Raw genomic sequence first — 57671 nt, 5'->3', positions numbered from 1 at the left:
GACATAATTAGGTCATCAATGCTTCCAAAAAGCCCTCCGACTAGACTTCCCACGTCATCCGCTACGCGTTCGATGCCATGGCCCCTTGGCATTTAGCTTCGCAACTCAGCCATGAATGGACTCTATACTTGGGACTCGCGTTTTTTTCAGAGTCAGTATGAGCAAGGCAGCTGACACTGCCAGAACAACAAAGAGAATGTTCGAGCTTGTAAATGCGCCTGTGGAGGATCGCAAATAACCAGAGACAGATGGACCGATAAAGCCGCCCAGATTTCCTATTGCGCCTATAAGACCAATTGACACAGCGGCCGAAGTTTCGCTAAGGAAAAGCGTCGGAAGCGTCCAGAATACTCCAAAGGCGGAGCCGAATCCAACCACGGTTACACCAAGTAGAACTATTGATACCGTTGCATTCTGGTGGGTAAGCGTGCACACAATAAGAGCCGCAGCTCCTATTACCAGAGGGACGAGTGCGAGTAATTTCTTGTCCCGGCTTCGGTCCGATAATTTACCGAACAGTATCAGCGCAATGAACGCCGCCGTCGAAATGGCGGCCAGTATAAGACCGATGGACGTAAGTGGGAGCGCGGTGATTTCGCCTACCATGGTGGGAAGGAAGAATAGCAGACCGTAATTGGCTGCAAGCCATAAGCCATAGATAGCGGCCAGCGTAAGTACTTCGCGTTCCCTAATTGCTATTTTCCATGTATGGGCCGCTGCACTCGACTTTAACTTGTGCTCAGCGGCTAGTCGTCCCTCTACCGATCGCCTCTCACTAGGGGTTAACCACTCTGCAGAACCCGGCCTGTCGCTCAGTACTTTATAGGCTACAGGAGCCATTAGGAGCGCCGGTAGGCCCTCAAGAATAAACATCCAGCGCCAACCTTGGATGCCAATCCAATTATTGCTCAAGATCTGAGTGGAGACAGGGCCTGCAATAATCTGCGATACGGCAAATGCTGCAATTAGGACCGAGTAAACCAAGCCCCTCTGTCTTGCCCCGAACCAGTGGGATGAATAGACAACAAGAGCGGGGAACAAACCCGCAGCACAGGCTCCAAGGGCGAAGCGCATAATGTAGAACTGCCAATCATTGTTGATTAACGCCGTGCCCATGGCAACTGCTCCCGAACTTGCTACAACTATGGAAATGCACTTGCGGGCACTGCGGTTCTCAGCAAGTACGGACACTGGCAATTGAAACAGCAGGTACCCGATGAAGAAAATGCCGGCTCCTATTCCGAACGTCGTCGCGGTGAACTGAAGGTTCCCAGCCATTGTCAGCGCTGCGTAACTAACATTGGCAGTATCCAGAACCCCGATTGTTTGCAGGATGAACATCACTGGAACGATTCTCCAAAAGATCTTTCTACTGGCCTGCTCAGGGGGAGTCTGAATGACGTTCCACCGAAATACTGCAACGAATTGTAATAATATAAAGGATCTTCTAGAAGATCTTAGAAAAGTTGGTGACTTTCCGATATAATGGCGACTATCACGAACTTTTTGAGATTAAAATGCATTTTTGTAGACTTTGGTTACAGATTTGCTAAAACTAGCTACCTCACGGGGTCAAAGGGATTTAGCGATTTTTTGCCTGTTGCAGATTTCACGCTGAATGCGTGATAACCACTCTTCAGGAAGTCTGGAAGTCCGATTGTGGACTTGTCTGCGATTTTAGGGCTATAGGTACCGACCAAATTGAACTCATAGTCAGGAAAGTCCTTCACCTTGTCATAAAGACTATTGCCAATAACCATTCCATTAAGAGGGGCCATCGAGTTTATCTTGGCGCACAAATTCACGGTCAGTCCGAACAAGTCATCGCTCCCGACTGCGACTGACTTGCCTATATTCACCATACCATAGTCGGCGCTTACTCTATAGTTAATCTTATGTTTTCCGGCCGGGGTCGATGCATTAAGGTGTATCCAAGCATCGACTATAGATAACCCGCAATCGAGAACCGATCGGAGAACTTTATCATTTTCTAGTTTTTCACTTTTTGATTTGAAACAGAATATCAAGGCGTCGCCCCCGTTTTTGAGGACCCTGCCACCGTGCTTTACGACAATCGTGGCGATGTTATTCAAAAATATCGAGTAGTATCGGGTTAACTCCTCGTGAGTAAGAGTGGCTGATATCATCGTGGAATTGACCATGTCTACAAAGCAAATGGCGTACTCTGCCGAGTCGCCAGAAAAAGAGATTTCAATCGGGTCTGGCTGCCCCCTCTCGATCTGCCCAAGACCTGATACCGGAAAATCGCTCAGCTCGGCGGGGGCAAAACTGCTCGTGCGCTCCGCTGGTCGCAAGGAACTTCGAATCTCAGCGGGGCCAGAAAGCACCAATGTGAATAGCTAAGATTTGAAGTTAAAAGGATTTTCGTTATGCGGGCGGGGTTAGTTAGTCGACGTTCACTTGCGCAAGTGCTTGCGCGGCGATTTCCTATCTACGCGGGCATTTACTTGCAGAGCGGCGGACTTCAGCTAGCTACTTACCCCACCAACGAATCCTATGACTTTCGCCACGACGAGTCAGGGTCTTGTACATAACTAACGATGTTCATGCAGCAGCCTCGAGTAAGCTTGCCGAGGCGACGATTCGGTAATGGATTCATTAATGTGGAAGTCGACCACATTAATGGGAATCCACTTGCGGTGGTTTCTAGGCTTTGATCAAGCTTATTGTCCAAAAGTCGCTTGCCAAGTTTGTGTTTATCAGGTACTCATAAGGCATGTGACAATAGCCTTTCTTACCCCAACTAGAGCCCCAAGAGTTTCTTACCAGAAACTGCCGGTGCTTGTCATCGTACCCAACTGCAAGAACGGCGTGACCCCCGATTGCAGATTCGCTGGGAGCAGGCATTGGGACATTTCCGGTTTGGGCTACATGCTGCGATTCAAAGCTCTCGTATACCATGAAACCAAATACGAAGGGATAGCCGGACGCCAAGCATCCCTTAAGCTGGGCCAGATCTTGGTTTAGGCGCTGATATTGCACAGCCTTGTACTTCGAAGCATCGTGGAATGCAGTCGGGGAAGGCTTTACTGTAACCTTCGAAGGATCGTAGGGCCAGTCCGGGGTTTCGGGGCAAACCCCACTCTTTGCTATGGTCTTTATGCCGTCGCGGATTTGTGCCCCGCTGTCCTGGCTCACCGTTCCTTCGATTACGCGTTCGTTATAGTATATGAAAAGCCTAGACGGGACAAAGTCCGGCGCTTCATTGTTCTTTCTCCGTGCGTATTGAAAGCCACCTGCTATCGCATTTGCGGTACAGCTTCCCACCTGACCTTGGTCGTAAACAGGCGGCATGAAACTACTACCTTGTGTGAGATCCACCGAATCGGGCAGTTTCTGCAAGACAGCAGGGGGCGCGGAGTACATAAAATCTCGATGGTCTGGAAGGTCTGGAATCCAACCGTATTTCTGGATCTTGTAACTCATGGGAGTGTCCACATCGAGGTATTATTTAACAATTGTATCTCTTGCACCGCGATTCATGCACTGTTATCCATGAGGCGAAAAACTGCGAGGACTTAATAGAGGCTCGCCAATTATTGTGCATGCAAGAAATCACAACCAAGATTGGCCAGAAATTTGTCCTTGAGGTTAATTCGAATCCTACTACGGGTTTCAGGTGGTATCCGAAGTTTGACACAAGCGCTTTGGAACTGTTGTCTTCCAGATTCGAACCTGACTCGGAACTGACAGGCAGTCCGGGTAGCCAACTGCTTGAATTTGGAACTCTGAAAGCAGGAGATTTCGAAATCGGCCTGGCGTACAAGCGCTCTTGGGAACCAGAGGCTGCAAAATTGGAACGCTGGGTAGTACACGTAAAACCATAAAACTGCATTGGCGAGACAGGTCTGTGTACTAATTCTTGCGCGACACAAACTCGCTAGCAGCAAGGGCTTTTGCTAATGCGGCAAGTCTTTCAAGAGACCCAATTGACCAGAAGTTCTTCCATTTGAAGACGATTCAGCCAAATGTTTGTAATCAGTGGTTCCTAAATCTAGCGATATCCTTAAAGAATTCACCTCCATAGCTGATCGATAGAATGCCACGAAAAGCCGGTGCTCGACTTCCGCAGCCGTTGTTTTCCGAGCCCAAGTTCAATGAGGATGGCAAGCCCACTCCTGACCCGCAGACATTTCGGACCCCTCATGATCAAACGAAGGACAGCCAACTTTACAAGCAAATTGGAGCGCTCCTGACAAAAGATACCGTGTCTTTTCCAGCTCTGCGGGGCAACCAGTCCGATGTGTTCCAGTTGTCAGCTGCTTTTGGTTCGCACGGACCCGCTGAAATCAAGGCTATCCAGGACTCGGGCAAGATTGTCCTGCACATGGCAGGAGACACTGGAGCCTCAATACAGTCAAAGTTGCGAAACGAACTGAGTGTGGCTGACCACCTTACAAATGATTTTCACACTTCAAAACTTGACGATAGGCCGTCGTTCTTGTTCCATCTGGGCGATCTAATCTACAACTTTGGAGAGTCGCAGTACTACTATGACCAATTCTACGAACCATTTCGAAACTATGCCGCTCCCATCTTCGCAATCCCGGGAAATCACGACTCGTTTGTAGTTCCAGGGACTAGTGCGAATGACGCCCCGCTCAACACCTTTATGCGCAACTTTTGCTCCAAAGCGCCGGTTGTTACAAAGGAAGCAGGGTCTTTGCACCGTACCGCTATGACGCAACCGGGGGTGTACTTTGCGCTTGACGCGCCTTTTGTGCGAATTATAGGGCTCTTTAGCAATGCCCTCGAGGACCCGGGAGTAATCTCAAGCCAGGCTGGTCAACAGGCTAAATGGCCCGGCGTGCCCAATTACCAGCTTAATTTCCTGGCAGCGCAACTGAAACGAGTAAAATCAGAAAAGTATGCTGGCGCGCTAATCATTGCAGTTCACCATCCTCCTTTTGCATATGCTCCACCACAAGGCCAGCACGGTGCGGGCGGCCATCATTCTGGCAGCACAACAATGCTTAGAGACATAGACTCCATCTGTAGCGCACAGGGAGTATATCCGCACGCTTTCATTTCGGGCCATGTGCATAATTATCAGCGGTTTACCCGTAAGCTAAGATTTGGCGGAAGTGAATACAGCGTACCATTCATCATTTCGGGTGATGGCGGCCACAACGTCCTTAGTCTTGTTGAATCTCGAGGAGGTGTGACACCGCCAAAGCCGAAACGTGGCGCGCGTGTAACCTACCTGGATAGCATTCCGGCCGTCAATTCCACGGAGCTCACTATCGATAACTTTGACGACCAGCACTACGGCTACCTGCGCTTAACAGCAGACAACAAGCTCCTGCGGATTGACTTTCATGCTGCTGACAATAACGCATCACCTCCTCCCACTGCAGATAGTGTAACGATCGATATTGCCAGCCACACTTTGGCATGACAGAAAGCAGGAAATCCACCTCATCTTAAGATTGCTCAAAGCCCGACATTGAGGCTCATCACTCACTTAGAAAATCTCTTCGTCCTTTCTGACGCCGCCAAGCCCGGTCTTTACAGTAGCAGCGCACTCCAGGCACAGACTAGCCGAAAACGGAAAGTCCTTTGTGTCCTTTTTGCAGACGGGGTTCTTGCACTGTGGGCATGTCATTGTAGACGTCCTTGTATTGCAGATGTAGCAGAGCGTCATGCGGAGAGATTGCCAGTGCCATCGTAAAAGGATTGCCCGACTAAAGATGCCCTGCCGATGCAGATGTGGCAGCCACTGATTTCTTGCCCGAGCTTTGCTTGTCAATTACCTCGTTTATAGTCTCGTTCATTGCGGCCTCGGCAATGTCGCTTGCATATTCTGCTGTGCGCCTGATGTCTTCAAGAATAAGTTTTACGCTGGCTGAGTCATGGAGTCTCTCTGCAGCCGCCATTGCATCTTCTTCCAAGCTGTAAATAGCATCGACAGTGTCAACCGTCTTATCCGCAAGATGGTAATCGCGCCTCAAGAGTGATTCTACCGAGTCTGCAAGTACAGAGAGGGCGAGCTGGCTCATTTTTTCCACCTTTTGCATCGTCTCTCTTGGCAGTTTTTCCTTAAGCATTATAGTTTTTTCTGCTATACCGCAAGCATGGTCGGCCACGCGCTCGATGCTTTTGACTGCCACCCTGTAGGACAGGCAATCAGACGGGTTCTTCAGGCCCATCTCCCGCAAAACCCTTCCATTCTGAGTAGCCATTACAAGGTTTCTGAGAATATACAGGCTGAAGCGGTCTACCTCGTCGTCGGACTTTATCACTTCCTTGGCCAGGTCCTGGTTGAGTTCCCCCAGCGACGACATGGCGTCAGAGTGCATTGACGAGGCTATGAGGTACATTCGCCTGATTGCCGTATTTACGGAAAGTTCAGGCAGTGAAAGCAGAACCTGTAGTGTAATGTTGTCTGATGCGTCGGCAATCATTTCAGTACCCACAAGGTTGCGCCTGACCACTTCACGTACTGCGTCTCTCAGAGGCGGACTAATCCTGCCCGACTTGAGCTTCAAATTAATTATATTGTAACCTGCAAGGTACATCGAAACTACCTTCCGTTTGAGCGTACTACTACCCTCATTAGGAGTGATAATCGCCGTAGCTTCTGCGAGTATGTCAGCTCCGGCAGCCGCTGCTACTGGGACAATTGAAAGTGAGTTATCCGTTTCGCGTACAAGCGTTACCTGGTCCCCCGGACGAATGTGCATTTCCTCAATCCACTTTTTGGGTAACGAAAGGACATAAGTCGACCTGCCAGTAAACTGAACTTTTCTAACTTCCTTGTGATCCGCGGCGCCAGTCGTTTTCAACGTGATTTGACGTGCCACTATTGGTTAAACGGTTTGCGAGAATAGACTATATTGTGCTATAGGGGTCAGTGTTAACTATATAGAGTAGGAGCTAAAGCCTTCTTGCAGGAGTACCAGTAGCAATGTATTTGACTGCGCTTGCAATCGAGCACGCATGGTCAGATATTCTCTCCAGATATCGAAGGATTAGCAGTCCAGAAACGTAGCAGCGTGGATCAGCATACAATTTATTCGAACCACGCTTGCCATGCGGCGTTATCGCCTCTCGCAGGAATTTGCGGTAAAGTGCTTCGACGGTCTCGTCCATTTCATACAGCTTGTCTGCCGCATCCTTGTCTGCAGTCTGCAGGGCAAGCACACTCATCCGCGTCATCTTTATCGCTATTTGCGAGACTTCAAGGACAGCCCTTTTGTCGCAGTGTGAAACAGAACCCATGGTGCTGATAATGTCAACAATGTCGTGTGCATAGCCGCCAAACCGCGCAAACCCGTAAGCTATTTCCATGCTTGACTTTATGAAGCGCAGGTCTGTTGCCACGGGTTGGTAGCGTGCAAAAAGTTCCACTGCAAGCTCGGATACTTCCTCCTGCAGGAGTTGCAATTGTTTGGCCCACTCAAAAATTTCATCCTTGTTCACTGAGCCTTCTTCATACGACTCGATAGCCTTTGCCACCGAACGCTCGGAAATCTCGGCCATGTTCAAAATAACGTTTGTAATCCGCGTAAGGCCCAGGTCTAGGAGTCGTGTCAAGTGTCAGGTACACTGACTGACAACTATGTAATGATGTTTGCGCTACTAGCCAAACTTGCCAGAGATATAGTTCTCTGTGAGTTCTTTGGTCGGGTTCTCGAAAATCTGTTTGGTTGGGCCGTATTCTACAAGCTCGCCTAGGTACATAAAGGCAGTATAGTCGGAGACCCTGGCCGCCTGCTGCATGTTGTGCGTTACAATGATAATCGTCAGGTCTTTCTTGAGATCATGGATTAGCTCTTCAATCTTAGCCGACGCAATTGGGTCAAGCGCAGATGTTGGCTCGTCCATTAATAGCACCTCGGGTTGCATTGCAAGTGCACGTGCTATGCACAGTCTCTGCTGCTGGCCCCCTGAGAGGCTCATGCCCGGCTTGTCCAGCTCGTCCTTTACTTCCTGCCACAAAGCAGCGCCCTTCAAGCTTTCTTCAACTATTTCATTAATCATGTTCTTGTCCTTGACACCGTTCAGCTTGAGACCGGCTGCGACGTTATCATGAATGCTCATGGTCGGAAAGGGATTGGGCTTTTGGAATACCATTCCGATTCTTCTTTTTATTATTACTGGGTCGACCTTCCCTCCGTAAATGTCGGTATCGTCAAGGTAAACGCTGCCAGACACACTCGCTCCAGGAGTCATTTCGTTCATTCTATTCAGCGAGCGAATCAGAGTGGTTTTGCCACATCCCGAAGGTCCGATAAGCGCAGTTACAGTGTTTTCCATAACGTCAAAGTTGATGTTCTTGAGAGCCTGCTTTGGACCAAACCAGGAATTAAAGTTCTTTATCGATACTTTGTAGTGAGGAGCAACATTGTCCCGCTTTACTTCGAGGTAATCTAGCTTATCGTCTGACAGCGCAAACTGCCCCCTACCCATACATAGTCCGGGACGAGACTCATACATAATAATTCTCTAAATAGTTCCTTTAGTTGAATATAGAAAGCGGTGAACCATATTTTATTGCCTCGCTCGAGCCCGAGAGCTTCTCTCAATAGCGACAAATCGCAAACCGACACTGAAGGCCAATATTAGCAAAATCAGGACAAGCGCCGCTCCCCATCCGTAGAGATGGGCATAATCGTAAGGAGTGGAGGACAATCTCCAGATTCTTAACGGCAAAGCGTCGACAGGGTTTGAAACTCCTTGGAAGAATAGGTCGGTTCCGAGGATTGTCATTATCAAAGGTGCAGTTTCGCCGGCAATTCGGGAGACAGCAAGAACGATGCCGGTAAGGACGCCATTTTTCGCGCTTTTGAGCGTTATAAAGAGAGTCACTTTCCATTTTGGTATACCAAGCGAGTGGCCCGCTTCGCGCAGCGAGTTGGGAACAAGCTTCAAGGTTTCTTCAGTGACGCCGACCACAATTGGAATCATTATTATCGAGAGTGCAACCGCGCCCGCCGTGACATTAAAGCCGCCTAGGGGCACGACAAGAATGATGTAGCCGACGATGCCTATCACAATCGATGGCAGACCCGTCATGACGTTGTTAAAGAATCGGACAGTCCGCGCAAAGCGGTTGTTGCCTGCATACTCGGCGAGATAGATTCCTGTAAGTATGCCAACAGGGATTCCTATCAGCGATGCATAAGCTACTACGATAATAGTGCCCTGGATGGCCGGTCCGATGCCCCCACCGCCATAGATCATTGACCCCTGCGGTTGTGTCAGAAATTCTGCGCTTAGTGCTGCAGCACCATTTTTTATGACTTCAAAAAGGATACTTCCAAGTGGAATGAATGCTGCAAGTACTGCACCTATTGTGCCAATGGTAAAGACTTTGTCAAGCAGCCTTCTTCGGGCATTGGTGCGCAGGATGGAGGCCTGGATCTCGTCCCGTCTTTGCTGTGACTTGTCAGACATTACTCTCGGGCTCCGGGAGACACCTTGACCATTCGTGACACAAGAATTTGCGCACCGATGTTAATGGCCATTGTAAGCACAAATAACGTAGCGCCAAGCGCGATTAGTGCAGACGTATGAGTAACAGTCACAGCCTCATTAAACTCATTTGCTACGAGGCTTGACAGTGTCTGGCTTGGGCTGAACAAGGAATTTGGAATAGCGGAAATGCCGATAGCATTGCCAATTACCATGGTAACTAGCAGTGTTTCGCCGACTGCTCGTCCCAGGCCAATGATTGATGCCCCAAGGATTCCAGCCCGGCCGTATGGAATGAGGAATCTCCGGACGGTTTCAAAGCGCGTGGCCCCAAGGCTGTAGGCTGCTTCGCGCTGAGTGTTCGGTATTGCCTTAAAGATCTCTCGTGTAATTGACGTAATAATGGGAATAATCATGATCGATAGTACAACTCCAGCCGTGAAAATGTCGAGGCCAAAGGGTGTCCGGGCAAAGATCGATATCTGCCCAAGCAGGTTGTGAATCGGAGCCTCGATATAGTTTACCATGAACAGCCGGAAAACAAATAGCGCCCAGAGACCATATACAACGCTTGGAATTGCGGCCAAGAGTTCAACTACAAATGATACGGGTGTTCCAACGCGGGGTGGTGCTATTTCAGAGATAAATGCGGCAATTCCGATGCTGATAGGCACAGCAATAGCCATGGCAATTCCTGCGGTCACCAATGTTCCTATGATATATGGAAGGGCACCAAAAGACTCGCGGCCTTCAACAGGATTCCAATCAGTCCCAATGAAAAAGTTCAGACCTTCTCTTGACAAAATGGGCACGGACCCCTGGGCGACCGAATATACCACGAGAGCAATCATTAGAAGAGTATAGCACGCTGCACCAATGACGATCCACCTAAACACCCGGTCGCCACGGCGCTTGCCAGCGAGAAAATGGCTTGACAAAAAGCTTTTTCGTGTCTGCGGAGCATCAACGGTTACCAGGCAGGGCCACCATTTTTTACCATGGATAAACGATATTTTACGCTTCTCTAACAGAACACCATGAACTATATAGATGAAAAAATAAGAAAAGGTGGGAAGTGCTTAGATCCCGAGTCCGAACTTGCTGCCGATTTTTCCAGCCAACCTAAGGTATGCAATTACCCCAACGAAGGAGAATGCCATAAGGACTGGAACGAACGGAAATTCAGGTACAGTAAGTTGAGTTTGGCCGAAAGAGAGCGAGCCCAAGGTCTGGAGGTCGGCTTGGACAATAGAGTCGGGCAGAGGTACATATCCAAGTGCAGATGACTGCTGCTGACCGTCTGTAACGGCCCACTTGATAAAGTCAACAACTGCCTGAGCTTGTGCTTGCGTCTTGACGTTTGCAGACATGTCTTTGTACAGGATTATGTAGGTGAATGTGGCTATTGGATAGGATTGATTCCCAGGAGCGTTGAGCAGCGAGACTTTGCTCCAGTCACCATCACCGGATGGCAGTTGGGTAGCGGCATTCTGGACCGCCTGCTTTGTGCTGTCAAGAGTTGGCTCGATAAAGTTGCCTGCCTGGTTCTGGATGTCTCCGTAGGTCATCTTGCTGGTGAGAGCATACGCAAGCTCAACATAGCCGATAGAGTAGGCGGTTCCAGAGCCGCTGTTCGGCACGCCTACAGTGTTTGCCACGCCCTGGTTTCCGCTCTGACCCAGTCCTGTCGGCCATTGAACTGCAGTTCCGTGACCAACAGTGGTGTTCCAAGCTGGACTGACCTTAGACAGATAGCTTGTCCAGACGAATGTTGTTCCAGAGCCGTCAGACCTGTGAACGACTACGATTGGCTGGTTTGGCAGGTTTGCACCTGGATTAAGCTGGGTAATTTCCGGGTCATTCCAGTTCTTGACTTTTCCAAGGAAAATATCACCAAGAACAGAGCCAGTGAACTTCAGGCCCTTGTTTGGAAACTCGGGAATGTTGTATGCAACGACGACAGAACCAATGGTCTCTGGAATGTGCACGACTGGACCGGTGAAGTTGGCACGCTGTCCCGCACTCAAAGGTGCATCCGATGCACCAAAGTCAACGGTCTTGGCGGTCAACTGCTTAATGCCAGCGCCACTTCCAATTGCCTGGTAATTGATGTTCACATTAGGTGTCACGGTCTGGTACTTGAGTGTCCATTCTTTTATCAGAGGAGCAGGGAAAGTCGCTCCTGCGCCGTTTAGGGTTATGCTGCTTTGTGCGGATGCCTGCGATGTCATGGCGATCGGCAGTGCCATAGCCGAAATGAGCCCCATGACAAGTAAGGGCGGAAAAATTGCCTTTGCGTGATACATATGATCGAGAAAAAAGGTATTGGATTAATTTCTAATCCTCATAGTCCACATGGTAACTATAGAGACTATAGCTCATAGAGTTTCTATATATTTGCCACCGTAAACTTCCGCGCTCTCAAAATCGAATCGAACAACTAATTGTTCCATTATGAGCGACCACACAAATAACCGCTAACAATACCGGTTGATGCCCCGCCTTGTGGGGGTTGGGGATGGCATGCACGGCAAGAGCGGGAGGTGCATCAACCTGTAACTTCAAAATCAATATTTTCCGACGCGCAAAAAAAGGATATCCAACATAATCTATATGAAAGATCATAGTTACACGTCAGCCACATGCACATCGGAGACAATGCATATCAACGCCAAGCGTCATTTTTGGTTAAATGAGCACAATATCGCAATTATCCCCCTCAAGTGATAATTCAGCCCCGTTATACTATACTTCTGCCAGCTTTGCAATATGCCATTCGTGCTTTTGGACGTCAACTATCTTGAGGCAAGGCGCCAGCGGATCCCGGAGGATTCGATGTCCTGCGTGCAATGACGATGTCTCCTTTCACACCATCCGCCCTTCGTGGAATTTGACCGGCCGCAGGGCGATAGCCGCTTGAGCTTTTGCCGCGCGGGACAAAATTTGATATAGCTTGTGGCTTTGGCAATAGGTGTGGAGCTCTACATTCTACGGCACGGCGAAGCAGGGAAAAGGCTCCCTTCCGGCAACAAGGATTCTGAGAGGCCGCTTACAGTAACAGGGGAACAGGAGGTGGAGGAGGTAGCAGAATCTCTGTCGGACCTGGGCCTCAAGTTTGATGCCATTATATCAAGCCCGCTAAAGAGAGCGCTCCAGACCGCGGAAATTGTCGCCAAAGTGCTCAAGGCGAAAAAGAAAATCGAGCTGTGGGACGAGCTCAAGCCAGAATCGAGCCATTCTGACTTTTACAAGCGCCTGTCTCAGGTAAAGCGAGAATCATCAGTCCTGCTAGTTGGCCATGAGCCGTTTCTGTCAAGCATGATAGGCGACCTTGTTTTCAGTGGCGGCAACAGCTCGGCGCAGGGAAGGATAGTGCTAAAGAAATCGGGTCTCGCAAAAGTCGCGGTAACATCCTTTCAGCCGAAGGCGCAGGGAGAACTCCGATGGTTGTTGACCCCGCGACACCTGAAAAAGATTCAGAAAAAATGACCTATGTAGATAATGTTAATAACAAAGTACGGTTTTCATTTTTTTCGTTGCTGCGCGCCGCCAGTAATTCGGAGGGCGTAATTTCCCGATGAAGGTCTCCGTCATTGACCTCGGTTTTAATTCCGTCAAGCTTGTAAACTACGACGTCAAGGAGGACGGCTGCTTTCGCGCTTATCAGCAGGAGGGAGTCAAGGTCCGTCTCGGCGAGGGAATGCAGGAGACCGGCAGGATAGCAAGCGAGCCTGCCGCAAGGACCGCAGAGGCGCTGAGGCTGTTCCGCGATATGATAAAATTCGACAGGATTTCCCATGTGCTGCCAGTCGCCACAAGCGCCGTCAGAGAGGCTGCAAACCGCGACGAGTTTCTAAGTTATATCGAGCGCAATACCGGTTTTAGATTCAAGGTTCTCTCGGAGCAGGAGGAGGCCATTTACTCTTACATCGGGGCATTGCAGTCAACCTGCATTCCGACTGCTCTTTTTTTCGACATCGGCGGGGGCAGCCTGGAACTTGTCTACACTGAAAATTATTCCATCAAGCGAATCAAGTCATACCCGCTGGGCGCGCTGAGGCTCACGCAGATGTTTGGCAAAAGCGACGGCAGTTTTTCAAAAAAGGCGTACGGCAGGATGCGCAGGCACGTCGAGCAGACCCTTCCCGGCGTCGATGACCTTGGGCTGAGCCCCGATACCGAGCTCGTCGGCGTCGGCGGGGCTCTTCGAGCCATAGCGCGCTACGACCAGGAGGTTATCGCTTACGAGCTTGATAAAATCCACAACTATCGCATGGAGTACTCTGATGTTTCTTCCATAAGCGAGGACCTGTACAGGATGGGGCCGGAAAAGATAGAGTCTGTCAAGGCAATCGGAAGCAACAGGATACAGACCATAATCGCCGGCTCTACCGCGATTACAATACTCATGCAAAAGATGGGCTTTGAGAATATCATTGTAAGCGCGCAGGGACTGCGCGAAGGGATACTTTCAGTCTATATCCGTGACCCTGATGGCTTTAAGGAACCAATAACTGCTGAGCGGGCAAGGTCGTTCGTGTTGGCCTCATGCAGGCCGGAGGTCCTGCCGGCCCGGACGCGTTCGATGGTAATGCCCCTGCAGGATGCCGGCCTTATGCGCGAGCGCGAAAAAATGATACTCACCCATGCCATTCGCGAGCTGCATACGCTTCCGCCGACTGCAAACCTGAACAACCTATTCTACATGATGATTGACGAAGACAACAGGTTCCTCACCCACCGTGAGCAGCTCATACTCGCGCTTTCTATAATCTACACAAGAAAGGGCAAGACTGCCGACTGGATATTTTCTCGCTACCGCACGATACTTGAGTCGCAGAACAAGAGGTCGATAGAAAAGATAGCCGCCTGCCTGACTCTTTCCTCGATAATCGAGCGCACCGGGATTAGGCTTCAGTTCCGGGTCATGAAGGGAAAAAAAATAGATATGAAGGTGACTTCGCCATCAAAGAGGTACATGCCCCAGATGCTCCTCAAAAATGCGGTCGCAAACTTTGAACAGGCTTTTGGTATCCCGGTGGCGCTAAAGCTCGAAGTCCGCAATCAGCACTGGCACCAAGGGGGCTCAAAACTTACGGAAAGGCTTGCGATATGAGCCAGCAGTCGGTTACTGAAAGAGCCAGCAAGATTCGTGCAAAGCGCGGCTCCGACAACAAGGGCAACAGCAGAATGGCCCGCTTTTACGGCAAGGGCATTTCGTACATCAAGGACACAGAGATGAAGGGAAGGCTAATTGTAATAGAGGGACCTGACGCCTCCGGGCGAAGCACCCAGATAGCCCTCATAACCACTAAGCTGGAGGCTGACGGCCATGCAGTGCTTAACACCGGCCTGCGCAGGTCCGAGCTGATAGGCGAGGGAATACTGGACGCCAAGCGCGAGCACATGCTTGGAAGGCGCACGATGAGCCTTTTCTATGCCGCGGATTTTGCTGACCAGCTTGAAAACAAGATCATACCAGCACTCAGGGCCGGCTACATCGTACTTGCTGACAGGTACATCTATACGCTCATGGCACGCGACGCCGTGAGGGGCATTAGCAAAAAGTGGTCGCACGACCTGTACGGCTTTGCGCTAGTGCCGGACCTTGTATTCTACCTTGACGTTGATGCAAATGAACTTGTGCATCGGGTATTTCAGAAAAACACCTTCCTTGACTATTACGAGTCTGGGGCAGACCTTGGGCTCTCCGACGACATGTTCGAGTCGTTTTTGATTTACCAGAAAATGATTAGCAAGCAGTTTCTGAGCATGCAAAAGCAGTACAACCTGGTGCTGATAAACGGCAACAGGTCCATACAGGAACTCAACGCCGACCTGCAGGGCAGGATAGACACCTTCCTAGGACCCATCCACTCGACGCACCAGTGATGTTCGCTTGGCAATCAAGAAGGAGGTTGAGACAAAGCTCGAAAGGAGCCAGGGAAAGATGGCCACGAGGCTTGCCGCCTACCTCGATGACCCGCAGAAGCAGGAAAACGTCCACGACGCCCGTACGTCCCTCCGAAAGCTAGACGCAGCATTTTCCCTGACGCCAAAGAAGGTCCGCGAAGCAAATTCCAAATACATCAAAACGTACAAAGAGTTTTTCCGCGCAAACAGCAGGGTGCGCGACTGCGACGTGATAAAAAGCAGGATACTCTCCTATGGCACCGAGGCAAACAGCCAGACGCTTCTCAGAGACATAGAGGCCAGGAGGAAGGCTGAACTTAACAGGGCAATAAAACTCGGCCACTCGCTTGAGGCGATGGCTTCTTCAGAAGGCAAGGGGCAGAAGGCCATCGCGCTTGACAGCCTGAGCAACTCCAAGGTTGAGGACAGGGTCGACAAGGTGATCCGCCGGCTCAACAAGAATCTGAAGAAGCTGCTGCCGCAGGTTCTCGGGGACGAGACAAAGGTTAGCGAGCTTCACGAGGCCCGCAAGGACTGCAAGAAGCTCAGGTACGCCCTTGATGTCATCTCTGAGGATCTCAAAAAGCCCTATGTGGAAAAGCTCGTGGACATACTGGCAGAAGCGGGCCACCCGCTGGACAGCAAGAAGGACCCGGAGGACGTGCTCCATGAACTCCAGGATCTGCTTGGCAACGTGCACGATTCTGACATCACCATCGACTTTTTGTCGGTCCACGACTCAAAGGACGCGCGAAAATTGCTTGCACTGGAAAGGGCTCACAGGAAGCAGGAATTTCAAAAGTTTTCGGCCTTCATGGTCCGCTGAACGAAGACCTGCATAGATGAACCTACACTATATTGAGTCCTATAGTATATGGCAGATAGGTTTTTGTTCTCCACTTCATGCTATAGAACTGCAAGTCATTCCTTAGAGGTTGACTGGAAACCCCGATAGCCGATGCCGTGACCACCGGCTGGAGAACGATGACGCTTTGGGGCCACACCATCAACCTCAATTGTGTATTTTTCCACAGCTAAATCAGCCATGTGGATTTACACGGATTTTGTAGAAATTTTCTATATTATCTATATCATATCAATAGCTTCTACATTCCTCATGGCGAGACTATTGGATATCCTCAAATACACATCTATGCCTATAATCACCAGTTGCAGCTGCACAGCATTGTTATAGATGCTGACGCCTCGCCCTCCGGTTCCATTGCCTGGTACAACCACTACACCGAGACCAGCAGGATTCGAAACATCCGACCCGCGACCAAGAACGAAAAGTTTGGCGTGCAGAGGATGGAGATGCTTGCAATTTATTTTGCAATAGCAGACAACCTGACAAACATTGTGAAGATGAGCGGCGGAAGGCGCAAAAAGCGACGGGTAATCATCGCGGTCAGAAGCGACAGCAAATCAACCGTAGAACAGCTACGCGGGCTATGCGAGATACGAGACTCGCTCATGAAGAGGATAAAGGACGGCATCGCAAAGCTTCTCTCAAAAATAAAATACACGCTGGTGTTTGACCACCTTAACAGGTCGCGAAACATCGCCGGCCTGCTGCTTGAGCAGAAAAGGCGCAAGGAGAGAGAAAAGATTCTGGCCATGTTCCCCGACAGGCCCTCGGAGCAGTTTGACATCGTAGGACGCAACCTGCACCTGATGACAATAATGCAGTAGTCAGGCTTCACCCTCGGGCCTGTTCGAGCCTTCCTCGGCAGGCTCGGGCTCTGAGACGCGGAACCTCGTCCCAATGCGGATGATAAACGGCCCGAGAAAAGTGGTCACTATTGTCACGACGCCTAGGATCGGGAGAATCGAGGCCGAAATGGCATTTACATCCTGACCTCCCTTTCCAATCACAAGCGACATCTCTCCCTTTGTGGCCGAAATTCCAAAGCCCGTCCGAAGAGCCGTTGCGCTGTCAAACTTGGCGCGCATGAGCATGCCTGTTACTATGAGGAGCTTGGACGAGAACGAGGTGAGTATGAGAATTACTGCCGGAACTATGTAGCGCGGAATCACCGAGACGTCCATCAGCGCGCCTATGGAGATGAAAAATATGGCAGAGAACATGTCCCGGAGCGGGATGGTTATTATCCTGGCCACAGCGGCGCTTCTAGACTCGGCGACCAGCACGCCGGCCAAAAACGCGCCAATCACGACAGACATGCCCAGGCTGCTTGCTACATAAGAGAGGCCAAATGCAAGGCCGAGGATGCTAATCAGCAGCAGCGCATAGTCGTTTGTTCTGCCCGCCCTGTCTATCAGCCGGGGGACTACCCTTGAGCCGATGATAATTACTCCCCCGATGAACCCGCCTACTATGGCAAGCGTTATTGCAATGTTTACAATCGACACCCCGTTTGCAACGGCAACTGACTGGAGGACACCCAAAAGGCTGATTGCGATAATGTCCTCGACTATCAGGATTCCGAGAATAAGGTTGGTCGACCTGTCCCGGATAAGCCCGATGTCTTCGAGGATTCTTATTGTTATTACCGTGCTTGTCACCGAAAGCGCAAGCGCCAGAAAGAGCGAGTCTGTGGTTGAAAATCCAAGGTATTGCGCAGTGAAAAAGACTATCAAAAGCGTGCCTATCGACTCGCCAAGGGCCACTACAAGCGAAATGCGGCCAAGCGAACGCAGCTTTGCCACGGGAAACTCTGTGCCGGTGACAAAGAGGAGCATGATTATTCCAAGCTGTGCGAAAAGATTGAGAGTGCTTATGCTGTGAACCAGCCCGAAGGGATTTGTGTACGGGCCTATGACCATGCCGGCAAGAATGTAGCCTATTACCATGGGCTGGCGGAGCTTGTACGTTATGGCGAGCATGATGGCGGCGACTACCATGATCACTGCAAAGTCCTGTACAACCAGCTTTACAACGTCGGTCGTGGGGTTGAAGAACTGCGGAAACAGTTGGTGTGTGATCTGGGTGGCTGTCGAATTCACCGGCAGTGATTGCGCATACCGCTAATAAAAACAAGCTTCCGTAGGAACATGACAAAACCATTATAGAATGCGCCCGCCGCTGAAGCATTCGTGCGCCCGAAAATTAGGGGCCGTCGCGTTCTGTACCTTGTAATTGGCATGGCGGCTTTTATGATAGCATACTCGGTTGGAGCCGCGACTCCGCTAAGCGAGCAGGATGCAAAGGATCTCAAAAAGCAGTTCCAGGACCAGATAGGCAACATAGACCAGAACGGGATTTTTGCAAACAATGCTCGCATTGCTCTTGGCATGTTTATCCCGGCCGCCGGTACCGTGCTTGGGATGTTTTCGGGGTTTGAGACCGGCTCTGTATTTTCTGCCATGGCAAAATCGTCTCCGGCCCTTTCAAGCGTGCCTCCTATTGTCATACTCCTGACCCCCTTTGGGGCGATGGAGCTGTTCTCCTACGGCCTTGCAATGTCAAGGAGCGGCATGCTAGTCTACAAGCTGGCAAAAGACAAGCCGTGGATAAAGGGGCGGGCCAGGCTGTTCTTCCACGACTCGGTCGTCCCGGCGCTAATAGAAATAGGAATCGTGGTTGCCGTCCTTTATGCGGGGGCCGTCGTGGAGTGGGCGTTTATTCAGCAGCTGGGAGGCATAAACGCGGCCTCCGGGCTCGGGACATAGCGGCTGCAGGATTTGCAGAAATTTCTGCAATTCCGGGATTGATTACAATTTATTGCAAGAATAAAAAGGAGGAATAGTCAGATCAGGCCTGCATCTCCCCGCAAGCGGGGCAAACTTTGAGCGATCTAGCCATTCGAGCACCGCATTCGACGCAACACTTGGAAGCGGCCTTGACCTCCGTTATGCCAACAGGCTTATCCATTGACATAAGCAAAGAAATGCAGTCTGTGTATTTAAAGTCATTTCATTTTTGAAATAGACCGCTTAGCATCGACTAGAACTCGAGGTACGTCTGCCTCTTTGCCTGGTCGATAACCATGACGGTCAGGTCCGAAAACTCGTCGCTGTCCGGCCTTGACTCGAGGTCGTCGAGCCGGCCAAAGAAAGCTCGTTCCTTGTCAGTGGTGAGGTCCTCAAAAACCCAGACGGGCAATTTCGTCGTGTCGACGCCGCCCTCCCTCAGAAAGGCAGAGATCTGCTTTGGCATAAAGTGCCTGGAGCGGTCTTTGGGCCAAGGCCGCGGTATAATGACCGCGCTCATGCCGGCCCTTATCTGCTGCAGAAGGAGCGACTTTTTCTGTTCTATGTCGCCGGTGACATGGAAGGTGAGGACGATTGACTTGTCAAGCGGCACCTTGGCGCGAGCTGCGGCAACCTGCACGGAGCTGATTCCAGGCACAAGCTCCGAGTTGTCCTCGCCAAAGATTTCAAGCAGCCTGTCGACTACCTCGGACTCGGAAAAACTCACGTCGCCGGTAAAAGGTACGGCGCATGACTGCCCGTCCTTCATTGAGGCAAATACGCGCTGGTACGTGCCTTCCTGGTCCCTCATCGTGACTTCAACGACCTGCTGTACTGAGCGGTCGATAAGGTGCTCTATGGTGGCAAGGGTGTAGCGGTAGCCCACTACGTAGGCCGAATCGCGGATTGCCTTCTTTGCTCCGTCAGTAATGTAGTCCGGCGAGCCGGGTCCGACGCCTACCGCATAAAGCCTCTTTGGCATTTTACCATGCTCAGGCGCCTGCACCCTTAATTAATGGATTGCAATAGCCCCGGCAGCCTTGAATGCGGCTACCAGCAGGTCGCCTGCAAGGATCATGGCGACAAACCCGGCGAAAAAGTAGAGCAGAAACGGTGTGCCGGACGTGACCCATACGTCCTTCTTTACCTCGTACTCTGCGGTTTCGGCGTTTTTTAAGGCAAAGTCAAACTCGCGCTTGCCCTTGCTTGATACCTTTTCGATTGGAAACGCAAACTGAGGGTTGCTCGAGCGGTGACCGATTATGATGGCAAAGGCCTTGCGGGACGCCGGCTCGTGCTGTAGCCCTTCAAAGAGCCTGCCAGAGTGCTTGGAATAATACGAGAGGTTTCTTGCGACGTTGAACCCTACTTGGGCAACCGACAGGATTATCGCGTTTGTAAGAACGATTATGGGGGCAAACGGATGGATTGAAGTCCCTTTGATGCCGAGGAGGCTTCCATGATAAAGAGGCAGGATTCCGGAGAGCGTGATAAGCGCAAGCATGTCGGCGCCCCCAAACAGACCGGCCCGGTAGATTCCGTACGCCACGGCAGCCGTCACGCCCATAGAGACCATTATCTCGAGGCCTTCGCCGACGCTTGACGGAAAGTCGAAAATGTACACGATGCCGGCTGCGGCGGCAAATACCATCCACAGGTAGTCGCTTACCTCGCGCTTTTTGAGGTCAAAGTATGACGAGCTTGCAAACATGGCAAGTGCTATGACTACCCTGACAAGGCCAAAATCAACGCCTACGACCAAAGCCACACGACCTCCGCTGCGATGCAGTCGTGCGTCGGGCGGGTTTGCATTTAATTATTTCCCAGGTATTCCATGCAAGGGCTTGAGGTCTTTTCCAGCGCCTAGCAGGCACCGCAGTCAACAGTTCCGCCAGTGGCCCCGGCCAGGCTGCCTATCTTGCCCGGGCTGAGGTTGTTCAGGTCCTTGTTGGCCTGGCCTATGACGCTGTCGTCCCCGCCCTGCTGCTGGACGAGCTTTTGGTATTCCTTCTGTCTTTCTTCAGCCGACTTTTGAGAGTTGTCTGAAGGGGCGGGAGTCGTGCCAAGAGTTGGAGCTGGAGGGCTAGCAGAGCTTGGTGCGGAAGCCTGGGGCGGCGCGGGCTTGGCGGCCGGAATCAGGTCCTTCAAGCCGGGAATCGCCTGGGCCTTGTCAAGGATCTGGCCCCAGACATCAATGCCCGTAAAGTAACGGAATACAGACGTCGTCGTTGAGGCTTCGCGCGTCTTTGTTACCGGCACCTGTATGGAGCGCTGCAACGTGACAGGGCCGTTTACGTCGTGATACTTGGTGACCATGACCTGTTCACTGCGGACGCTTGGAGTCTGGACGTTCCACGAAGCTATCGAGCGCGCATACAGAACAGACGTGCTGTTCGAGTTGTCAAGGCTCCTCATGATAAAGTAATAAGTGCCGGTCCGGTCCGCGTTAAAAGTTCCGTGAAAATAGCTCTGCGCCGTCACCTGTTTGAACGACATCCTGTCCGCGCTGTCAAGCGTAGCAGCGCTCAGGGGCGAGCCGTCAGCCGACGCGCTGATGAAAAAGTCTATGGGCTTTTCCGCGCTGTAGACGTACTCTACCTTGGCGCCCTGTGGGACGTAACCGGACCAGTACCGTACTGACGCGGGCTTGAGCAAATAGTTCTCATAGCCTCCCAGGTCAGAACTCATCTGGGTGGCAACGGTGTATGTCACCTGCTGCGTCTGCGCCTCCTGGTACGCCTCTTGGTGAACCTCCGTTACCGGGTATGACTCGGTCGAGTTTTGCATAACGACATACTGCTCAGTGGTCTTGAATGGCATCACGGGTACAAACAGAACTACGCCTACTGCAACCGCAGCGGCGATAGCAACGTAGAATTTCCTCGAGTAGATTAGCTCGTTTGCGGTGAGCAGGATGTTTGCCAAGTAACGAGTTCCAGTCTGGAATTTTCTACGGGTAGCATATAACCTTGCCATATATGAAATAACAAAAATAGATGCAGGCGAGCGCGCCTGCAGAATACGGATTTGCCAGCAGGGCTTCAGGCCCTTGACCGCTTACCTGCCAAGCGCTATCAAGAGGCTCTCAAGCACGGTTGCGTCGCTCCCGTTCCACATGATGCATACGCCGTCTATCTGGCTGCTGATGGTGTTAAGCGAGTTGACAATGTCGGTATTGGTGGCAAGGCTGGGACTAATCTGCGCTGTTACCTGCACTGAAGGGTTCTTGGCCTTTGCATACGGTATAACCGTACCGGGCACGCTCTGGAACTGGGAGTTGCCGACCACCTTTTGCAGCTGGATGTCTACCTGGTTTATGTTGCTAAAGTCAAGGCCTGCATATTCGCTCAGCAGGATTCGTCTTGTAGGGCTAATGCCGGAGCTGTAGCCTGCCGCCTTGATTATGCTCATTGCCTGGTTTGTTGATGCGGCGGGATTGACAAGTTCAGACGGGGGAGTCGAGCCTGCGCCGTTTGAGGCCTCGTTGTCATACGCAATATAGTCAATCTTTACTCCGCTAGTTGCAGCGGTCTTGATGTCCTGCTGGATAACCGGGATAGAGTTTGCTTCAAGCAGGTGCTTTTGGCCTGGGAACTTTGAAAACGTGTTGATAGAGAAACTGCTCACGATGTCTGTGCTTTTCAGGTGCTTCTTTATCACGGCCTGGGTTGCAGGGTCTGATGTAATTGTGACTATGTTGATCACCTTTGGAGAGGGCGAAACTGTCCCGCTAGCGGCTGCTGCAGTTTGACCAGAGTTGACAAATGCCGGCAGGAGCATCATGGAGACGACGACAAGCGCTGCACCACAAAACAGCGAAATCCGCAAAAGCGGTTCTTGGTTTTTTCTACCCGATTTTTCACTCATAATAATTCACAGGTACATTTCACCCTACCATCTAAAGGCGCTCTTTTGTGCCAATCGCGACAAAAAGTCAGCTATCCAAAGAAACAGTGGTAGATTGCCCTACAAACCATAACTTAATACGCCAAAATCCCGCGGGATGAGCTGCTAGCACAAGTGACGGCACTGGGCAAGATACGAAAGGAGGTAGAGAAGATTCTCGAGGGCCGCGACCCCGCGCATGATTTTGAGCACATAATGAGGGTGTACCGCAACGCGGAGGCCATAGGGAAAAAGGAGAATGCCGACATGGACGTTTTGCTGGCAGCCGCTCTCATGCACGACCTCGTGGTCTACCCGAAGGGCAGCGCCAAGAGGTCCAAGTCCGCAGACGACAGTGCGGACCTTGCCGAGGAAATACTGCGAAGGCACGGCTTCCCTCAAAAAAAAATTGAAAGAATCTCGTACTGCATACGGACCCACAGCTACTCAAAAAAGATCACTCCAACCACGCTTGAAGGCAGGATACTGCAGGACGCCGACAGGCTGGACGCACTAGGCGCGATTGGAGTTGCAAGGACGTTTAGTGTGGGAGGGAGCGAAAACAGGATGTTTTACAACCCAAAGGACCCTCTCTGCGAGGCAGACAGGGAGCCGGACGACCGGCTGTGGACGATGGACCACTTTCAGAAGAAACTGCTAAAGGTCAAGGACTCGATGCACACCGAGACCGCGAAAAAGCTGGCCCGCAAGCGCACCCGCTTTATGCGCGACTTTATCGAGGAGCTCAGGCGGGAAATTCAGGCATAGTCCACAAAATACTTGTAGCGCTTTTCGACTTCCTTGTTCTCGCCTGAAATCACGTGGGCGATTTCCAAGTCCAATGCGGCCTGCACGTGCTTGCGCAGTTCAATGCCCGCGGGCGTCTGTGGAAATGCCGCCATCGTGTGGTCGATGTGCTTCATAAATTCCACCACTTTTTCTCGAAATTCCTCCCTTGTGGGCCTTGTTTTTCGCTCCATGCGGAACCACGCCGCAGCGCAGGCAGTAGCGTATATTTTGGCAAGGTCCTCGACGAGTCTGTCCATTTCAAAAAAGTCAGACGACACAAGCCTTGAATATTTGGACTGGAATATTTGCATATATGCCTGCTAGCGGTCGGAGACGCCAGAAAATTGGCCTGTTGCTTCGTGTGACTGCATAATAAGGTCAATCTGTTCCGCATAAGACAGGCTTGCAAGTGCCCTGTCCACGAGGGCAGGCTCGGAGTATCCAAGGTTTTCCAGAAATCTTTGATGAATTACTCGCATGAGCGGTCCAGACCCTGCACCGAAGAACTGCCGCAGCTTCTCATCAAGTTCCAGGGCATCAACGGGCTGGCGTGAATTGAGGTCGATGCCGTCGGCCTCCAGATGTCGCTCTAGCGAGTCGCCAACCGGCTCGCCTAGAACTGACACGCCCCGGATTATCGCAAAGTGAAATGCATCCGCTGTATTCATGATTACTAACTATTCTTTATCGATTCGGCAGCTATAAAAGAAACGTGTCTCATGCGCAGCAATATTCTGCAAAATATGACCCAGAATACTTGCCGAACCCCGAGTTATCTTGCCATACAGCAAACCCAGAGAGGTCTGAATGGAGGACCGCGCAATCGTTCCTTCCAAACGGGCACGGGAGGCCTTTTCTGTCAGTACAAAGGCCAACACACCCAAACTTTTGATTCCCACCGGCCTCCAGACATTTGATAAGCCCAGTGGCCAGCACCAATCACCAGATCCCACCCACTTCGACTGAAGCATACATTGAGACAGTTTTTTCAGCGATTAGCAAGAACAACGGCAAGTTGAATTTCAAGGACCTGTTCACGATGCTAGTGGAAGGCGGAAACACGAGCCGCGTGCACCTTTACCGTGCCATCGCGCAGCTCACCAAAGATGGAAGGATAAAGAGGGTCAAGGGTATCGGCAAGAATGGCATCGACTACTTTTACTACGACACAAGGTTTCTCAAGGTCAGACCGTCGCAGCTAAACACGTCTTCAAACGCAAGCTAGACACCCCTTCTTTTCTCAATTCTAGAATTTACTAAAGTCCGGATTCTGCCGGGCTGACGCGCTGGCAAAGTCTGTAAAATAAAAGAGGCTACTGCTTCTTGTCGCCTTCGATTATTTCGAGGGTCTTGTCGCTGTTCTCGCCAATCCGCTCGACGGCCTCTGTCCAGACGACCTGCTTGACTCCCTCAGTGGACTTGACCCATTCGATTATGTTCAAAAGCTCCGCATTGTCCTTGAAGATTACCTCGGCGAGAAGGTCTATGGTGTGCTCCCCAATCGTTGTAGAGACTGAGGCTATGGAGGATCTGGAAAGAAGCTGCTTGCCTATGAGGCGCGTGCGGCCCTCCTCTGTGGATATCAGCAGGCTTGCGCGCCTCCATCCAAGTCGCTCCAGCTTTAGCACGTAATACATTTCGATAAACTCGCTCTCAAGTCGCTTTCTCCTCCTCTGGACGGTTGTCAGTGGAACGTCAAGCTGACGTGAAAGGGCAAGGGACGATATCCTTCCGTTTGATGTTATAAGAGCCTTGAGCACTTTCTTGTCCACTCCGGAAAAGGAAGACCCCGACCTGTCCGGCGTGGCCGGACCCATCGTCCTGCGAAGCCACCTAATTCCTTTGAGCAGGCTTTCAAGTTCCTGCGGGCTGGCGTTCTCAAATTCCTCGATTCTTGCGCCGTATGATGCGAGCTCTGCAATCAACTTTGAACGGTCTCCGCTTCCCGCAATTGACGGCCCATGGCCCTCAACGGGAGCTGTCTCTTCAAATTCATCCTCTTCCTCATGCCCGATGCTTTTTGCACCTTGGCTCTCACTGCCGCTTGGGCGCACCATATGGATTCTTTGGTTTCTGAGCGTGATGGCGCGTATATATGAACAGGTATGGAGTAGTTCTTACACCTAATTTGAGCCCTGGTTACGCACAAGAGAGCTGGTGCTAACTTTGCGAACTAGGCCGCCTCGCTCGAAGCCTTTTGCTTTCTAATGACTCCCGAGCGCTTGACAGAGGTCCACTTTAGGTTCTTCTTGAAGACGACGTCAATGATGCTCTTGATAATGATGTAGTCCTGCAGCTGCTTGTAGCCTATGACAAACAGGGGCGAGTACAGCAGCAGCTTCCAGTCCTCGTTTTCTTCCATCACAAGCGCGATCGCAGAAAAAGCGGCCTGTATGCCGGCAAAAAGCAGGAACGAAAGAAGGACGAACTGCCACATGCCGTCGATTAATGCAAGAATTGTAAATCCCGTTACCATCATGCCAAGAAACGGCGAGAGAAGCATTGTCAGCAGGACTGCGGGATAGCCAAAGTCATGCAGCATGCCAAGCCTGGGATTTCTCATGATGTCCCTGTGCTTTATCATGGTCTGGAGGTTGCCCCTGTTCCACCGCAGCCTCTGCTTGTATAGGTCCTTGAGCGTGGTGGGCGCCTCGGTATAAGAAAGCGCCTCGGAGCTTGCCTGGACGGTATTGCCTGACTTGAGCACCTTGAGCGTCGCGTCAAAGTCCTCGGTCAGAGTGTCGGTGTCGTAGCTTCCGCGCTCAACCAGCGCACTTTTTCTAAAAGCGCCCAGGGCGCCAGGTACAATCATCACCACGCCAAGATAGTCAAAGGCGCGTTTTAGCAGGTTGATGCCGGTGATGTACTCGAGCGCCTGGCACTTTGTAATCAGGTTCCAGCGGTTCATGACGCGCACGTTGCCGCCTACCGCCGCAACTGTCGGGTCGGAAAAGTGCTTTATCATTTCAAAGAGGGCCTCTCGGCCGATTATCGAATCGGCGTCAACTATAATCACAATCTCGCCCGTCGCAAAATGAAGGCCATAATTAATCGCCGACGCCTTGCCGCCGTTTTCCTTTTTTGCAACAATCACTCGCGTTCCCGTATTGGCCTTTTCCGCGTTCTTGGTTTCATAGGCGAGGGCGATGCTCTGGGTCCGGTCAGTCGAGCCGTCATCGACGATGATAATTTCCTTGCTCGGATAGCTTGACTCGAGCAGCGACTCTATTGTCCGGCTAATCAGCAGCTCCTCGTTGTACGCCGGGACGATTACCGAGATTAGCGGCGTGACAGTAGGATTTGGGATGCTTTTTTCCCGGATCTTGTGATATATCGAAAGGGGCAGGTTTATCATTGAAAAGAGAAAGGTCATGCCTATTCCAAAAGAGATGGCAACCGAATAGACTGCCTCCGGGGACGGATTTAGCGCCGCATGGTAGATGGAATAGCCGGAAGGGATAGCTAGCGCGGTTACAAACACCAGTGAGAAAGGCACCCTGATTCTTCCGTTCCTTCTGCCCTTTGCTAGGGTGCTCACCCGGTCGTTGTTTTGCTGCTCCGTTGCAAAGTTCTTCTTTATGACAAACAGCAAATATGCGCAGATTACCAGCGAGACTGCAAGCGAGATTAGAATGACCTGGCTAAAAAAAAGGCCTACAACTGCCGCAAGGAGGGCCTCAACGGCTGCAACTGCAAGCGCAAGCCTCTTGTTCACCTGACAATCACCGAAAGCGAGCAAGAATGCAGCATGCTTGCTGCATGGCTACCTTGGTGGCCTGCCCTTTGCACCTATTGTCCCTCTGCTACGAACTTGTGGCCGGGGGTTCGGGTAATTCTCTTATAGTGCTCGAAAATCCTGTCGGCCCCTTCCCATGCAGAGGCGGCTATGTCAAGCGGGTCTACCTTGATTACAAGCATCCCGTATGCCTTTGCAAGTACGTTGGCCTTGTCATCCAGATCCTCATGGGTTATCAAGAGCTGCCAGTGCACGTCGACGTCAATTGATTTTGCAAAGACTGACAGGATTGCAGTCTCGTGCGTCGGATACTGGTCAGCCATTTCGCCAACAAGGACAGGGTTGGTGTTGTCATGTTCATTATAGATGGCAATGGAGAACTGTTGCATTATCCCCGAGGCCCCCGCGATTGAAGCCGGGTGGGTTACCCTGATGCCGCGCTTTGCCAGTTCTTCAGAGAGAACGTCAGTCGCGGCCTTTATCCCGTCTGCAAACTTGTTGAACACCTTGTGCTCGACGGCAAAGATCGGAATCCTTATGGTCTGGAGAGTCTCCTTGTTCGATTCTTTACCGCAGCCAAAGCAAGCAAACTGCTCCGTGGCGGTGGGCAGGAGACCCTTGCATGACTGGCAGCGGTAGAAAAAGCCCGGCCGGGAATAGTCGACACCGAGAGCGTTAAGGCGCTTGTTGCACTTTTTGCAAACCAGCCTGCCTGACGAATCCAGAAATTTTTCCTCAAAGTCGGTATTGCCGCAGGTGATGTGCTCTATCACGTTTCCCTTGACAATATTTCCCGAGCTGCACGACTGGCAGGCGAGTTTCAGAGTTAGCACGTATGACGAGCAGTGCGGGCAGCCCAGAGCAACGACAAAACCTTTCTTGGCCACAAGCCCTTCCTTTTCAAGCGACTCGAGGTTTTCGAGCTGCTGCTCAAAGCGCATAGATTCGAGGCCTGGGTACGTAAAGCCCAGCTTGGGCCTAAAGGACGGCTCTAACTTGGCGACCTTGTTTGCCTTGATGTATTCGAGAAGTTCTGCAAGTGACTGCGAAGAAGCGGCAGGCGCGACAGCGCTCCCGCTATTCTTGGCTCCACGTTTTGATGCCTTTCCAGGCTTGCTTTCGACTGCTGTCACAAATTTCAGTTCCTTTTTGAGTAACTGCAGTAAAACTGCCTCCTGGCGCTGTTTTCACTGTTAGTATGAACTCCAAAAGACATACTCATGTTATCATAAGATATTGCTGAACCATGCTTTACTATCGAGCATGACTGCCGAAAAGAAGAGGAGTGAGTATGTGAAGAACCCGGCTAGCCAATCGGTACTTCCCATGGCAGTAGACTCTGCACTTGGGATTTTTGACGACCCGGTCAGGCATGCGCTTTATTTTCATCTAAAGAAAAAGGGCGTAGATGTCAAAAAGCCTGGAACCGATCTCGAGTCCATAGAGAATGCGCTTAAGGAAATCATGGGTGCAGGCGCTGAAGTAATCAGCTTGTGCATACGCAAAGAAATGGAAAAAATTTCGACCCCGGCCTAGTGGCCAGGACTTGAATACTTGGCAAGGTAATAGTCAAGATACACCATAACGTTTGTGACTTCCTCGTCGGTTATGTCGAGCCTGCCGCCCGCAAACGACTCCAAGAGCTCGCGCCATGACTCTAGCGAGTTTGAGCGTTTTTTCGCCTGGTTCTGCAGCACGTAGCGGCAGAATGCAGGGGTAAAATGAAGCACGTCTGATTTTTTCTCAAGAATGTCAGACCGGACAAGTTTATTGATTAGCTGGCCAAATGAGCCTTTCAACTATTGTTCTCTCTGCATGCAGTGCCCTGCTGTTATAAAACGGCGTTGAGCGCCAACCTGTCCCTGAGGGAAGCTAATTCCCGGATCAGGCAGCCGCGCGCATGGCCGTGCTGTTTTTGTGCAGAATTTTGATTCCTTCGAGCAGGTCTCGAAGTTGCTCGTGTGTCGGGTTGAGCTCCTTGAGTGACTTTATCTTGACGTTAATCTTGGCAAGTTCCTCGTAGATTTTTTTATCCTCGATTGTGTCAACGAGTGTTTCCAGGTCAAAAGGCTTTTGCAAAAGCTCGACTATCTGCTTTAGATTCTTGACAGAATCAACCAGGGTTTCTCTAACGTAAGCGGATGCAAAGATTATCCTCTGGTGCGGGTTTACCTCGAGGACTTCCTTGGCAACTGTGAGCCCGTCTTTTTTGGGCATCCTGTAGTCCAGTACCAGGGCATCGAATGGAAAGGTCCCGTTGCGAATTCTTTCTTCCTTGTTTGGAACAGTCTTCGTTCTAAACGCGCTCATGTAGGCATTTACGGCTTTTTCGCCGTCGCTCTCAATCTGGACGCTGTGACCGCGGTCTTCAAGTGCAATCTTGTAAAGTTCGGCAATCTGAGCTTCGTCCTCAGCAACGAGAATCTCCATGACTATTGAGAATCGTTCCGCTGGCGGGTATTGATTATTTGTTAGTCCAATATTCTACGTACCGGCAATAATTCCGGGCCTGCAGATGTGCGTAAGTCCGCGGGAACTTGTCTTGCCGCAGGGCTCTGGTAAGTTAACCGGACATGATTCGAATTTCGTGCGTAGATTTCCATCCATCTCCCGCCAAGTTACCAGAACCTGCAGGAGGAAGGTGTATCAGAAGGCCGGGATGTGCATGATCCGCTAGCAATGAACTACAGGCTTTCTGCTGGAAAAAGTTTGAAGATCCGCGCTTTTTGACGGTTATTTTTAGGATTCCTGGAGCATATTTTCGGAGTTTTAGGCGGTCCGTCTTCATCTCCTACTTAAGCATTACGATTAGAGACACAAATACGAGCAACTGTTTATGTCGCTACCCTCAGGTAGAAACTGCATGAGTCACACAACTCACCTTACACCTGAAGCGGTGATGGAAGAAGAGACACTAAGAGCAGCCATGGAAATGGCAAAGCCACAAGTTTGTGTGATCGGTGCGGGAGGAGCGGGCAGTAACATCGTCTCATGGATCAAGAGCAAGGGGATCTCTGGAGGCAAACTGCTGGCGGTCAACACTGATGCAGCACACCTGGGCATTACAAAAGCAGACAGGAGAATTCTGATTGGTCCCAAGCTTACACAGGGACGGGGATGCGGAGGATACCCGGACAAGGGTATGCAGGCAACACGCGAGTCGCTGCCTGAAATTATCCGAGAGGCGCAGGGCTCTAACATAATTTTCCTGTGCGCAGGCCTCGGAGGAGGAACAGGTACCGGAGCTATTCAGATACTTTCAGACGAACTAAAGCGGTCGACAGGCGCGCTTGTAGTTGCAGTCGTCACGCTGCCTTTTGCAGTAGAGAGATACCGATATTCGATGGCAAAGGAGGCACTCCTGAACCTGCAGAGGTCATGCGATACAGTAGTCGCGCTTGACAACAACAGGCTGACAAGAGTCGCAGGCAACCTGCCACTTCAGCAGGCACTCGGCGTAGCGAACGAACTTGTAGGCCAGTTTATCAAGGGCACAACCGAGACAATCACTACTGCCAGCCTTATCAACATCGACTTTGCAGACCTGACTGCCATCATGGAGGGCAAGGGTCTTGCTGCAATCGGCGTCGGTTATAACGACGGGATTGACAGGATTGAGCAGGCAACACGGATGGCACTTGACACGCAGCTTCTCGACGTCAAGGACATGTCGATGGCACACGGCGCACTCATTCATGTCACCGGAGGCGACGACATCACGCTCGAGGAAGTCACGCGTGCGGGAGAACTTGTCACAAGAAGCCTTCCAAAGGATGTAAGGATCGTGTGGGGTGCACGGGTCGACCCATCAATGAAGAGCAAGGCAAGGGTGATGGTCGTCCTCACGGGTGTTGAGAGCACGTTTGGCCAGCCTGACCCAGTTCAGCAGGCACCAACTGCACAAGTAGAAGAGAGAAAGAAGCGCTTCCTCGGAATGTTCTGAGCGAGCCGCGCTCTCTTTTTTTCCTTTTTTTACGGAACGTAAATCGACGCTTTTAGGTCTTCAATAGTGTACGCGTTCTGGCATGGGTCGCAGTTCCACTGTGCGACCTCGCCCTTTGGAACTATAACGCTCTTGAGGTCGTTGCCGCAATCAGGGCAGCGGAAGTTAGAGGACATGACAAGCTGATTTTTCCTTGCAGAGTATTAAAGCGGCGCGACTATCGCTTCTAGAAAAGATTTAGCGGAAAACAGAAAGGAAGGGAGTTAGAGGTACTTGCGCTCCCAGTTGAACCTGCTTGCCGCAGTGTCGAGGCAGTCGCCAAGCGTCGCCCTGGTGCGGAGGAACGTAAACTTGGCTTCGGCGATGTTTGCCTGGTATTTCTTGTTCTCAAAGGTGTCTGCCAGGATAAAGCGCAGCTTGGTAGTCGCCATATTCTTTAGAATCTCGGTGATGCCTGCTTCCGGCGAGGTGGTGTTGCCATAGTACTCCACATACTTGTCGAACTTGGGGTCGTTTAGTATTCCCTGGATGGCGAGGCACCAGAGGAGGTTCTTGGCCCTTCCCACATAGGCGTACTTTTCGTTGCCGACGCTTCTAATTTCCCGGATAAGGCTTGGCAGCCTGAACTGAATTTTGTAGAGCAGCACATGAAGCCGCGGGTCGATTTGCAGGTAGCGGTCGCGGAACGTGTCTGCATACCAGGTCTCGTTCTCAAATATTTCTTTGAGCTCCGACATCCTGTCAATCTGTCCCTGCATTGCAAGCAGCGTCTGGGCAAACTTGCGGATTTCCACCAGGCCCTTCTCCGTGCCGGAGGCCTCGAGGTCCTCGTCGGTCAGGTTCTTGTATGCGTTTTCGCGTCGCTCGTAGTAGATGCCGAGCTTGTTGAACATCTCCTCAAAGCCTATCTGAACCAGGTCGTTTGCGCGAAGGTTCCAGGGCATTATCGGGTTCTGCCTGTTGTTGTTTATCGTGACCTTCTTCAGGAAGGCATCCTCGTGCGACTTTATCACGCGTGCCATCACCTTTGTCTGATCAAGTCTTTCATGCAGCTGCGCGATTTTCTCTGGGTTGGCGGCGCTCGACGACTCGTCGACAAACTGCTTTAGGATCTTTATTGTCTGGGCGCCGTTTAGCACTCGGGGTTCGACCATCCTGATTACGCCTTCAAGCGTCTGGAGGTTCTGGGCGGTAAGCGTTATGCCGTTGTGGTACAGGGTAAAGTATTCCGGCGGCTCGATGCCGTCGACCAGGTTCTTCAGCGACTTTTTGATTTGCACGTTTGTCATGTTGCCGTCGTCAAGGCCGGACCTGATGTTCTTTTCAAAGAACCGCTCGCCAAGGTCGTCGTACATCCTGTACAGCGTTTCAAGCTTGACAAAGACTACGCGAAGCTCGTTGTCGTGGTGCGACACTGTAAGCGAGTTGTCGTATTCGACGTCATACTGGGTCGACTCCCTGGAAGAAGCGACGTGGCCAAGCGACTTTTCATTCGATACATACTGGAATATCAGCTCGTGCAGGCTTTCCGTGTCGTTTACCCGCGACAGGTAGCTGTCTACAAAGCTGCGCTTGTCCTCCACGCTTTCGCGGAGGAAACTCAGCACCCGGCTCTGTTCGGCGTCGACCGGGTCGCCGTTGAACACAAAGTTGACGTACACCTTGTCAATGGATTTCCAGTTCTGGTGAAGGGTGGTCTTCAGGGAGACGATCATCGGGCTGTCGTCCTGCGAGCGCATCGGATTGAAGAATATCTTGTGCATACCTTCAGAGCCTAGCTTTTCAAGCGGGTCCTTGAGCGACATGTGGTCCGTAGACCAGCGGAAGGCAAGCAAGTACAGCGTTTTTGCGGGCAAGTCGAGATAGTACGCGTCTATACCGTAGCTGTTGCCGCCAAACGAAACAAAGGCGGCTGCTTTTTCCGGGGAAATTCCAAAGTGCTTTGCAATATACATCAGGCCAAAATAGTTATCTTTTGATCCGCCCATTGTCGAAGACAGGTTGCTGAAGGCTTCATTGATTTCTTCAATTGAAACGATTTTTGAGGCAGCCGAGGAAGTCACTGTCATAAACGAGACACACCTGTCTTGTCAGCGCATATAACAAAAGATGTGAGATAATTGATAGCCAATTGGTCAAATTCAGTACACCAGTAAGCTCGTGCAGAGCTAGTAGCTTGACTTTGTTGACTTTTGAATATTTAGTTCAGGTGCAAAAAAATGGTCGTTTCCACCTTGATGGCGTGCGAATTTAGTAGGAGTCCGGGTGCGTCTGCCGTACTTGAAAAAATAACATCACTCCAGCGAGAGATCGCGCTGATAAACCTCCACGAGCGAAGCCACGTCAGAAACGGCGAGGCCGGCTTTGAGCCTACATGCAGGTACTGCCAGCCAGGCAAAGAAGCGCAGGAGCGAAAGAAGGCACCGGGCAGTGTTGTAAGCGAGCTCGAGCGCTGCGTAGAGTCTGACGGCAAGTCCGGCGCGGTCCTGGTTCCAAAGAGCTGGGCCGGCAGAAAGGTCCGAGTAGTACTCCTTGAGTAAGGGCTATCCCTTTAGCCTTGAGCCAATGACCCGTACACATGTGACGGCCACCCACATAATTTGAGGCAATAGGAGTACTAGTCTCACCAATTTTCTTAACCTTGCTTGGACTTGGAGTTATGCGCTTGATGCAGGGATTGCAATTTCACAAGTTCTGCTTATCTGGATGACTGTTTTGTCCTGCAATAGCGAATTGCCAAAAGTCAGCGAAGACTAGTGCCGCCGGTAAGATTTGAACTTACGACAGCTCGGTCTTCAGCTTCACTCCCTCTTCTCTTTGTTTAGGAAAGGAAAGAAAGGTCGAGTGCTCTCCCGGGCTGAGCTACAGCGGCTTGTCTACAAGTGATATGGCACTATTTAGGCATTGGTTTGCTAATTGTGCTACAAACATCCATGTTATGCGGCACCTGGAGTAAATATTGCATATTCTTGAGGCATCAGATAAAGAAACAACATCGCTTCCAGGTACCCTCGGAGGACGTCTTCGGGCAACTTCGTAGGTGTTTTGGAAACTCGGCAGGGGTCAACGCCAACATGCTTCATGTATGAGAGTAGGTCGCTTAGTGGAATGTCATCCCATATTATTGACAAGAAATCGGTATCTTCCAGGAAGATCTCAGAATAGATTTGCTATTCTATCTTCTTGATCTTCCATAATTCTCTACGGAAGAATCTTACGCCGTTCTTCCGTTACTGTTTAGGAAGATCTTCCATTCCGGAGTACCTTTGGATCATACAAGAATATGATCTTCCAATAACTATAGTTGTGAGGATGGCGCTTGGCAGGCAGCTATGCCAACTGGAAAACTGTATGGATCCACCATGCCTGTTAGCTGGCAGGGCTGCTAGTGTACCATAAGGCCTAGGCCTTGAAGAGCTGGCTATGGCCCTATGCCTGACGCCCTAGGCCTTCCAAAGCGAAAGTGTCACTTGGCACTTTGCAGACTGCTGAGGCCAAGACCTCCCTTAGACTTTCAGCCGCCATCGTGGCTGTTGTATACAAAGAAAGAAAGGTGATTGTATCAGCCAAGCCTATAGACAGGCCTTAGCGGTCAAAGACTCGCCTGATTTTCATGGCTAGTATAGATACATTGAGATTGAGAAAAGGGTGATTCTATCACCCAGGAGCTAGGGTTTTCCACACAAACTGCGGCTTTGCGGCGTATTACCCTGCCCCCCGTGCTCATACAGCAGGCAGGCGGACCCCCTCTTCTGCTAGAGAACACGCTGTATTTTCGATAGTACCACGGGTAATAGTGCTATGGGCTTGGCGCATGGCAGGCTGTCAAGGCCGCAAAAACTGTGTGGAAAACTGGCATGGCGAGAAAGTATGGCGGGGCATAGCGGCTAATCGAAGTGGATGTACATACAGCTGACAGCTGGAATGCCATGCCAATTGCAAGATGCGTGGCCCTAAGTCAGTCTTTTCCGACAGCGGCTGTGTTGTTACAAAAGTGGTTCTACCAATGACAGAGGATATTGCGGCACTATCGCATCTTGTCATGTTCGGGCCCGGGACACTTGCTACATCTGATTTTGTCTTTTTAGATTTCAATTACTTGTACTCTTCCTGCATTCCAGCCAATGGAAGCTTTTCGAGGTAGTTATGCCCTTCCAGTTATTTCTCTTCTTCCCATCGGAAGATTACTTGTAGAAAGAATATTCCGGAGAACCTGGAAGATCTCGTACTTCCTAGTGGAAGAAGTTTCCCAACCTTAAAGGCCCTACTTGGAAGGAAGAATTCCATCAGGGCATCGAATATTTGTCAAGAGCGGAAGGAAGACTATGCGACATTTTATCTGAAGGAGAAAAGCCCGAGATGTAGTGTGAAATCCTAGACTAGCAGTTAGTCCTACGTTATCGGGAGGAAAGACCGCTAGAGAACGAGGACATACAGGCTTTCCTTACTGCAAAGCAGGATAACATAGAGTCTTTCAAATTGATTCTGCCAAGTCCGAATTACAGATCCATAAGATTCAATCAAGCATTCGCCGGAGGCATGAGTGAATTGAATAGCCATCTTGATGCACAGGGACCTTTTGTTTGTCAAGTTTGAACATTATCTGGCGTATTCTAAAGACCACCATTTTTCATAACACGCCACGTCAGAGTTTGATAAGGTGTGTGTAATAGAACGCGGACAAGTCGTCCTCTACAACTGAAGGGTAATATGCGCTAAATGATTACCAAATCGTCAACTGCAGAAATCAACACAACTGCCTTGTCGCCATCAAGTGCCTTCTTTATTCTAGAAGTCACCCCTTCAACGTCGTCAGCGTTAACTACAGTGGCTATTAGCTTTCTGTTCGAGTAGGCAAGTTCTGCGGTGCCGCTGCCTCTGCCTGTCATGACTTTTTCCTTGTCCTTTGTCGCCCTCTTTACATCATAAATAGTAGAGTCAAGGCCCACCTCTGAAAGCGACGATGTAATCGCGTTGACATTTTCTGGCTTGACAATTATCGCAAGTCGTTTCATGTTCTTTGATTTTTTGCCAGGCTTCTCGGAATACTCGACTTCAAACGGGAGCGAGAGCTTTTCTCGGGCCATGAATTTCGGGCAATTGCCGAGCTAGAAAAGCCTTGGCACAAATTGCCAGATTTGATTATAGATTAACATAATCGTAGGTGGATTTCGATTATTGTAGATTCACCAAAAGATAATCAAGCAACTACAAGGCAAAGGATACAGACTTGCGACTATGCCTCGGATTGCCGGGGAAGGTCAGAAATAGATCGAGAGCAGGACATCCAAGAAAAGCCATTATGATTACAGGCCAAACGCTTCAGATTGCGCTAGAAGCAATAGCATTTCCACTAGAGTCTTGAGGCAAACAAAACTTGAAACACGCGCCTTTCATTTCAGATTCTGACGCGGGTGACTCGTACCATATGCTTCCTCCATGTGCTTCAATGATTCCCTTGCAGATTGGCAGGCCAAGGCCTGTGCCCCCAAATCTGCGCGCCTTGCTTGGATCAACCTGATAGAACTTTTTGAAAATATTGGGCACGGCGTTATCAGGAATGCCAGGTCCATTATCGCTAATCGAGAAGAGCAATAACGTCGATCCAGTGTTTTTTGTCAACTTTGTTGATGGACCCAGGGCATCGTGTGAGACTATCTCTACTTCAATCGCTATCTTGCCATAACCAGCAGGAACAAAGTCTATTGCATTTGTCAGCAGGTTCGCAAACACCTCCTTTATCTTCTGAGGGTCGCAGTTCAAGTGTACTTGCTGCTTTGTCTCCGACTCACTTGATAATCTTGCATCTTTGTTACCTAGATTCAGCCGAAATGCCTTCTCAACTGTTATTCCCCTTTCGGATAAAAGAGTGGAAAAGTCGCTAACGGATTCCTCGATAAGTTGAACCAGATCTACTGACCTGAAATAGAACCTTAGATGCATGTCCAATTTGTACGCTGACATAAGGTCTTCGATTTGATGCTTCATTCTATGACCGCTGTCGCGTATTATCTGTAATGATTTAACATCATTGTCGGTCAGCTGATATCCGACTTTGATTTTCTTATTGAGCATGTCAGAGAATGCGACGATAGGAGTAAGTGCATTTTTTAACTCATGGCTCATCATTGAAACAAACTCTTGCCGCCGACGCAATTCGAGCCTTGCAGAATCAGGCCCTTGCAAATCCTGGCCATTACTTTCCGCTTCAAGGATATCAAAGGCAGCATCTCCGATGGCTTCTTTCTCCCCGCATTCAGTCAACGTAATCTACTAGCCACTCTGCCATTGACGAACCATTATTCGGATGCCAGTATTTCCCTAAACAGACAATAGATTACTTGGCAAACTTTGGGCCAACGTCTTGCAATGTCTCCGGGTATTGACAATCAAGCCAGGATTTGCAATATTGAATTAGACTGCTAGGGCGATGCGTCCTGTACCCACATTTGCTGTTGCTAAAATCTATGTCTGACGAGGGTCTACTCGCCATGGCCGGATTTGGATACATTGTGTTCAATCCGGTACTGCTCCGTCAAAATTGGACTGATATTTCCGTCCCGGTCAACAGCAAAGAACTTGAGTGTTGTATTCTCTGAAATCTTCAGCTTGTTCGGGTACACCGGGCTTGAGCTTGTAGGGATGCTTCCGTCAATAGTATAGTAGATCTTGGAGGGCTTGTCGGCCGTCAATCCTACGTGCACAATTGTAGTGTAGTGTCCCCCCTCAGGTGAAACCGTAACATTGGGTGCAACATCGTCATGTTGCCTTGCTTCAGAATTAGCGAGGTCATGAAATGAAGCGATGGCATAGCCACGCGCGTGAATGAAATTAAGCAGACCGCCAAGTCTGTTGGTTGATGTCTTGTTAACGACATTTAGCGCTGTTTGCCCGTCAGGGGTGTACTTGCTAAAGTCTTGCGGATGAAGTGTCACCACGCTCCAGCCTCTGGCCTTGATTCCGGCGTCAATCAAGTGCTTCATTTGGCTCAATGATGTCCATCCAATATGCGTGCCTGAGTAGAGTCCAAAAGTGACAGTCTCGGGAGCATGGTAGATTCCGAATTGGTCAGTATTGGGCGCCCAAGGTGTCACGGTATTGCCACTATAATACGCGGAATAGGTGGCGGCGCTAACAATATGAATATCTAGGTTGCTCATCGCCTGTAGTGTTTCGTTGTTGAATTCGTTGTAAGGCGTTAGGAATATGTCTGACGGCCTGCCATAGATGCTAATCATCTTGTCATTTGCAAGCATGAGCTCCATTTGCTGCTGCTCAAGTGTCATTGTGGAATAGTCTGCATGGTTCCAGCCATGCAGTGCATACTCGAAAGTTCCAACAGACGCCCCTTTGCGCGTTTCGTTGACCAGTTTCTGGTCTTCACCAAAGAAGTTCATTATTTCCCCCAAGGTTAGCTTTTGATGAGACTTTGCAAATTCTTCCATTATCGATTCTTGCACGCCGCTTAGCCAATAGTCCTGGACATCGTCGAGCCTAAAGACTACGCAATTGCAGACTCTTGGTTTTGAAATTGACTCTTCGCCTGATTTTGTGGCATAGCCGGGGACCGCAGAAAAAACAGAAACAAGCAAAAAGCATGAAAGCAAAGACGCAACTACACCTAGAGGCTTTCGCAACTGGACCCGCGACAAATGTCCTGTCGCAGTATATCAGATATCTAACCTTAGAGGGAGTCTGTTTCGGAATTATTATCCACGGTATCGGCCGTGTTGGATAGACTGCGATGGCTACGATATTATCCAATTAGTTGCGCGCATGTTCGCATATGTCTCTTGGCTAAAGGTGATGACAGTGCAAATACGCTCTCAGATATTGCGCGAATTTTACCGCTTTTGAGTTTTGATAATCATCAGTTGGAGAATATGGCGATTGCCGCTTCCCTCGACAGGCTGTCAGCAAGAGGGGTAACGTATGAGATTAGGCAATGGATTCAAGTGGTGGCGCCAATTGAGAAGGCATACTATGGCTGCGCCATTAAATACGATATATCAAAGATCCTGTTTGAAATAGCAGTTCTCCAGGCTCAAGTTTGCTGCTGGATAGTGTCCTGCTCTTTGGCTCCGGCAGGAGAACTTTCCACTGTCGGAATTGCACGACCGTTTACATGCTTGGTCAAGTCTGGAGGAATGGTCGCCTCGCTTCCGCTTGCATATTTTTGGTGGTGGAAATAGTAGAGTTTGCCAAGCTTGGTCTTTATCCCTGCGACTGGAATTTCAAAAAAGCTCTCTACAGCCTCGCTGTATGCAAAAGTATAGCCTTCCCTTACCAGCTTGTTGTACTCCTCTAGAAACTCGAAATAGCCGCCTAGCCTTCTTAGCAATACTGCGACAGCATCTGTCTTGTAAATTACAACTTCTTTTGAAGAGAGGAGTTTTTTTAGGTCCTTGCCCTCTTCTTTGAAGGTCTTTAGATGAAACTTGCCTGCCCTGCCCAGAGGCGACAAAGTCTTGACAGTCGTGCCCTTTATCTTTGAAAAGCGATCCTGCAAGCCATAGTGTTCGTCCTCTCCATCGTCAGAATCAGAGGATTCATCTTCTGCATAGTCCGCGACAGCTAGCTCAATCTTGTCAGAGTCTGCATTGACACCTGGGTCCGCGCTGATTTCAGAAATATCATCCATTTTTGCAATGCCTGTTGCGCTTGCAGATATTGCGGCTGCCGCTTCTTCTACGCCTTGCCCCTTTAGAGGGTCAGAAGTTTCAGTCTCTGCTTTTTCGCGTCGCTTAAAATCAATGGGGCCGAGTTTCATGAGCTCAAACCAATATGCAGATCTAGATACTTAAATTCTTCTAATACAAAGTCACAGAATCGACATGCATTTGTTCAGGTGAAATTATGCCAAATTGCCCTGATGCAGGGCTATTTGCCTCAATTACTCAGCTTTACGAAGCTTTGCCAATTGTGCAAATGTGCTATCTGCCTAGTTCTTTTTTGCCCCTTCATGTAATTCCTTTATGAGGGCTTGCTGTTCGGAGATAATCCTGTGAACCTCATTGTCGATTTGTTTCTCTGCTTCAAGCATTTCCTGAACCTTTTGCATAACCTCTCGGTGTTCTACCGTCACATAGTCGTGTAGCGACACTATCATATCATGAACTCTTTTGTCAGCTCTTCGATGAAGTACCATTATGAATATGCCTAAGGACGATGCAATAGCAATGTCTATCATTTTATCAGTCAGAAAATCTATTTCTGTCATGTATCATAATCTGGGGCGGAATGAGATCTTAAGTATTTTTACATTTTCTGTTCAAACCGCCCGTTTGAAACAGGCAGGGAACATTATGTGGCAAGAACGCAGTCTTTTGGTTGCATTAGTCTTGCGCACAGAAGTACTGTAAAGAGTAGAATCCTGACAAGTAAACAGGCGCAGGTCGACATTATACTTGTCCCAAATTCAGCAGAAGGCGGAGAACGTGGACTCACCAAACGGCTGCTTTTACGATAGAATCCAAACAAGTAGTGGCTATTGTGTCATGGTTAATGTCAGTGGCTCCTAGAGGAAAACTACAGGTAGAACGTTCACAAGATTTTTAATTCCTATTTAAGCTGCTCTAGCCTGCGCTTGGGAACTGTTGAAGGCAAGTGTCGGCTGCAAGCACTTTGATGAACAGCTGTTATATCCTTCTATCCTACCAATTCCATTGCTTACAGGTATTGAGAAGTGACTAGGCTAGGGATTGCAGCGGAAATTTGCATCATAATAGCAGCCCCACTGGTGGTGCTAGCTCTGTTTCCGCAACTGCAGCCCTTCGCCAAGATGTACCCCCAGATTTTTGAGAACAAGTACCTTGCCACTGCTTCTTTTTTTGCGATGTACGCTGCCATTCTAGCGCTTTCGGCACTTGCAGTGGCCCTTGGCGTGCAGGCCGCGCAGGTTCTCTACATGAGAGGAAGAAAGACGGAAATTAATGCAAACGTGCTTGGCAGGTCTGTGCCAGAAGTCGGAGGCAGGCTCTACATCGAAGGCGACATAACCGGCCGGTTTGTCAATGGCTTTGCGTCCATCACCTTCCGCACCCAATACGGCGACCAGGACAGGGTGTTTTTGTTCTATGATAAGGACAAGGCAATTGGCAGACTCCATGGCGACAAGGTCAAGGAGCCGTTTGCGCTCAAGTGGAAGATACCCGAGGACTTTGCTGACGGGGACTTGAGGATACACATCGAGGTATATGACGTGCAAACGTCGGATATTATCAAGGAGACAAAAAGCTTGCACCCGATGGGGTCGTGGTCTGCAACGATGGCGATTGCAGGTCAGAAGAGCGGAGGGATAGAGATTCAGAAAATGATGCAGCCAAGCAACCACGGCCTGCGCAAATTCGACTCATCTGCGGTGCCAATGTCCGGCTGGGTGTGCGTGAAACTGTACAACGACTCGGACACCTCATACAAGCTCTGCATTGGCAGAATCCGCACTGATGCAGGTGTGTTTCCGCTATACGACTATGAGAGGATTAACGGAGCGGCCTCGGACGGTCGAAAGGCTACTACGTTTTCCATCGAACCAAACTCGACAAAACTGCTCTGTGCGAATATTATTTCCCGCACGCCACGCGGAAAGGTGCACATCGACATAGGTAAGGAAGAGATAGTAAGGGAACTTGAAGTCGAGGAAGACTAGGCCGTCAGCGCTCTAGCGTTCCCGCAGCGCGGTATAACTCCCTGAATGCGGCAATGAAATGACTTTTCAGGGAATCTGCAAAATGACGCCTATACTGTTGTCACATTTGCAGTACAACAAATGCTTTTCAGAGTTCGGCAGTTTTCTCTTGCACGTTGAGAAACGTGTTGGTTACCGGCGGGGCTGGGTTTATTGGAAGCCACCTTGTCAGAAAATTAATTCAGTCAAGGAATATTCAGGTCACCGTGGTTGACAACCTGAGCAACAACCGTCAGTACTTTACGACAAGGCCATACGCAAATGAAGAGAGGGTATCGTTCTTCGATATGGACATAAGGAATATGGAAGGCGTCAATGACGTGATTTTCAACAAGAAGATCGATACGTGCTTTCACCTTGCGGCCAAGATTAGCGTCGCAGAGTCCATGCTTTCTCCGTTTAACACCATTGACGTTAATGTCAACGGCACCACATCTCTGCTTAACGCTTGTGCTCAAAACGGCGTCGAGAATTTTGTGTTTGCGTCCTCTGCTGCAGTATACGGCGAACCTAAAACCGTGCCTGTGTCTGAGGACCATGTGCTGAGCCCACTTTCGCCGTATGGTGCAAGCAAGGTTGCAGGCGAGTCTCTTGTAACATCATTTGCAAATTCAGGGAGAATAAAAAATGCCGTATCCCTTCGCTTTTTCAATGTATATGGAAAGGGCCAGAGCTCAGATTATGCGGGTGTAATTACCAAGTTCATCGAGAGAATTGGTAGAGGGCTTGCGCCGGTTATTTACGGCGATGGCCAGCAGACCCGAGATTTTGTATCGGTTCACGATATAGTTGATGGGTTGGTAATTGCAGCAGAAGAAGGTTGTTCAGGAATCTACAATTTGGGGACAGGCATTTCAATCACATTAAACGAGCTAGCATCAACAGTACTCAAGTCGTTGGGTTCGACGCTTCAGCCGATTCATGAAAAGGGACGAAACGGCGACATCAGGGATAGCCGCGCGAATATTGAACTTATTTTGAAGGAGCTAGAATTTAAGCCATCGATACCTGTAAGGCAAGGTGTGAGCGCTTTAGCCCAGGATACGGCTGCAATCCAGTTAATGCTGCCTAGATAAATAGTCCTTCGACACGAACTTGAGCCGATCGAGGACCTGTTGGAGACGTCCAAAAAGCTAGAAGCATGAAGAGTCTCGCAAAGGACGTGTAGTGAGCAGCCCATCAAAACGTTATTTGATTAAATTGTTTTGACAAATGCCTAATACTGTGCAAAGTTTTGGTTTTCTGGTTTGAGACGTTAATACCAATTATTTCACAAATTGTTGTAGTAGCATGCTTCGCCAGTGGTCATCAGACTAGTTCAACCGAAGTTATTGCTGAACCTTTTGAGCTCCAACGCAAAATAGATTCTCGTAACCCCGCAATTATGTCTGCTAAAAGATGGTATTTGTCCGACAACTGTTCGATAGTTGGCGAATAAAGGTGTCACCTAACCATCACGTAAATATTCAAATGCTTCAGTTGTAGGAGGCCTTACTTACATTAGCATTAGTGATCAATCCCAGACGATAACCTCTATTCCTCACATTTGTTTACTCACGTCTAATAGAGTGTTTAACATTTCCTACGGCGGAGAAGAAAAGTACACCTCCGCACTAGGGTACTGGCTTTTCAATAAGAATTTTGACGTGACTGTTCTAGGAAGTACTCTTGCAGGGATCTCATGTACACGCCTTAGCGGTACCACTAGCAAAGTGGTTGAGAAACAGCTGAATACACAGAAACCCCAAAACACGAAAACCATTCATCCTCCTTACCTAATTTACGTTCTTTCTCGATTATTTCTTGTATTATTATGGGTAGGAAAGCTCATCCAAATACATAGAAAACACCCGATTACTCTCATTCATGCTCAAGATACAGGTTATGGAGGATTGGCAGCAATCATTGCGAGCAGAATAATGAAAATTCCTGTGATTATTTCTTCACACGGTATTAGACATAAGACAATTGCCCCGTCTCTTCAGGGCCGGTTTAATAATCTGTTGTTAAGATTGGAATATTGTCTTGATTTGTTCACGGTCAAGAGAGCCAATATTACCGTAGCTGTCAATCCATTCATTAAGGAATATTATTCACAGTTAACCAACAAAGATATTAGATTCATCCCTATTCCAATCGAAGTAGAAAAGTTCAAGTTTTCTCGTCAAAACAGAGAGCAAATTAGAAAAGAGCTTGGTATAAGCGAGAGTCTAGTTACAATAGGATTCGTTGGGAGATTCACGCCAGAGAAAAATTTCATGATGCTCATAGACTCCTTCGCAAGAATCTCAACTGAGTTACCATCTCTCAGGTTAATTGTGATCGGAACAGGTCCATTAGAGGAGTCTGCGCGCAATCTAGTCGTGGAAAAAAGGGTCCAGGATAAAGTTGTATTTGCTGGCGTGAGAACTGACGTTGAGAGATGGTTATCAGCAATTGACATCTTCGTCTTACCTTCGCTTACTGAAGGGATGTCAACTTCCCTATTAGAAGCGATGAGTTGTGAACGTGCGGTTGTGTGTAGTGACATTCCAGCAAATCGAGCTCTGTTGTTAAACAACAAAGATGCATTGCTCATAAATCCACTCCAGCCCAAAGACTTTGAGAATGCCATTATGCGACTAAGTAAGGATGAAACCCTGCGCTCGAATCTGTCGCTTAATGCTAAGAAAAAGGCCGCAAGTTACGATGAAGATAGTGTCTTTCCACTGGTAGAGAATTGTTATGCAGAGTTAGCAAGTTGATTCGAATTACATCAGTTTTCAAAGGCTGCGGACTATAATTCGATCAAAGTTGACAATTTGTCAAATTGCTTTCTCGCGAGACAGCGAGATATGGTTTACAAAACAATATCCGGTAGACGACCAAACTGAATATAGCGCTTAAAGATGCTTCCTTGTATACTTTTCATGCAAACAGGAGCACAAACAGTACAAGGCGCTTTCTAAACGCAATCTAAAGGATTCATAGATCATAGTACAACCTTTTGTCTACTAGTGCGACCATTAGAGTTCCGTCGTACTAGCAAAATTAGCGATAAAATGAACGGTGCGAGGAGTAACATCCTAACAATAACCGAGGCCGACAAGAAATGATAGTATGGTGTGCTCTCAAGATTTAACGATGTGATCTCATTATAGCCCGAGGGATTGGGAGTGATTTGGCTTGTGCCGTTCAAGTGGATGGCCGTCGCGATTGAGTAACGATCGGACATGAAAATGTTCAAGGACGTCATTCCTTTCACTCTTAGATCCTGTCCTGTTACTGAAGTCGAGAGAGTTGGCTGAGCATTTAAGGCTCTAAATGTTGTCTGTCCGTTAATGTAGATCTCTGGCTGTCTAACTTTCATTATGATATGTTCAGAGGAATTAAGTTGTGCACTGCTGACATTCGAGAAAGTGTACGATGTATCATTATATGATGCGGTAATCTGAGCAGACCCATGAAATTCGAACTTATCGAGATTTCCCGATTCTATTTCACTGTAGAAGTCTTGTCCATTCTCCAAGGAGATCGAATTGGTCGTCACCCGCGTATCATTGTAACCGCTAAATTGAATATTTGAAGCGTTCTCTAGGAGAACTTCCGTACCATTAGCAACGACTCGTAACTGTTGTGCACTAAGTTCCGCTGGCAAAATGAGAGAATTTGTACTTATTGTAATTTTCCCTGTTGCGTTCAGCTGATTGAATATAGCCGTTGGAGTATATGCATTAGGATCAGATTGGTTTTGGTTAAGTCCAGTAGCATCAAAAAAGCTTAAAGACCCATGCTGAGACTGGTCGGAAGAGCGAGTCTTTGTATCCAAAGTCGAGTTTGCGCTGCGCACGTCAACATACGTGATATTGCCAGCTCCGTACTTTATTGTTGATGCAGGGATCGATAAAATACCAGACGGAGAAGAGTAAGTCAACAGACGAGTCTTCATTGGAATGCTTGTCGAGGAAGAGTCATGGTTTTGGTAATAGTTCATTCCTTGGCCCAAAGTTGTATTCACGGCTGAAGAGTTTTTAGCATTGAAAGACTCAGTCTTAGCCGCTTGTATATTGAGTGCTTTTCCAATGTCACCATAACCATTCGAATTAACTACGATGAGGTGACCACCTGAATATGCATACTTCAGATAGTCGTACCCCGGTCTAGAATCTGTAGTTACCGTTCCGTGGAAGTCATCGAAACTAACGCTCTTCACCCTTCCATAACTCAGCCCTAATAACCCTCCATCTTGTGTTGCGCCTTCTTTCGAGAGTACTTTTGTACCGTTCAGAAGCAACTCGATCAGATTAGGCTTTGTGGCCAGCGTAACATTGAAGGAAGTTCCGTCTCTATAGAGCAATCCAGTGTCAGTGCTAGGCCATGGTGGTTCGAATTCTAGTTTGCCGTTCTTGACATGTGCAAAGTAGACATAGACTTTGTTGCCCTCAATCAAGATCCCGGAGTAATCATAATTCCTCACATCTTTCCAGGAATGAATTATGGAAACATAGCTTGCTACGTTAGGAACTTTCTCTGTTAGTTTGAACGCGACTGATGCATTAAAATATTTTGCAGCTATTGGTGACAATATTACTCGGCTTGTGCCGTTAGAGTTCTCACCTGCGTTTAGATTGTTGCCATCAAAGTTCCAGTTGCCAGATTGCACGTTCCAATCGGACGATCGAAATTGAGATCGAAATTCTGTATATGATATAGGATCGTAGCCGAGCATCAAATTACTCTCATTCAGTAAATTGTGATCTGATTCTTCCATAGTTGTGTATTCTGCATTTGTTTGAGCTAACAGGTCATAAGCTCCGTATGAGGACTTTCTAAAGCCGGGGTCATTACTCAGAACTAGGGCAGTACTAGATGAGGGAGTTGGAAAGCCAACATAAGTGGCGTTATAGATCTTCGTTTCCGCATTAGAGAAGACTATAGGCAATTCTGGAAGTAAGTGTTGGCAAACCCATCCGCAATGGTCGTTCAGAAATTTAATGTCACGCGTATTCACGTATATGTATGCATGCTTAAGACCGTGAGAATCAAGCATGAATAATGGTATTCCAGGGTTTTCGGCTGAAAAAAAGGGATCAGTTACAGTGACTTGATAGGGTGGAGCTGCAAAGGCTAGAACATCCCTCGAATATGAAGTGGGGGTAAGGATAAAGGCTCTTGGATCCTTGACGAACACCTCTCTCAAGTAGTTTACGGCTTCTAATTCCTGACCGCTGGGTGCATTAGGGGAGGCCCATAACCAGAATTCTGATTGCAATAGTAACGAAGAAGAACCAGACACAACTATTGCGGAGATCGCAATAAGCGAAACCGCACGATAGATAAGTTTTCGTTGAATAGACATAGCCTGGATAAAGCGTACAATAGGTATCGGAGCAACAAGACAAGCAAATAGAAAAATATAATTTATGAATCTCTTTTCCCAGTAACCAGTCGGACCAACATTTAGATTTATTGCCGTGAGAATTCTCCCCATAACGAATAGAACGACTATGGCCTGTAGTGCAAAAATCAAACTATTGTTTCGCAAGACACTCCGCGGTTGTGCTATACACAGAATTGCAAGAAATCCAGCCATGCCTAAAAGAGAAGGATAAATAAACCATGGAACACTTCCAAAATCAACCACACTTGATGTTTTGAAATTCTCGATAAAGATCGATGTCACGAGGCCCAGAGTGTACACCGACAAGAGAACAATGCTCGCCGAAGTTCTGATTTTTTCACCATTGTATTTGGGCAGTGTAATTTTAAGTGCAGGCAGAACTTTCGAATGCCAAACAAGTGCCATCGCACACAATATCATTGGCAAGATAGTGGCTGCAAACGAAAAGACAGGTATACCGGGGTGTCTAATTCCAAGAGGCCAAACAAAAGTCTCGAAGACGAGAAACCCGGTCGCGGAGGCAAACCCTAGGATTATTGAAATTAGAGTGTCCTTCTGTCTGAACCCATTATTTTTATGAAGTAGAGAATAGACTATTACGATTACTGCAATGATGAACGCTTCAACCACGTGAACAAGGTAAGCCGAAAACACTAAGACAGTCATCAATGGGATGAATTGGTGTTTTTTTATCGAGTTGATTTTCATAAGGAATAAGATGGTTACAAATATCACCATCGCCACAGCCATTGGCGCAAAGAAATAGAGCGGTTGCAAGAAATTCATTGTACCGTTATATGTTTTATCTGCAGTTATGCTCAACAGAGAGATTTCAGTTCCGCCAACGCCGGTAGTTTTCAGCTGCGTAAAGTAGATGTACGAAAAGTTGCTGAGAACGGAATAGCAAATTACTGATAGTGCGGGAATTCTACTGTCCAGGTTAACGAAATATCTTTTGGCCACAACGTAAATTGCAACGGGGAGCCACAAGTTTAACGTAATAAGTGCACTTTGCAACCACTGTAATTCAGGGTTTCCAGTTAGCACGATTACAGCCGATTCAAAACTGTGAAAAAGAATGTACCCAAAGTCATGATAAAGGTCGGGGGTTCTAGAAAGGATTATTGAGCTCTGATAATGTCTGCTAATGTCCGTGCCTGGCAATAGAGCTATGTTTGGATACATAGCAAAAGAGAGCACAAGATAGAAGCCAACCGAGAAGATTATAGCCAAAATGTCGAGAGGGCGATTAAAAGATGGCAAGTGAGCAAATGCATCATTTCTTGCTTTTGCTATTCCCACCACACCAATTATCACATACGAAAGTAGAATAACATAGACTCGGATATTCTCTTGTACCCATATAGTGGCCAAGTTGAGAAAGGCCGCTAATGCGAAGCTTATCACAAAAGACAGAGTGAAAAACTCCAAAGCTGAAAAATGGACATACATTCTCAATATCCGTAATAAGACATAGCCAGACAGAAATGATAGACATACGAGAGCGATAGAAAGCTGAAGCAATTGATTTCCTAATTGAAGTACATGAAGCAAAAGTAGCACTACTGAGAATGCGACTAATAGAAGTCCTGCTTGCTTTGAGGTCCAATGATATCCACTAAATCGAATGTGGAGTGATTTTCTAGGGTCCTTAGTTAATGTGTAAATTAAGACAATTCCAGCGATTTCCAGCGCAGAGAATACGTACTTGAGTGGAGATTCCACTAGCCAAAAGAAATACGACGTAGTAATGGCTGCAATTCCAGCGAATATCACAAATGGCGAGAGCCATTTGTACTCAATTTGCTTCATTAACTGACGCAACCAAATCCAGAAATTGGACCGCTATTTTTTCCCTGTCAAACCTGCTCCTCACAAAAGAGATTGCATTTGTACCGGCCTCCTTCAGGAAGATTCTGTCAAAATACATTCTTTCAATAGCTTCAGCCAGAGATGCAATATCCTCGGGACTGCATGTTATACCTAATTTATTATTGACAATTATGGCTCCTAATTCAGATTTTGTTGGAACTGTAGCAATAACGGGCAAACCGCAGGCAAAGTACTCGAACGATTTGGTCGGAAGAGCATTGAGAACTCGCGTACTCGAATCAAGAGGCACAATACCGACATCAGCGGCAGCTAGAAGATGTGCGATTTCAAGCCTATCAGATTTTGGGCCAAGAAATAGAATAGATTGTTCTAACCCAAGCTCTGCGGTCAGCGCAACGAGATCATTTGTTGAGGGTCCGTCACCAATTATGACCAGTTTTACATTGGTTAGTTTGTGCGAAATCTGGCCTAGGGCCTGTATGACAATATCTAGTCTATAGTAAAGTCCCACGATTCCGTTGAATACAATTACGAAATCTTGCGAAGGTAAGCCTGCTTCTTTCCTAGCTATGTCCCTATCGTACGGTTGGAAGATTTGTGTATCAGCGCCATTAGGTTTTAGCTCGACGTTGCGGATGCCGCTAATTTGCAATTTGTTAACGATGGGCTGTGTAACAGTTACCATAAGATTGGCACCCTGATAGCATTTTATCATAATTGATTTTATGATTCGGTAGGCCCTCCGCGATAAGGCAGACCTAGAATTATCAATTACATAATCTTCCCACTCATCTCTATAATCGATCACTATCTTGTGTCTGGTTAGTTTAGCTGCGGCATACGAACCTAGCCCCGGTTCTCCATTAGGAACAGAAATTATGATAACATCTGGCTTCGATAAAAAAATTAGAACCAGAGATAATATGAAAGATGAAATGACATTGAAGCATGCCGAAAGGACGTTTGAAGCCATTATTATTGGAATGACATTAATCAATCTCAATTTGCCTTGCGAATGACAGCCTGCCATCTTCATTGTAGATAATGAAAACGCACCAGCAATTGTAACTCTGTTCCCTTCACGCGCGAAGTGATTTCCGAAGAATTCAATTCGCCTCCAAGCTGCACCCGGGAATGGATTCGGATAATGTAGAAAGAATAAGATTTTCATTTTGCTTTCCAATGTCTAACCCACCATAGCTTCGCTACACGATGTCAAACTGCAAACCACATTATAGCGAACGTCAGAACTTTTAGAAACATTAATCCGACCACGTTCAAGAATGAACTAACAAGTCTTTATTAGATAGAGTCCGATCGATGGCATATTATCCGATCCGAGATAATTCGGTTTAGTGCTTGAAAGTGAATCAACAACTTGCCAATAACTTTTCCGTCTTGCAGTTATTAGGAGTGAAAGAACTTCCAAGCTAAAAGTGTTGGCAGGCCCACGTTTTATGTCCTAATTGAGACAGTAATCGCAATGTTCTCAGGATATGCCTTTTGGTTTGTTATGTCCAGGGTCTCAAATTCTGAAGCGATTGGAGTTGCGTCTGCAATCATATCCCTAGCCACTATTTTCATAAATATAGCCACTGTAGGCGTCCCATTAGGAATAGAGCGATACCTTGGAAGGAGTTTTTCTGAAAAAAGGCACGGGGATGCCAAGATCTATGTAAGAGCATCTATAATTTTAGTTTCTGTCGGTATCGTTTCCTCTTCTGCAGTTATTATGTTGTTGAAAGATGAAATCAGGACCTATTTCAAAGTCGATCCGAACATGACTTTGATCGCAATTCTTATTCTCGCTTCAACGGGCATTTACAGTCTTTTCCGATCGGTGTTGATAGCATCTCTTCAAACGCGCATTCTGCCTCTTGTTAGCATCATATTTAATGGCTTGAGAATCGCAGTTGCATTTATTCTAGTTGAGATGGGACTAGGAGCAACGGGTATAACTCTTGGTCATGCCGTTTCGTTTATTGTGGGCGCAATCCTATTCGTCGGAGCAGTTTTCGCACTTTTTAGAGATACTGGTAGCTCAACCGTTAAGTTAAGGGCAACCTTCAAGGATGTTTTTGCTGCTAGCAGTGCTAATTGGATTCCTACTCTACTTGCAACTTTATCAGCACAATTGGGTACCGTAGTCGTATATGCAACTAGTGGCGCTAGTTTGGCAGGCATCTACTTCATCGCTTACTCAATAGTTACTGCCGTCGCTTCTGTTGCTTCGGTACTTTTCACAATTGGATTCCCGGCCCTCAGTGCAATGAATGATGGTAGAAAGACCTTTGTATGGAGAATCACTAAGTTGAGTGCAATCATCGCAATACCATTTTCAACTGTGATGTTTTTCTATTCTACGCAAATAATGCAATTATTTGGAGACGAATACGGTCAAGGAGCTTTGTTCCTTCAGATAATGGTCCTGGCCACATTGCCATCTCAAATTGCGTCTGGGGTTAGCACACTCAGCTACTCATATGGAAAATATAAGCAAGTTCTCGGAATAACAGTAGCAGGTAACCTAGCTCGCGTAGTGTTATTCTTAGCGCTTACGCCGGCATATGGCGCAACGGGTGCAGCACTCAGTTATACCCTCGGAGCAGTAGCAAGTCTAATTGTGTCAGTCATAGTCTCAAAAAAGATTGGTTTGAATATTTTCTGGAAGGTAATATTACTTACTTTCGCCGTACCATTCGCGCTGGCATATCTTCTGAGTTACTTTGAAGTGCCCTTTATTTTGGCGATAATCATCAGTGTCCTAGGATCTTATCTATCGTTTCTGCGATTACACGTTCTTACAAAGGCAGACATAGAAGATTCGATAGAAGTGCTTCCGAGTACAGTGGCCAAATCAACACTTAATATGATAAATAGAATCGGAAAAAGACTGGACCCGTCCTATTAGATTTAGCAGATAAATTCTTGACCAAGTGGCCTGTCGTCTATGAATCTGAAACTAAATAGTAAAGAATGATTAGGCAATGTACCGGCGGCGCGAACCCAACTGTGATCCACTTCGGTTTACGGCAAAGCATTTGTTGCGGATATCTATGTGAAAGTCACTTTTTGAGTCTCGAGTTTGAACGTGACGCAAATTGAGTCTTGCGGATCCATTAGTATCGATTTTTAAACGCAAACAAAGAAGAAACTGTTCATTATTGAACGTGGACTTTCGCTACAACTGAAGAAAGTGTTTTCTCCATTCTACTCCAGTTGTACTTTGATATGAACGCCTTTCTGCCATTACTTCCAAGCTCCTTTGCAAGTTTTGGGTTGTTCACTAAAGTTGAGATAGCTTCCTTAAGTTTTTGGCTGTCATTGTAGGGGATTACTAATCCGCAGTGTTCTCTAATCATTATATCGGCAATACTCGTTTCATCCGCTACGATTGAAGGTTTTGCACACATCATAGCCTCATACACTTTGTTGGGTGCCGCGAAGCGATTGTTAGGGATGGACGGATCATATATGGCAATTACGCAATCGCTCCTTCTAGTAAGACTAAGCACTTGCTCATAAGCAAGTTTTCCCAAGTATAACACATTCTCCTTACCTCGGATATACTCTACAAATTTGGATTCCTCTTCTCCGAAGCCGGAGACAACGAACGTTACACCAGATAACTGCTGCATTACATCGACAAGCTGGTATAATCCTCTCCCGGGAGATAGGATACCAGCATAATAGATTAGAAATGAACTCTTTGTCTTTTCTGGGAGTAAGGCGTCGATATCGGTAAAGTGCGAGGGCTGATGGTCATACGGAACGTTATAAACAATTGATATTTTTTTTCGCTCTACATTGCCCACCTGGCAAATGCGAGATTCGTCTACAACGATCACAGCGTCAACCATTCTTATGAGAAGTCGTTCAATTGATGCGGTAATGGGCCGAAGTATTGCCGCTCGTTTAGGCAGATAGGAATCGGCATAGAAGTCTGCCACGTCATAGATTATCTTAGTATTTTTCAACTTTGCTAGGGCAATAATTGGCAACAGTGCATCAAGGTTTTGAGGAACGATTATGTCAAATCTATTCTTTAAGCCGAATCTACCGACGAACAAAAACCATTCAGGTAACCAACAAAATAATCGAAATCCGAAGCCGGCTTTACGGTGCAGTCTGTGATGTTTAATCTCATTCAGCATTTCATTCTTAGGCAATTTAGCACTTCTGTCCCATTCCAGTACAGTGACCTCTCCCTGTGTAGAAAGGGATTTGGCTATGCGGGATACTCTCGGTAGCCCGGCTAGTGTAGAGATCACCAAGATTTTGGGTTTTGAGGCAACCCCTGAACTTGTGCTGGGATTGCGAATTTTTGCGTATATAGAATCATTTCAAGCAGGTACTGTTAAAAAGATTTGTCAGGACTCGAGTATTCCCAATTAACATTTAACATTAACTTACCGTTCGAGCCCGCACTCCTATAGGCGGGACAGCTTCGATTCTGATCGCTATTTGCAGCTCTATTTCGGTTACACTGGTTCGCGTATTTTTTTGTCAATGTTGATTGGATTCAACAAGATGAACAACGATTGTGCATGATCTAGAAGTTATCCAGAATTAACTTTCAATTTGCCGAATGACATCATAGAGTAGACATCGGCAACACTTGCAGCTATCTTGGACCAATCAAAATTCTGACTATACCTAATGGATTCTTTAATATCAGTTTGCGATTGGTTGTCTGTGAGTAGACGGCTGATAGCGCTTCGTATGTCCACTGTTGTGCAGCTCCTTATCATTGTCTTAGGCGCGTAATGCTCAAGTACATCCGAGACTCCTCCCACTGGTGTGTAGATGATATGAAGACCAGCATTCATGGCTTCGATTATCGTGATAGGTAGAGCTTCAAATTTAGACGGAAGTATAAAGAAATCTGATGCAATGTAGAGCTCATGGATGGTTTCTGAGGATTGCCAAGAAAGAACTTGAGCACTATCCACTCTGTCCAATATACTCCGGACTTCTTTATCCAAAGAGCCTGCTCCCACAAGTACTATGTGCAAGTCGGACGCTCCAGCCTGGATGAGACTTTTGGCTGCCCTTGAGAGTTCTAGAATACCCTTTACGTGCTCAAAGCGGCCAACAAACAGGACTACTTTGCTCCCGATTGGAATGTTATACTTCTGTCGAAACTGAAGCTTTCGGTTCAGATTTTCGTGGTATTTCTGTGTGTCAACTCCATTCCCAATGGTATAAAACGACGTCTTCCGAGTGGCGAACGTCCGACCATAATCGGTTATCTGTTTAGTAAGACCTATGACGCAATTTGTCTTTCGCAAAACGCGTTTAAAGACGAGCTTGTTGAACATAACCTCGAAATTCGACTTGCCTCCATCAACATGGGGATTTAATGCGTACATCCCGTGTAGAGTAAGTACGGATGGGATTCCATATTTTGCGGCCGATCTTAAGGCGGACCAAGTGATAGGATAATGGTGTCCATGAGCATGAATGATGTCGAAGTTTCCTGTTTTAATAATTTCATCGAGCTGCTTTCCAAAATCTACTGGAATGCTGAAACTCTTCAATGTTGGATATGGCCACCCAGGGAGATACACCGATGGAATAGTAAGAATTTTTTTTAAAGCATTCGCGCTCGGCTTGTATTTTATCCTTCTCGGACGCGGAGCTACTATTGTGATGTCATGGCCGGACTTAGATAATTGGTTGCTTAGGTTCAAAGTATGTGTTGCAATACCTCCTTTATCTGGAGGATAGAAGGGAGTAACTTGTAATATTCTGAATGAATTCATCCTTCGGGGTCGCGAAAGCATCACATGTCTGTTCGGTATAAACGATGGATGGGGTAATAGAATACGCATATGTCTATCATGTTACGAATAGGCTGTCCGAGCATTCGCTCACTAGATATTCTCGGGAAACATTGAAAGGTTAATGTGTCAGAATAATGCGGAAGTCTGCTGGATATGCCTATTCCACTAGTAAATCCAGTTACTTATGGAAATTAGATCAAACTATCATCCCAGAGTAGCGGCAGTCAAAATCGTAAAATGGTTTGTCTCGTAAGAAATAAAGCCTCGGAAAATGACAATGTTTGGTTAAGTTTGCAACGTCCAAAAGTTCTGATGCTTATAACTGCAATGGCAGCATTTGCTGTGTGTATTTTAGCGTATTGGTACTCCAATAATCATCTTAATCCTTTGCCATTTCATGACGCAATTGCGAGTCTTAACGGGACCTCAAATCCTTGCACATATTTAATTCAGCAAACAACAGTTTCGCCACGCTTGACTGAAGCGATCAATTGTAAGACAGGTATCGTGTTTTACTCGGACGGATCTGCATCTTCCACAATCAACGCGGTTATACGAGAAATTAATGCCAGTGGTGGCGGAGAAGTATATGTCAAGGGCTACGGTGTGCATCACCCGTACAATATCACGAACGCGCTAGTTATTCCCGATAGTGGACACTTGAAATTTGTGGGCGAGGGTCCTGAGTGGACGGTCTTGCAGGTTCCACCTAACTTTGACAACAACTTATTTGAATTTACAGGTATTAAGTTTGCGAATTCATATTTCAACGAGTTTTCAGACTTTGAGGGGATCGGAAACAAGGGCGTAGGAGCATATTACAATTCTGGATTCGTACTGAATGGAACTAATTTCGGCGTTACCGATAGCACATGGAACAACGTCTTCCTTCGGGACTTTAAACAAGACGATTTTTCGGTCGGACAAAAAAATGCATGGAATAACAAAATTGTAGGGTGCACTTTTGAGCATGCAGGTCGAGCGGGGTTGTATGTAACAGGTAGCTTCGCTTCTCCCGACCTACGCGTAACTGATAGTAAATTCCTATACAACGATGGATTTGGAATCAGCGACGATGGAGATTTGGGAACTTACATCGGCAATTGGATCTACTTGAATAAAGAGGATGGTGCAAGACTAACCCACGCAGACAAGAATGTTTGGATTGGAAACAGATTCGATGCAAATGGTCTAGTTGAGAATAACACTTACTTTGACCTTCAGGTCTCAGGTAATCTCAATCTGATTGAAGGGAATCAATTTGATGGACCAAACAATGCTAAGTATTCTATTTATGCAAGCGGACAAGAAAATGAAATTTCGGGGAATACTTTTGCTAATGGCAGCACAGGAGTCGGAAGAATATTCATACAAGCCGCATTGAAGTCTTCTTTTGTTCACGATAACCCTGGCTATAATCCTGTAGGAAAAGTATTTGAGCCATTTTATTCAAAATTGAATTTAATTGTGGAGACCGACGGAGACTCAAACTCCCCTAAAAACTTGACCGAATATACATTGGAATCAGCACCTGCAACTATTACTAGCACGGGCGGGAAAGACGTTTCGATAACTATCGAAGATCCATCAGGTAACGTTTTATCATCGGGCCTTCCGACGCTCTCCGATCAGCATGTGCCTGCGGGGTTCAAAATTAAGTGGCAGTATGCTTTGCCCCCAAAAGTTGATGTGGCTTTTGAGTGACGACTAATGCATGTGTAGGTATCTAGTAGGAAGATTCTAAATGCTGTCAACTGCAAAGTAGCGTATTAATTTTAGGATATCACGTCTTCCCTACGCAAAATCCAATTACAAAGGAGCATGCACTATTCGGCTCTCTTCATCATCTACTAGTGACGATATTCTTCTTGGAATTCGACTTAGAAATTGTAAACATGCTTATACGCTTTAGTCACGGTAGTCCTTCTACAGAAGCGTTCTCTTATACTCCACATTCTCATAGAGCAATTACTTTTGTCCCATTCTGAGAGTGTTGAGAAAGCCTCAAGAGTTATGATTTGCATTCCTGCGTTTAACGAAGCCAAAGAGATCGGTCAAATAATAAAGCGGGCAAAACCGTACGCGAACGCCATTATAGTTTGTGACGACGGATCATCGGATGGTACCTCCGAAGCTGCAAGATCTGCGGGTGCAACCGTTGTAGCACATCCCGCCAACCGCGGGTACGGCGCTGCAATCAAGACGCTCTTTGAGTATGCCAAAGAGCACGATGCAGAAGTGATGATAACATTGGATTCTGACGGTCAACATGACCCAAGCCAAATTCCCGCTCTCCTAGGGCCTATTTTGCGTAAAGAAGCAGATATGGTAATAGGTTCTAGATTCTTAAAAGCCGCCGATAAGAAGAAGGTTCCCGCTTACCGAAGCTTAGGCATTAAAACAATAACCAAGCTGGCTCAACTTACTTCAAAAAACCACCTTACAGATGCTCAAAGCGGTTTCAGGGCGTATAACAAGAAGGCCATAGCTTCCATCGATTTAACGGAGGATGGGATGGCAGCTTCGACTGAAATCCTCATGAGAGCAGGTCAAAGGAACCTGACGATAAAAGAGGTCCCAATAACCATACGCTATGACATTGGAGACACTTCAACGCATAATCCGCT

General features: G+C 48.1%; 53 protein-coding genes, 1 tRNA gene and 1 pseudogene (2 of these 55 only partly in view). 21 read left to right on the top strand and 34 right to left on the bottom strand.

The window, feature by feature from the left end:
• Positions 1-11: the end of a hypothetical protein gene (locus ABI361_06555; protein ID MEO9320315.1), read on the top strand. Its footprint begins 4048 nt before the window's first position; 11 of the gene's 4059 nt are visible here — the last part of the coding sequence; the start codon falls outside the window, past its left edge; the stop codon is at positions 9-11.
• Positions 12-105: 94 nt separating this feature from the next.
• On the opposite strand, the gene ABI361_06550 is transcribed toward ABI361_06555, so the two are convergent.
• The 3 genes from ABI361_06550 to ABI361_06540 all read right to left on the bottom strand — a co-directional run bounded on the left by ABI361_06550 (position 106) and on the right by ABI361_06540 (position 3447).
• Positions 106-1341, bottom strand: coding sequence for an MFS transporter (locus ABI361_06550; GenBank protein ID MEO9320314.1), 1236 nt, complete (start codon positions 1339-1341; stop codon positions 106-108).
• Between the two features lie 218 nt (positions 1342-1559).
• Entirely contained in the window at positions 1560-2315 is a 756-nt protein-coding gene (locus ABI361_06545; GenBank protein MEO9320313.1) for an adenylate/guanylate cyclase domain-containing protein, read from the bottom strand.
• 352 nt (positions 2316-2667) lie between these two features.
• The gene (locus ABI361_06540; protein ID MEO9320312.1) at positions 2668-3447 is read right to left on the bottom strand and encodes a C1 family peptidase; all 780 of its coding nucleotides are present in this window, start codon (positions 3445-3447) and stop codon (positions 2668-2670) included.
• Between the two features lie 119 nt (positions 3448-3566).
• On the opposite strand from ABI361_06540, the gene ABI361_06535 reads away from it, so the two are divergent.
• Positions 3567-3848 (top strand): protease inhibitor I42 family protein, encoded by a 282-nt coding sequence (locus ABI361_06535; GenBank protein MEO9320311.1) that lies wholly within the window; start codon positions 3567-3569, stop codon positions 3846-3848.
• 212 nt (positions 3849-4060) lie between these two features.
• On the top strand, positions 4061-5419 hold the full coding sequence (locus ABI361_06530; GenBank protein MEO9320310.1) for a metallophosphoesterase: 1359 nt from the start codon (positions 4061-4063) through the stop codon (positions 5417-5419).
• A 66-nt stretch (positions 5420-5485) separates the two neighbouring features.
• Here ABI361_06530 and ABI361_06525 read toward each other — a convergent pair whose 3' ends face one another.
• The 7 genes from ABI361_06525 to pstS form a co-directional block, all read right to left on the bottom strand.
• Positions 5486-5626 carry a hypothetical protein gene (locus tag ABI361_06525; protein MEO9320309.1) on the bottom strand — a complete coding sequence of 47 codons (141 nt, stop codon included), beginning with the start codon at positions 5624-5626 and terminating at the stop codon, positions 5486-5488.
• Between the two features lie 79 nt (positions 5627-5705).
• Entirely contained in the window at positions 5706-6806 is a 1101-nt protein-coding gene (locus ABI361_06520) for a phosphate uptake regulator PhoU (protein MEO9320308.1), read from the bottom strand.
• A gap of 91 nt (positions 6807-6897) precedes the next feature.
• Positions 6898-7557 (bottom strand): PhoU domain-containing protein, encoded by a 660-nt coding sequence (locus tag ABI361_06515; GenBank protein ID MEO9320307.1) that lies wholly within the window; start codon positions 7555-7557, stop codon positions 6898-6900.
• A gap of 45 nt (positions 7558-7602) precedes the next feature.
• Positions 7603-8433 carry a phosphate ABC transporter ATP-binding protein PstB gene (gene pstB, locus ABI361_06510; protein MEO9320306.1) on the bottom strand — a complete coding sequence of 277 codons (831 nt, stop codon included), beginning with the start codon at positions 8431-8433 and terminating at the stop codon, positions 7603-7605.
• Positions 8434-8514: 81 nt separating this feature from the next.
• A complete protein-coding gene (gene pstA / locus ABI361_06505; protein ID MEO9320305.1) occupies positions 8515-9420 on the bottom strand; it encodes a phosphate ABC transporter permease PstA in 906 nt (301 codons plus the stop codon).
• Positions 9420-10334, bottom strand: a complete 915-nt coding sequence (gene pstC / locus ABI361_06500; protein ID MEO9320304.1) for a phosphate ABC transporter permease subunit PstC — start codon at positions 10332-10334, stop codon at positions 9420-9422. The genes pstA and pstC overlap by 1 nt, the downstream gene beginning before the upstream one ends.
• 183 nt (positions 10335-10517) lie before the next feature.
• Entirely contained in the window at positions 10518-11687 is a 1170-nt protein-coding gene (gene pstS / locus ABI361_06495) for a phosphate ABC transporter substrate-binding protein PstS (GenBank protein MEO9320303.1), read from the bottom strand.
• Positions 11688-12411: 724 nt separating this feature from the next.
• Between pstS and sixA the strand changes: the two genes are divergently transcribed.
• From sixA to ABI361_06470, 5 genes are all read left to right on the top strand, one after another.
• Positions 12412-12927, top strand: coding sequence for a phosphohistidine phosphatase SixA (gene sixA, locus ABI361_06490; protein MEO9320302.1), 516 nt, complete (start codon positions 12412-12414; stop codon positions 12925-12927).
• 88 nt (positions 12928-13015) lie between these two features.
• A complete protein-coding gene (locus ABI361_06485) occupies positions 13016-14554 on the top strand; it encodes a hypothetical protein (protein ID MEO9320301.1) in 1539 nt (512 codons plus the stop codon).
• A complete protein-coding gene (gene tmk, locus ABI361_06480; protein ID MEO9320300.1) occupies positions 14551-15330 on the top strand; it encodes a dTMP kinase in 780 nt (259 codons plus the stop codon). Before ABI361_06485 ends, tmk begins: the two co-directional genes overlap by 4 nt.
• Before the next feature lie 7 nt (positions 15331-15337).
• The gene (locus ABI361_06475) at positions 15338-16177 is read left to right on the top strand and encodes a CHAD domain-containing protein (protein ID MEO9320299.1); all 840 of its coding nucleotides are present in this window, start codon (positions 15338-15340) and stop codon (positions 16175-16177) included.
• Positions 16178-16521: 344 nt separating this feature from the next.
• Positions 16522-17043, top strand: a complete 522-nt coding sequence (locus tag ABI361_06470) for a hypothetical protein (protein MEO9320298.1) — start codon at positions 16522-16524, stop codon at positions 17041-17043.
• Here the strand turns inward: ABI361_06470 and ABI361_06465 are convergent, their stop codons facing one another.
• The gene (locus ABI361_06465; GenBank protein ID MEO9320297.1) at positions 17044-18318 is read right to left on the bottom strand and encodes a cation:proton antiporter; all 1275 of its coding nucleotides are present in this window, start codon (positions 18316-18318) and stop codon (positions 17044-17046) included.
• A 90-nt stretch (positions 18319-18408) separates the two neighbouring features.
• Here ABI361_06465 and ABI361_06460 point away from each other — a divergent pair, with 90 nt between their 5' ends.
• A complete protein-coding gene (locus tag ABI361_06460; GenBank protein MEO9320296.1) occupies positions 18409-18984 on the top strand; it encodes a stage II sporulation protein M in 576 nt (191 codons plus the stop codon).
• Between the two features lie 274 nt (positions 18985-19258).
• Here the strand turns inward: ABI361_06460 and ABI361_06455 are convergent, their stop codons facing one another.
• From ABI361_06455 to ABI361_06440, 4 genes are all read right to left on the bottom strand, one after another.
• The gene (locus tag ABI361_06455) at positions 19259-19987 is read right to left on the bottom strand and encodes an SAM-dependent methyltransferase (GenBank protein ID MEO9320295.1); all 729 of its coding nucleotides are present in this window, start codon (positions 19985-19987) and stop codon (positions 19259-19261) included.
• 30 nt (positions 19988-20017) lie between these two features.
• Positions 20018-20767 carry an A24 family peptidase C-terminal domain-containing protein gene (locus ABI361_06450; protein MEO9320294.1) on the bottom strand — a complete coding sequence of 250 codons (750 nt, stop codon included), beginning with the start codon at positions 20765-20767 and terminating at the stop codon, positions 20018-20020.
• Positions 20768-20868: 101 nt separating this feature from the next.
• Entirely contained in the window at positions 20869-21930 is a 1062-nt protein-coding gene (locus tag ABI361_06445) for a hypothetical protein (protein ID MEO9320293.1), read from the bottom strand.
• A gap of 132 nt (positions 21931-22062) precedes the next feature.
• Complete coding sequence (locus tag ABI361_06440) at positions 22063-22872, bottom strand: hypothetical protein (GenBank protein ID MEO9320292.1); 810 nt, start codon at positions 22870-22872, stop codon at positions 22063-22065.
• A 153-nt stretch (positions 22873-23025) separates the two neighbouring features.
• Here ABI361_06440 and ABI361_06435 point away from each other — a divergent pair, with 153 nt between their 5' ends.
• Positions 23026-23658: an HD domain-containing protein gene (locus ABI361_06435; protein MEO9320291.1), complete on the top strand. Its 633-nt coding sequence runs from the start codon at positions 23026-23028 to the stop codon at positions 23656-23658.
• Here the strand turns inward: ABI361_06435 and ABI361_06430 are convergent.
• Positions 23649-23990 (bottom strand): hypothetical protein, encoded by a 342-nt coding sequence (locus ABI361_06430; GenBank protein MEO9320290.1) that lies wholly within the window; start codon positions 23988-23990, stop codon positions 23649-23651. The two genes, ABI361_06435 and ABI361_06430, sit on opposite strands and share 10 nt — an antisense overlap.
• Before the next feature lie 9 nt (positions 23991-23999).
• The gene (locus ABI361_06425) at positions 24000-24347 is read right to left on the bottom strand and encodes a hypothetical protein (protein ID MEO9320289.1); all 348 of its coding nucleotides are present in this window, start codon (positions 24345-24347) and stop codon (positions 24000-24002) included.
• 257 nt (positions 24348-24604) lie between these two features.
• On the opposite strand from ABI361_06425, the gene ABI361_06420 reads away from it, so the two are divergent.
• Positions 24605-24904: a hypothetical protein gene (locus ABI361_06420; GenBank protein ID MEO9320288.1), complete on the top strand. Its 300-nt coding sequence runs from the start codon at positions 24605-24607 to the stop codon at positions 24902-24904.
• Between the two features lie 88 nt (positions 24905-24992).
• Here the strand turns inward: ABI361_06420 and ABI361_06415 are convergent, their stop codons facing one another.
• The 3 genes from ABI361_06415 to ABI361_06405 all read right to left on the bottom strand — a co-directional run bounded on the left by ABI361_06415 (position 24993) and on the right by ABI361_06405 (position 28548).
• Positions 24993-25736 carry a winged helix-turn-helix transcriptional regulator gene (locus tag ABI361_06415; GenBank protein MEO9320287.1) on the bottom strand — a complete coding sequence of 248 codons (744 nt, stop codon included), beginning with the start codon at positions 25734-25736 and terminating at the stop codon, positions 24993-24995.
• 116 nt (positions 25737-25852) lie between these two features.
• Complete coding sequence (locus tag ABI361_06410; GenBank protein ID MEO9320286.1) at positions 25853-27394, bottom strand: glycosyltransferase; 1542 nt, start codon at positions 27392-27394, stop codon at positions 25853-25855.
• A 74-nt stretch (positions 27395-27468) separates the two neighbouring features.
• Entirely contained in the window at positions 27469-28548 is a 1080-nt protein-coding gene (locus ABI361_06405) for a hypothetical protein (GenBank protein ID MEO9320285.1), read from the bottom strand.
• A gap of 130 nt (positions 28549-28678) precedes the next feature.
• On the opposite strand from ABI361_06405, the gene ABI361_06400 reads away from it, so the two are divergent.
• Positions 28679-28951: a hypothetical protein gene (locus tag ABI361_06400; GenBank protein MEO9320284.1), complete on the top strand. Its 273-nt coding sequence runs from the start codon at positions 28679-28681 to the stop codon at positions 28949-28951.
• Here ABI361_06400 and ABI361_06395 read toward each other — a convergent pair.
• Entirely contained in the window at positions 28948-29214 is a 267-nt protein-coding gene (locus tag ABI361_06395) for a hypothetical protein (GenBank protein MEO9320283.1), read from the bottom strand. The genes ABI361_06400 and ABI361_06395 overlap by 4 nt on opposite strands.
• A gap of 85 nt (positions 29215-29299) precedes the next feature.
• A complete protein-coding gene (locus ABI361_06390) occupies positions 29300-29845 on the bottom strand; it encodes a response regulator (GenBank protein MEO9320282.1) in 546 nt (181 codons plus the stop codon).
• 433 nt (positions 29846-30278) lie between these two features.
• Between ABI361_06390 and ftsZ the strand changes: the two genes are divergently transcribed.
• The gene (ftsZ, locus tag ABI361_06385; protein MEO9320281.1) at positions 30279-31358 is read left to right on the top strand and encodes a cell division protein FtsZ; all 1080 of its coding nucleotides are present in this window, start codon (positions 30279-30281) and stop codon (positions 31356-31358) included.
• Positions 31359-31387: 29 nt separating this feature from the next.
• Here the strand turns inward: ftsZ and ABI361_06380 are convergent, their stop codons facing one another.
• Entirely contained in the window at positions 31388-31534 is a 147-nt protein-coding gene (locus tag ABI361_06380; GenBank protein ID MEO9320280.1) for a hypothetical protein, read from the bottom strand.
• Between the two features lie 87 nt (positions 31535-31621).
• Entirely contained in the window at positions 31622-33421 is a 1800-nt protein-coding gene (locus ABI361_06375) for an AIPR family protein (GenBank protein ID MEO9320279.1), read from the bottom strand.
• A gap of 156 nt (positions 33422-33577) precedes the next feature.
• Between ABI361_06375 and ABI361_06370 the strand changes: the two genes are divergently transcribed.
• Positions 33578-33898, top strand: coding sequence for a DUF2080 family transposase-associated protein (locus ABI361_06370; GenBank protein MEO9320278.1), 321 nt, complete (start codon positions 33578-33580; stop codon positions 33896-33898).
• Positions 33899-34115: 217 nt separating this feature from the next.
• Here the strand turns inward: ABI361_06370 and ABI361_06365 are convergent.
• The 6 genes from ABI361_06365 to ABI361_06340 form a co-directional block, all read right to left on the bottom strand.
• Positions 34116-34230: transfer RNA gene (locus ABI361_06365), tRNA-Phe, on the bottom strand.
• A gap of 1843 nt (positions 34231-36073) precedes the next feature.
• Positions 36074-36445 (bottom strand): P-II family nitrogen regulator, encoded by a 372-nt coding sequence (locus ABI361_06360; protein MEO9320277.1) that lies wholly within the window; start codon positions 36443-36445, stop codon positions 36074-36076.
• Between the two features lie 235 nt (positions 36446-36680).
• Positions 36681-37622 carry a HAMP domain-containing sensor histidine kinase gene (locus ABI361_06355; protein ID MEO9320276.1) on the bottom strand — a complete coding sequence of 314 codons (942 nt, stop codon included), beginning with the start codon at positions 37620-37622 and terminating at the stop codon, positions 36681-36683.
• Between the two features lie 218 nt (positions 37623-37840).
• Positions 37841-38995, bottom strand: a complete 1155-nt coding sequence (locus ABI361_06350) for a chitobiase/beta-hexosaminidase C-terminal domain-containing protein (protein MEO9320275.1) — start codon at positions 38993-38995, stop codon at positions 37841-37843.
• A gap of 407 nt (positions 38996-39402) precedes the next feature.
• Positions 39403-40128 carry a hypothetical protein gene (locus tag ABI361_06345; GenBank protein MEO9320274.1) on the bottom strand — a complete coding sequence of 242 codons (726 nt, stop codon included), beginning with the start codon at positions 40126-40128 and terminating at the stop codon, positions 39403-39405.
• 171 nt (positions 40129-40299) lie between these two features.
• Positions 40300-40578: a hypothetical protein gene (locus tag ABI361_06340; GenBank protein MEO9320273.1), complete on the bottom strand. Its 279-nt coding sequence runs from the start codon at positions 40576-40578 to the stop codon at positions 40300-40302.
• 465 nt (positions 40579-41043) lie between these two features.
• On the opposite strand from ABI361_06340, the gene ABI361_06335 reads away from it, so the two are divergent.
• The 3 genes from ABI361_06335 (at position 41044) to ABI361_06325 (ending at position 44789) form a co-directional block, all read left to right on the top strand.
• Positions 41044-42006 (top strand): hypothetical protein, encoded by a 963-nt coding sequence (locus ABI361_06335; GenBank protein MEO9320272.1) that lies wholly within the window; start codon positions 41044-41046, stop codon positions 42004-42006.
• A 164-nt stretch (positions 42007-42170) separates the two neighbouring features.
• Positions 42171-43121, top strand: a complete 951-nt coding sequence (locus ABI361_06330; protein MEO9320271.1) for an NAD-dependent epimerase/dehydratase family protein — start codon at positions 42171-42173, stop codon at positions 43119-43121.
• 492 nt (positions 43122-43613) lie between these two features.
• Positions 43614-44789: a glycosyltransferase family 4 protein gene (locus ABI361_06325; GenBank protein ID MEO9320270.1), complete on the top strand. Its 1176-nt coding sequence runs from the start codon at positions 43614-43616 to the stop codon at positions 44787-44789.
• 227 nt (positions 44790-45016) lie between these two features.
• On the opposite strand, the gene ABI361_06320 is transcribed toward ABI361_06325, so the two are convergent.
• Positions 45017-48730 carry a hypothetical protein gene (locus ABI361_06320; GenBank protein ID MEO9320269.1) on the bottom strand — a complete coding sequence of 1238 codons (3714 nt, stop codon included), beginning with the start codon at positions 48728-48730 and terminating at the stop codon, positions 45017-45019.
• A gap of 493 nt (positions 48731-49223) precedes the next feature.
• Positions 49224-50441: a glycosyltransferase family 4 protein gene (locus ABI361_06315; protein MEO9320268.1), complete on the bottom strand. Its 1218-nt coding sequence runs from the start codon at positions 50439-50441 to the stop codon at positions 49224-49226.
• A 273-nt stretch (positions 50442-50714) separates the two neighbouring features.
• Here ABI361_06315 and ABI361_06310 point away from each other — a divergent pair.
• A pseudogene (locus ABI361_06310) lies at positions 50715-51518 on the top strand (oligosaccharide flippase family protein).
• Between the two features lie 9 nt (positions 51519-51527).
• Entirely contained in the window at positions 51528-52169 is a 642-nt protein-coding gene (locus ABI361_06305) for a polysaccharide biosynthesis C-terminal domain-containing protein (protein MEO9320267.1), read from the top strand.
• Between the two features lie 250 nt (positions 52170-52419).
• Here ABI361_06305 and ABI361_06300 read toward each other — a convergent pair whose 3' ends face one another.
• Together ABI361_06300 and ABI361_06295 are read right to left on the bottom strand one after the other, a co-directional pair.
• Positions 52420-53529: a glycosyltransferase family 4 protein gene (locus tag ABI361_06300; protein ID MEO9320266.1), complete on the bottom strand. Its 1110-nt coding sequence runs from the start codon at positions 53527-53529 to the stop codon at positions 52420-52422.
• Between the two features lie 288 nt (positions 53530-53817).
• Positions 53818-55023: a glycosyltransferase family 4 protein gene (locus ABI361_06295; GenBank protein ID MEO9320265.1), complete on the bottom strand. Its 1206-nt coding sequence runs from the start codon at positions 55021-55023 to the stop codon at positions 53818-53820.
• Between the two features lie 495 nt (positions 55024-55518).
• Between ABI361_06295 and ABI361_06290 the strand changes: the two genes are divergently transcribed.
• Together ABI361_06290 and ABI361_06285 are read left to right on the top strand one after the other, a co-directional pair.
• Entirely contained in the window at positions 55519-56748 is a 1230-nt protein-coding gene (locus ABI361_06290) for a right-handed parallel beta-helix repeat-containing protein (GenBank protein MEO9320264.1), read from the top strand.
• 270 nt (positions 56749-57018) lie between these two features.
• Positions 57019-57671, top strand: the 5' portion of a protein-coding gene (locus ABI361_06285; protein ID MEO9320263.1) for a glycosyltransferase family 2 protein. The gene runs 271 nt beyond the window's last position; the window shows 653 of its 924 coding nt (coding positions 1-653); the start codon lies at positions 57019-57021; its stop codon lies off the right edge, out of view.

It is taken from the genome of Nitrososphaera sp. (genome assembly GCA_039938515.1).
Taxonomy (GTDB): domain Archaea; phylum Thermoproteota; class Nitrososphaeria; order Nitrososphaerales; family Nitrososphaeraceae; genus Nitrososphaera.
The sequence above is the reverse complement of the archived record's forward strand: the minus strand, read 5'-3'. Positions and strand labels throughout refer to the sequence as shown.

Bases quoted from the DNA above. Each gene is read 5' to 3' on its own strand.
- ABI361_06550 (MEO9320314.1), bottom strand. From the start codon at position 1,341: ATGTTCATCCTGCAAACAATCGGGGTTCTGGATACTGCCAATGTTAGT.
- ABI361_06540 (MEO9320312.1), bottom strand. From the start codon at position 3,447: ATGAGTTACAAGATCCAGAAATACGGTTGGATTCCAGACCTTCCAGAC.
- ABI361_06535 (MEO9320311.1), top strand. From the start codon at position 3,567: ATGCAAGAAATCACAACCAAGATTGGCCAGAAATTTGTCCTTGAGGTT.
- ABI361_06530 (MEO9320310.1), top strand. From the start codon at position 4,061: ATGCCACGAAAAGCCGGTGCTCGACTTCCGCAGCCGTTGTTTTCCGAG.
- ABI361_06525 (MEO9320309.1), bottom strand. From the start codon at position 5,626: ATGACATGCCCACAGTGCAAGAACCCCGTCTGCAAAAAGGACACAAAG.
- pstB (MEO9320306.1), bottom strand. From the start codon at position 8,433: ATGGGTAGGGGGCAGTTTGCGCTGTCAGACGATAAGCTAGATTACCTC.
- pstA (MEO9320305.1), bottom strand. From the start codon at position 9,420: ATGTCTGACAAGTCACAGCAAAGACGGGACGAGATCCAGGCCTCCATC.
- pstS (MEO9320303.1), bottom strand. From the start codon at position 11,687: ATGGCACTGCCGATCGCCATGACATCGCAGGCATCCGCACAAAGCAGC.
- ABI361_06485 (MEO9320301.1), top strand. From the start codon at position 13,016: ATGAAGGTCTCCGTCATTGACCTCGGTTTTAATTCCGTCAAGCTTGTA.
- tmk (MEO9320300.1), top strand. From the start codon at position 14,551: ATGAGCCAGCAGTCGGTTACTGAAAGAGCCAGCAAGATTCGTGCAAAG.
- ABI361_06455 (MEO9320295.1), bottom strand. From the start codon at position 19,987: ATGCCAAAGAGGCTTTATGCGGTAGGCGTCGGACCCGGCTCGCCGGAC.
- ABI361_06440 (MEO9320292.1), bottom strand. From the start codon at position 22,872: ATGAGTGAAAAATCGGGTAGAAAAAACCAAGAACCGCTTTTGCGGATT.
- ABI361_06430 (MEO9320290.1), bottom strand. From the start codon at position 23,990: ATGCAAATATTCCAGTCCAAATATTCAAGGCTTGTGTCGTCTGACTTT.
- ABI361_06425 (MEO9320289.1), bottom strand. From the start codon at position 24,347: ATGAATACAGCGGATGCATTTCACTTTGCGATAATCCGGGGCGTGTCA.
- ABI361_06415 (MEO9320287.1), bottom strand. From the start codon at position 25,736: ATGGTGCGCCCAAGCGGCAGTGAGAGCCAAGGTGCAAAAAGCATCGGG.
- ABI361_06400 (MEO9320284.1), top strand. From the start codon at position 28,679: ATGACTGCCGAAAAGAAGAGGAGTGAGTATGTGAAGAACCCGGCTAGC.
- ABI361_06390 (MEO9320282.1), bottom strand. From the start codon at position 29,845: ATGGAGATTCTCGTTGCTGAGGACGAAGCTCAGATTGCCGAACTTTAC.
- ftsZ (MEO9320281.1), top strand. From the start codon at position 30,279: ATGAGTCACACAACTCACCTTACACCTGAAGCGGTGATGGAAGAAGAG.
- ABI361_06380 (MEO9320280.1), bottom strand. From the start codon at position 31,534: ATGTCCTCTAACTTCCGCTGCCCTGATTGCGGCAACGACCTCAAGAGC.
- ABI361_06370 (MEO9320278.1), top strand. From the start codon at position 33,578: ATGGTCGTTTCCACCTTGATGGCGTGCGAATTTAGTAGGAGTCCGGGT.
- ABI361_06360 (MEO9320277.1), bottom strand. From the start codon at position 36,445: ATGGCCCGAGAAAAGCTCTCGCTCCCGTTTGAAGTCGAGTATTCCGAG.
- ABI361_06345 (MEO9320274.1), bottom strand. From the start codon at position 40,128: ATGAAACTCGGCCCCATTGATTTTAAGCGACGCGAAAAAGCAGAGACT.
- ABI361_06340 (MEO9320273.1), bottom strand. From the start codon at position 40,578: ATGACAGAAATAGATTTTCTGACTGATAAAATGATAGACATTGCTATT.
- ABI361_06305 (MEO9320267.1), top strand. From the start codon at position 51,528: ATGAATGATGGTAGAAAGACCTTTGTATGGAGAATCACTAAGTTGAGT.
- ABI361_06295 (MEO9320265.1), bottom strand. From the start codon at position 55,023: ATGAATTCATTCAGAATATTACAAGTTACTCCCTTCTATCCTCCAGAT.